Raw genomic sequence first — 56464 nt, 5'->3', positions numbered from 1 at the left:
GGCCTTGATCTCGCTCGCGGCGCTGCCGAGGACGACGAGTAGCGGGTCAAGCGGCGCGCGGCGAGCTGCATCCAGCACATAGGCGAGGATCGGGCGACCTCCGAGGGTGAGAAGTTGCTTCCGGCCGCCGATGCGGGTCGCGGCCCCGGCGGCGAGGACGACACCGGCGACGCGGGGCATGGCTAGGTGCCGGACTCGCCTGAGGCCGGGGCTGCGTCGGACTTGGCCGGAGCCAGGCCCGATCCGGGTTGGCGCGGGTCGCGGCCGCGGCGCACCGCGATGATCTCGGCGAGGATACTAACCGCGATCTCCCCCGGCGTCCGGGCGCCGATATTGATGCCGATCGGCCCGTGGATGCGGGCGATCTGCTCTTCGGTGAAGCCGGCCGCGCGGAGCCGCTCGTTCCGCTCGGCGCTGGTCTTCTTGCTGCCCATGGCGCCGATGTAGCCGGCCCGGCTGCGCAGGGCGACCTCCAGCGTCGGATCCTCGAACTTCGGATCGTGCGAGAGCAGCACGATGTCCGTCTCCGGCCCGAGCGGGAGTTGCGACAGCACCTCGTCCGGCCAGCCGACGATCAGCTCTCCCGCATCAGGGAAGCGCTCGCGGGTGGCGAAGAACTCGCGGGCGTCGACCACGATGGTGTGGTAGCCGAGTTCCCGCGCGAAACGCTCGAGCGGGATCGCGGTGTGGACCGCGCCGACGATGATCATGCGCCGCGGCGGGCGGTGGCTCTCGATGTACACGTCCGCCGTGGTCGCGTCGTCGAGGGTGTAGGTGCGCGTCTCGGCCTGACCTCGCGGGAGCAACTCCAGCGCGTCGGCCGCGACGCGCGCGTCGAGTTCCGGGTTCCCCAGCGAGCCGGACCGGCGCCCATCCTCGTAGACGAGGAGCTTGGCGCCCACTTGCCCGCCGGCCACCACTGTGGCCAGGGCAACCGGTATTTCCTGGTTGATCGCGTCGCGCAGCTCCTGGAACGTGGCACTCATCGGCGCCCTCACACGAGCTTCTCGATGAAGACGTCGATCTGCCCGCCGCAGCTCAATCCGACGTCCCACGCCATCTCATCGCTGATGCCGTAGTGCACGAGCTGCGGCTGGCCGGTCTTGATCACCTCGCGTGCGGTCTCGAAGACCGCGCCCTCAACACAACCGCCGCTGACGGACCCGACCATACGCCCGCTGGCGGTCACCGCCAGCTTGGCGCCGACCGGCCGGGGCGCGGAGCCCGACGCCCGAACGACGGTGGCCAGGGCAATCTCCTCGCCCTCCTGCTGCCACTTCTCAATCTCGGGAAGAATGTCGCGCATGGTGGACCTCCTCAGGTGCTGGGTCAGGCCGCGGGCGAGCTCGTGCCGCTCATCAACGGCTGTTGGCGCCGTTCCGGTCGATGGTCGTCGATGCTGCTGAGGTGCTTCGCGAGCGCCTCGAGGCTCGCCAGGTTATGGACTGGCATGAAATCATCAACGTACGGGAGGGCCGCCTGCATTCCCCGCGTGAGCGGTTCATAGCGCGGAGAGCCGAGGAGCGGGTTCAACCAGATGAGCCGGTAGCTGCTGCGCTGGAGCTTCGCGATCTCCTGGCGCAGCACCTCGGGGTCGCCGCGGTCCCAACCATCGCTGATGATCAGTACCACAGCGCCGTTGCGCAGCACGCGGCGCGCCCATTCTTGGTTGAACGTCTGAAGCGACTGTCCGATACGGGTCCCGCCGGACCAGTCCTGCACCTCGCGCGCGACACGCTCCATCGCCTCGTCGATCGAGCGGTGGCGCAGCAGCCGGGTGACGCGGGTGAGCCGCGTGCCGAAGACGAATGCCTCGACCCGGGCCATGCCGTTCTCGATGGCGTAGATGAACTGGAGCAAGATCCGCGAGTAGCGGTCCATGGAGCCGCTGACGTCGCAGATCACCACCAGCTGGCGCGGCTTCAGCTTGACCTGGCGCCGGGAGATGCGCAGCGGCACGCCCGCAGTTTGCAGGCTGCGGCGCATCGTGCGGCGCGGGTCGATGAAGCGCCCCTTGGGTGACGCGACCTTCCGCCGCGAGCGTCGCTTGCCCAGGCGCCACTGAAGTTGCTCCATCAGCCGGCGGGTCTGGGCCAGCTCCTCTTCGGTCAGGTCGGCGAAGTCCTTCTCGCGCAGTATCTCCGCCGCGCTGTAGCTGAAGACGTCGGACTCGCTGTCGCTATCATCGAGGTCCGCCGCCTCGTCGGTCGACTCTACCATCTCCAGGCGACGGCGACCCTCGGCGCCCTCTCGCTCGGCGCCGTCCTGCTGCTCCTCACCCTCGCCCTCACCCTCCTCTTCGTCCTCGAAGGGGATGGCGTCGTCCGGCGGGACGCCGTCGGGGGCCTCAGCCGTGAAGTCCGGCTTGGCCCGCCAGTAGAGATCGAAGATCTTGTCGAAGACCTCGAGGTCGTCCCGGTGGGTGACGAGGCAGGCGCGAGCGGCCTCGCGGAATTCTGACCGCCGGCCGATGTCGATATGCTCGACGGCGCGCACGAAGTCCATGACCTGCCCGGACGTGGTGTTGATCCCGGCCCGGCGCAGGGCGCGCCCGAACCTGATGGCGCGATTGACGAAGGTCTCTGGTGTGGCCATGGTCCGTTAGCTTCCGCTCGCCGCCGTCGCGGTCGAGACGAGCGCCTCCAACTTGTTCTTCCGGATCGCCTGCACGTCCTCCTGGTGCTTCAGGATGGCGCCGAGCGTGGCCGACGCGATCTCGGTCGACAGCTCCTGCTGGTTGAGCGCCAGGAGCGCGGCAGCCCAATCCAGCGTCTCGGCGACGCCGGGCAGCTTGTAGAGGTCCTCCCGCCGCAGTTGGTGGATGAAGACCGCCACCTGCTGGGCGAGGCGCTCCGAGATCCCCGGCACCTTGGCGGTGATGATCCGCAGCTCCTTCTCGACGTTCGGGTAGTCGATCCAGTGGTACAGGCAGCGGCGCTTGAGCGCGTCGTGCAGCTCCCGAGTCCGGTTCGACGTGATGATCACGATCGGCGGCGTCTCGGCCCGGATGGTGCCGATCTCCGGAATCGTGATTTGGAAGTCCGACAGCAGCTCGAGGAGGAATGCCTCGAACTCCTCGTCGGCCCGGTCGATCTCGTCGATGAGCAGAACCGGCGCCTTGCCCTTGTGGCGAACCGCCTGGAGGAGGGGGCGCTCGATGAGATAGTCGGAGCTGAAGATCTCCTCCATGGCCTCATCGCGCGCGACCGACTTGTCCTCGAGGATGCGGATCGCCAGCATCTGGCGGGGGTAGTTCCACTCGTAGACTGCGTGGCTGACGTCGAGTCCCTCGTAGCACTGCAGGCGAATCAGGTCGGTGTCCAGGATCGCCGCCAATACCTTGGCGACCTCCGTCTTGCCGACACCGGCTTCACCCTCGAGCAACAGGGGCTTGGGCAGGCGCAGCGCAAGGAAGATCGCCGTCGCGAGGCTCTCCTCGCAGACGTACCGCTGGGTGGCAAGCGCCTTCTGAACCGCTTCAACAGAGTTGAGTTCCAAGCACATCACCTCATGGAATCCGGGGTTCCCGGTCCGACATTCCGTCCGTGCGTAGGGCACCGTATTCAATGATAGCAAATCCTGACCCACCGAAGCGCACGGTTCCGTGACCATCTCAGGAGCGGGCGAGCGGTTTCGGCGAGCGGTGCGAGTATGACGCGAGCCGGACGCCGCCGGTCGGGCTCTCCGGTCGCCAGCTACGTCACCGGCTCCCTGGAGATACAATCGGGGGCGGCCAACCGGCCGCCCCCGTGCGTGTGCGGCGTCGGTGAGCTAGCCGCGCGCGGCCGCAACGGCGCGCGAGAGCGCCCGCTGGGTGAAAACCCGCGCCAGATGCGCCCGGTACTCCTCCGAGGCGAAGATGTCGCCGTTCAACTCCAGGCCCTCGGCGGCGTGGGCGGACGCGCTCTCGATGGCCTGCTCAGTCGGTTCCTGCCCGGCGAGCGCCTGCTCGACCGCGCTGGCCCGCTTGGCGACGGTGCCGGCGCCGGTGATCCCGACACGTACCGTCTGGACCTTGCCACCGTCGAGCGTCACGAAGGCCGCGACCCCGACCACCGCGTAGCCTGAGGCCGGGTGAGCGAACTTCTCATAGGCTTGCCCGGAGGTGCCCTGCGGCTTCGGGAAGATAATCTGGGTGAGCACCTCGTCGGGGTTGAGGGCGGTAGTGAACATGTCGACGAAAAACTCACTCGCCGGGATGGTCCGCTCGCCGCTCGGCCCAACCACCTTTATCGAGGCGTCGAGCGCGAGGGCGACAGCCGGCATGTCCGCGGCCGGGTCGGCGTGGGCCATCGCGCCGCCCAGCGTGCCGCGGTTGCGGACCTGGATGTCGCCGACTACGTTGGCCGCCTCGGTGATCAGCGGCAGCGACTGCCGGATGACCTCCGACTGCAGGAGATCCCAGTAGGTGGTGGTGGCTCCGACGACGATGCTGTCGCCCGCGTCCTGAATTCCGGACAGGTCCGGCACGCGCCCGATGTCGATCAGGGCGGCCGGCTCCGCCAGGCGAAGCTTCATCAACGGGAGCAAGCTGTGGCCACCGGCGAGAATCTTGCCGTCCGGGTGCTGCTGCAGGAGCTGGACGATCTCGGGGACGCTCGTTGCCCGGTAATACTCGAAAGCTGCCGGATACATCGATTCAGCTTCCTTTCTGCGACTCCTGGATCGCCTTCCAGATCCGCTGCGGCGTCAAGGGCATGTCCAGATGCGTGATGCCGTACGGCTTCAGCGCGTCGATGATGGCGTTGACCACCGCCGGCGTCGATGCGATCGTTCCGGTCTCACCGGCCCCCTTGAGACCCATCGGGTTGACGGGCGTCGGGGTGACGGTGCGATCGACCTCGTACGTCGGCACCATGCTGGCGGTGGGGAGGGCGTAGTCCATCAGCGAGCCGGACAGGAGCTGGCCGTTCTCGTCGTAGACGGCCGTCTCGTAGACCGCCTGCGCCAGCCCCTGGGCGATGCCGCCGTGGACCTGCCCGTCCACGATCATCGGGTTGATGACGTTCCCGACGTCGTCCACCGCGACGTAGCGGAGGAACTTCACCTCGCCCGTGGCCGGGTCGACTTCGACCACGCAGACGTGGGTGCCGAACGGATAGGTGTTGTTGATCGGGTCGAAGAAGTGGGTTTCCTCCAGGCCCGGCGTCACGCCCTCAGGCATGTTCCAGGCCAGGTAGGCCGCGCCGGCGACCTCCTGGAAGGTCTTGACCCGATCGGGCGCGCCCTTGACGTAGTAGCGGCCCTGGTCGAAGACGATGTCGTCCGGGGAGACTTCCAACAAGTGCGCCGCAATCTTGGCGCCCTTGTCCCGGACCTTGCGGGCGGCGTAGATGAGCGCGGTGCCGCCGACCGCGGTGCTGCGGCTGCCGTACGTCCCCATGCCGAAGGGGATGCGGCCGGTGTCGCCGTGGACGATCTCGATATCGTCCAGCGGCACGCCCAGCTCCTCGGCTACCAATTGGGCGAAGGTCGTCTCCTCACCCTGCCCGTGCGGGTTGGAGCCGGTGAAGACCGATACCTTGCCGCTGGGATGGACGCGGACCGTCGCGCTCTCCCAGAGGCCTCCCTGGAAGCCCATCGCGCCCGCCGCCTGGGACGGTGCCAGGCCGCAGACCTCGACGTAGGTGGAGAAGCCGATGCCGAGGAGCCGTCCCTGCTGGCGCGCCGCTTCCTGTTCCTTCCGGAACTGCTCGTAGCCGACGATCTCCAGTGCCCGATTGAGTGCGGCCTCGTAGTCGCCGCTGTCGTACTCGAGCGTGGTGGCGACGGTGTACGGGAACTCCTCCTTGGCGATGAAGTTCTTGCGGCGGATCTCGACCGGGTCCATACCCAGCCGGTCAGCCACCAGATCCATCATCCGCTCAAGGATGTAGGTCGCCTCAGGCCGGCCGGCGCCGCGGTAGGCGTCGGTCGGGGTGGTGTTGGTCAGGACGCCGTGGACCTCGACGCTGATGTTCGGGATCTTGTAGGGGCCGGAGAGCATCAAGCCGAACAGCCAGGTGGGCACACCGGGCGCGGCCGTCGAAAGGTAGGCGCCCATGTTGGCGTAGGCCTTGACCCGAATTCCGGTGATGGTGCCGTCTTGCTTGGCGGCAATGTCGACATAGTCGACGTGATCCCGGCCGTGGGTGGTAGCCACAAAGTTCTCGCGGCGGTCCTCCACCCACTTGACGGGCCGTCCAAGGTCCTTGGAGATGGCGGCTGCGATCATCTCCCCGGCGTAGAAGGGGATCTTCGAGCCGAAGCCGCCACCGACATCGGTGGAGATGACCCGGATCTTGGTCTCCGGGATGCCAGTGACCGCCGACATCAGCAGGCGATGGATGTGCGGGTTCTGGCTGGTGCACCACAGCGTGAGCTCACCGGAGCCGGGATTGTAGTTGGCCACGGCGGCGCGCGTCTCCATGGCGGTCGGGATCAGCCGGTGGTTGATCAGCCGCTGGGAGACGACCACGTCCGCGTCGCGCAGCGCGGCGTCGATGTCGCCGCCGGCAAGGCGCCAGACAAACGCGGTGTTGTTGGGCACGTCGGGATACAGTTGCGGCGCGCCCGCCTGTGTTGCCTTCTCCTGGTCGACGACGGCCGGCAGCATCTCGTACTCGACCTCGATCGCGGCCGCCGCGTCCTGTGCCTGATACCGGTTCTCGGCCACCACGGCGGCGACGCCGTCACCGACGTAGCGGACAGTGTCAACGGCGAGCGCGCGGTACTCCGGAACCTTGAGGTCGGAATTGGGCGGCAGCCAGGCGCAGGGGACGGGAGCGAGGGATTCGACGAGATCCTTGCCGGTGTAGACGGCGACCACACCGGGCATCTGGCGCGCCTTCTCGACGTTGATGGACTTGATGCGGGCGTGCGCGTAGGGGCTGCGCAGGATCACCATTGACAGCATGCCGGGCAGGCGGACGTCGTCCGTGTAGTTGGCCCGGCCGGTGATCATACGGGGGTCTTCCCGCCGTTTGACTGAGGCACCGAACATCTTCGTGACGGCCACGGGAACCTCCTTCGGCTGGTACGGACCCGATGGGCGACGCCGAGTGGTCCGGCGACCCGCGCGCTACTCGCCGCCAGCCGCGGTCGCGGCACCGCGCATCTTGTCAGCGGCGTACTGGATCGAGCGCACGATGTTCTGGTAGCCCGTGCACCGGCACAGGTTGCCCTCCAGGCCGTGGCGGATCTCCTCCTCGGTCGGGTTCGGGTTCTTCTGCAGCAGGTCGTAGGCGGTCATGATCATTCCCGGCGTGCAGAAGCCGCACTGCAGGCCGTGCATCTCCCAGAAGCCCTCCTGGAGGGGATGGAGCTGTCCGTCCTTGGCCAGGCCCTCGATGGTGGTGATCTCGGCGCCGTCCGCCTGAACTGCCAGCACGGTGCACGACTTAACGGCGGACTCATTCATGATGACGGTGCAGGCGCCACACTGGCTGGTGTCGCAGCCGACGTGCGTGCCGGTCAGGTTGAGGACATCGCGCAGGTAGTGGACGAGCAGGAGGCGCGGCTCCACCTCGCTCGTATGCTGGACGCCATTGACGGTCACAGTTATCTGCTGTTTCATCGATCTCCCTCCTGCACTGGAGCGGATGCCATCAGACCGCCGCGCCAGCGACGGCTCTAGCCGCCGCTGATCTGCTTCTCGATGCAGCTGAAGAACTGCTCGACCAGGCGCCGGGCGACACCGCCAAGCATGCGCTGAGCAACCGAGCCGACGGGGCCGCCCACCTCGACGTCACCCTCGTACGTAATCTCGGTCGCTCCGTTGGCGCCTTCCGCCAGGCGGAGCATGCCCGTGCCCTTGACGAACCCGGGTCGGCCCGATCCCTCGATGTGCATCTCGTAGCTCTCGGGCGGGTTGAGGTTGGCCAGCGACACTTTCCCCGAGTAAGTCCCGCGGACCGGACCAACGCCCACGGTCATCGCCATGGTGTACTCGTTTTCGCCGACCTTCTCGAGTTGTTCGACGCCGGGCAAGCAACCGGCGATGGCATCGGGATCGATCAGTTTGTCCCAGATCGCCTCGCGCGGCGCCTGCATGGTGTACGAACCGGAGATTTTCATCCTACCCCCCCTGACCAGGCTCGGGCTTCGCTGCCCGGCTGCCGGCCGCATCAGAGTCTGCGAACCGTCGATCCTGCCACGGTGGCAAGGCTACCAGGCTCTTCTTGCTGCCTCCCTCCTGCGCTGTCCTGCCGAATCGGCGCTCGGCGCGTCGCGCCAGCTATATCCCTGACGGTGGGCGGTGCCCGTCCCGCGTCTCAGGGTGTCCCGAGCTCGCGCGGCATCGGCCTCTCCGGCGTGCGGATCGTGCGGGGTCGTGCGCCGTGCAGCATCATCGTAGCACAGCGTCGAATTCGGTCAAGAGTTTCCTCTCTTGGCGAGCCGCCTACCAGCCGTAGGGGATGTTCCGCCGCGGGTTGAGGTGGGGGAAGATGCCTGCCTCCCGCAGCGCGGCGACCCGGCGGAGAAACATCTCGACCTCCTGCCGGGTGAGGTATGGCCGGAGTGTGGCGCGCACACGGTCTGCCTCCCGCTCCAGGGCTTCCATCGCCTCCAGCAACTCCTGCGCGATCGGTTGTCCGCAGAAGTCCCAGATCACGGTGCGCAGCTTGGGATGGACGTGGAACGTGAGACCGTGGTCGATGCCCCACAGTTGCGGCTCGTCAGCGCCGACGAAGCAGTGGCTCGCCTTGCGGTCGGCGTTGTTGGTGATGAGGTCGAAGAGCGCGATGCGCTGCAACTGGCTCGTGAAGTTGTCGCGAACCTCCCCGTCGTGTACCCCGCGGGCGGGCTCCACGTAGAGCTGCACCGTGCCGATACCGTGAGGCCCATCGCGGATCACGACGGGCGGCACGAAATACCACCCGAGCATGCAACTGACCAGGAACGCCGCGTACTCCCGGCGGTAGAGCGTTCCGGTGGGGAAGTCCCAGAGTGGGATCTCGCCGTCCCGCGGCTTGTAGATCGCGACGGTCGGCGGGTGATCGTCGTGCTCGAGGCGAACCGCGAAGGTGTAGTTCGAGCCCCAGGGCACGAGTTCGCAGTCGGTGATACGCCCGCGCCGGAGGAGGTCGAGGATGACGTCATCCGGGGCACGCCAGGTGCATCTATCGGCTGGAGCGAGTCTCGGGGGGATCCCCGGAGCGTTTCCGTCACGGTCGGTGCGGTTGCGTGGGAGGAGGTCGGTCATAGCAGATCCCGGATTGGGGCGGACGCCCGATGCGGCGCTGTCACAGCGTTTCAGGGACAAGTGTACCGAACAGTGGCGGATCCTAGGCACGCTACGTGCCGCCGGGAGTGGTGGCACGGATCCCGCGCGTCGGATGTTCTCGTGCGGTCGCGCCTGAACGGGCGCCAGGACGTATGGAGGGAGTCTTTTCGTGATTGAAGTGACAGAGCGGGCGCTGGACGAGCTTGAGGCGATCCGCGAGGCCAGCAACCCGCAGCCTGGACAGGGCATCACCCTGGTGGTGGACGACAGCGGTGACCTCGGTCTTGCCCTGGCTTGGCCCCAGGAAGACGACCAGGTGGTCGAGCGGGACGGGCAGCCGGTGATCATCATCCCGAAGGTCCTGATGGACCCGCTCGATGGTGTGATCATCGACTACCAGGATGTGCCGGGGCAAGAGGGGTTCACCCTAACGCGACCCTGACCAACTGGTCGCCGTTGCCCATGAGCCGCCGTGCCCCGCCATTGCCGGGGGCGCGGCGGCTTTGGTACCGGGCGGCCCGGCACTCGATGTCGTCCATGAGCCGGTCCCCCATGGCGCGATGGTTTGGAGCAAAAGGGCTCTGCTATAATCCGGCGGGTGAATCCGTGCTGTGACAAGGGTGGAGTAGGTGAGAGTATCGGTCGAGAAGCTGCCGCAGAGCTCAGTGCGACTGGACATCGTCGCCGACCCGGATGAATTCAACCAGGCGCTGGACCGCGCGTTCCGGCGGGTGAACCAGCAGGTGCGGATTCCGGGCTTCCGTCCCGGCAAGGCACCGCGGTTCATCCTCGAGCAGCGGCTCGGGCGCGAGGTCTTGGTCGAGGAAGCCCAGCGCGAGATCATGGACACGCTGTATCGCCGGGCGCTCGACCAGGAGAACCTGATCCCGGTCTCGGACCCCGAGGTGGATATCTACCAGGACGAGCCGGTCGGCTTCCGGGTTGAGGTCCAGGTCTATCCCGAGGTTGACCTCGGCGACTACCGTGCCATCCGGCTCGATCCGCGCGAGGTCGAGGTGACCGACGCGGACGTGGATGAGGCGCTGGCCGACGTGCAGCGGGCGAACGCCGTCTGGGTGGAGCCCGCCGAAAAGCGCACGCCGAACGATGGGGACCAGGTCATCATCGACCTGGAGGTGACCCGCGACGGCGAGCCGTTCCAGGAACCGCTGCGGGGTGCGGACTTCGTACTGGGTGAGAGCAGCCTCTTCCCCGAGATCGAAGAGGCGATCAAGTCGCTGCACCCGGGGGAGACCGCCGAGTTCGATATCACTTTTGAAGAAAACGATGAGAAGGTCAGCCCGGAGATCCGCGGTACCACCCTGCACTATCGCCTGACGCTCAACGAGGTCAAGGAGCGGGAACTGCCCGAGCTGGATGACGACCTCGCCAAGAGCGTCGGCGACTACGAGACGCTGGACGAACTGCGGGCGGCGATCCGCGAGGATCTGCTGCGCAGCCGCGCACTGGCGGCGCGGGCCGAGTTCTACGAGCAGGCTGTGGAGGCGCTGGCGAAGCAGGCGACACTGGAAATCCCCGAGGCGATGGTGACGAGCCAGCTCGACCGGGAGGTGGAGCAGCTTCGCACCCGGCTGACCCAGCAGGGCAGCAGCCTTGAGGAGTACCTCCGCTTCGAAGGGCAGACCCTGGAGGAGTTCAAGGAGTCGCGGCGGGAGGATGCCGTCCGCCGGCTCCGCAATACGCTGGTGCTGGAGGCCTTCGCCGAGGCCGAAGGCATCGACATCGGCGCAGAGGACCTGACGGCCGAGATCGAGCGGCTGTCCAATCAGTCGCAGAATCCCGAGCAGATGCGCCAGATCTACTCCAGCCCCTACTTCACTGACCTGCTGATGTCCGAGTTGAAGGACCGCAAGGTCATGGAGCGGCTGGTCGAGCTGGTCACCGAGGGGCGGGGTGCCGTCATCGGTGAGGCCGCCGAGGTTCTCGCCCGGGCAGAGGCGGGAGTTGCCGCCGAGCCCGAGCAGGCAGCCGCAGAGTCTGAGGACGACGAGACTGCGGACACGGAAGACACGCAGGACACGCAGGAGACCCAGGACGCGGAGGACGCGTCCGCGGAAGCAGCCCCCGAGGATGGGGCCGCGGTGACGGTAGGCGCGGCTGAGGAGCCGTCGGCCGCTCCCGCGGAGGAAGAGGCCGACGAGGCCGAGTCGCAGGAGTCGACCGGCTAGCCGGGGTGCGCACCGACCGAGAGCGAGAAAGGAACCCCACGATGTACTTCTACGAGCGGGCGCGACCGGAGGCGCTCATCCCGATGGTGGTGGAGACCACGAACCGGGGCGAGCGCGCCTACGACATCTACTCGCGGCTGCTGCGGGACCGGATCATCTTCCTGGGCACGCCCGTTGATGACCAGATCGCGAACGCGATCATCGCCCAGATGATCTTTCTGGAGTACGAAAACCCGGAGCAGGATATCAAGCTCTACATTAACAGCCCCGGGGGCCTCGTCTATGCCGGGCTGGCCATCTATGATACGATGCAGATGATCCGGTGCGATGTCGCCACGTACTGTATCGGGCTGGGTGCCAGCATGGCGGCTGTGCTCCTGGCGGCGGGCACGAAGGGCAAGCGATTTGCGCTGCCGAACTCGCGCATCTTGATCCACCAGGGGTCGTCGGGGTTCCGGGGTTCGGTGCCGGACATCGAGATCCAGGCGCGCGAGACGATCAACCTGACTACCAAGATGACCGAGATCATGGCGTATCACACCGGGCAGTCCTTTGAGCGTGTGAAGCGCGACACCGAACGCGACTACTTCATGTCGGCTCAGGAGGCGAAGGAATACGGGATCGTCGATCACGTGCTGGAGCCCGCAAAGCTGGTGACGGCTACGTCCTAGCGGGCCGACGCTGAGGGGTACGGGGGATGTCGAGTTCTCGTGGGGGAAGAGTCCATTACCGCTGCTCGTTCTGCGGGAAAGGACAGGAGGAGGTCCGGCGGCTCATCGCGGGACCGGGTGCGGTCTACATCTGCGATGAGTGCGTCCAGCTCTGCCGGGAGATCATCGAGGAGGAAGAAGCTCCTGCTCGCCGGCCTGAGCCCTCGCTGGGCCGGATCCCGACTCCCAAGGCGCTCTACGAGCAACTGAGCAACTACGTCATCGGCCAGGACCGGGCGAAGAAGATCCTCTCGGTGGCGGTCTACAACCACTACAAGCGGATCACTGCGCCCAACGACGATGACGTGGAGCTGCAGAAGAGCAACATCCTGCTTCTCGGCCCGACGGGGAGCGGTAAGACGCTGCTGGCACAGACACTGGCCAAGCTCCTCGATGTGCCCTTCTCCATCGCCGATGCGACCGCGCTGACCGAAGCGGGCTACGTGGGCGAGGACGTCGAGAACATCCTGCTCCGCCTGATCCAGGCGGCTGGAGACGTGCAGCGGGCGCAGACCGGGATCATCTACATCGACGAGATCGACAAGATCGCCCGCAAGGGCGACAACCCGTCGATCACCCGCGACGTCTCGGGCGAGGGGGTCCAGCAGGCGCTCCTCAAGATCATCGAGGGGACCGTCGCCAATGTGCCGCCGCAGAGCGGGCGCAAGCACCCCCACCAGGAGTACATCCAGATCGACACCCGCAACATCCTCTTCATCTGCGGCGGGGCCTTCGAGGGGCTGGAGGACATCGTCCGCCGCCGGCTGGGGCGGGAAGCGACGCTCGGCTTCGGCGCTCCGCTGCGCACGGAGCGGCAGGAGAGCGTGCTGCACCACGTCCAGCAGGAGGATCTGCTCAAGTACGGGTTGATCCCCGAATTCGTCGGCCGGCTGCCGGTGGTGGTGGCCCTCGACCACCTGACGCGCGACGAACTGGCGCGCATCCTGGTCGAGCCGAAGAACGCCGTGGTGAAGCAGTACCAGAAGATGCTCAAGCTCGACGATGTCGAGCTGGTCTTCACCCAGGATGCGCTCGAAGCGGCGGCAGACTACGCGTTGAAGCGCGGCACGGGCGCGCGGGGACTTCGGACGACCATCGAGGAGGTTCTCCTCGACGTGATGTACGAGATCCCGTCGCTCGAGGGCGTGCGGAAGTGCATCATCAACGCCGACGTCATCAACCGCCGCCGCCCGCCGCTCTTGATGAGCGTCGGCGAGGAGCCGGTGGAGTACCAGGCGTCTGCCTAGGGCTACACCCTTCAACGGAGTTGACGAACACGCGGGCCGGGCAAGCTTGCCCGGCCCGCCTCTTTGTCTCGGCGCGTGTGGCGCGAGAACCGCTAGCCGCGACCGATTTGCTTGCGCCACTCCATGACCTGGGCAGTGTGATCCGGGTAGTGCGTGTAGGTGTCGGACGCGACGAGTTCCCGCGAGAGGATCGGCGTGGTTTCGAGAAGCTGAATGAGCTCGTTGTGCGTCCGCCAGAAGTCCTCTCGAATCTCGGCCGCGGGCCGGCTCGCGTCGAGGGCCGCCTGCTCCGGGTTGAAGACGTCCATGTGGGGCCAGTTGAACACCTCGCCGCGTTCCAGGTGCCGGATCTCGTCGATCAGCTTCCGCTCCCAGGCCGTGACGTGACCCATCGTCACTTTGATCGTCCAGCCGTTCGCGAGTTGGCCCTGCTCCAGGTCGTCGTCGCTGAGGTCACGCACCGCGCGAGTCAGCGCCAGCCACTCCCGTTGGATGTCTTGCAGGATCGCGAGCCGTTCGTCCGTACTGATCGGCATCGGGTCGCTCCTCTCAGCAGTCGCGGGGGGCGCAGGGCGGCCGAAACTGGGTTAGACTACGGGACGGATCAGAGCGCCGTCGGTATCGTCGTTCGCGAAGGCTGTCACGCCGGCTATGGTAACACGCCCCGGGCTGCTCGTCGGCCTGGATCACTGGGAGGGAGGATGCGATGGGACGTCGCGTCGTCATCGAAGGGGGACTGTTGGGGACCGAGGAGGGCGCCTTCAGGGCCGACCTCGTGATCGAGGGGGAACGCATCGCGGCGATTACCCTCGATGCCTCTGACATCGATGCCGACGAGCGGATCGATGCCCGGGGGAAGCTGGTGGTCCCGGGCGGGGTCGACGTGCACACGCACTTCAAGGATCCTGGCGATCCACCGACCGAGGGCTTCTACCACGGGAGCCTTGGCGCGATCGCAGGCGGCATCACAACGGTGGTCGAGATGCCGCAGGCAACGCCGACTTCGAGCGAAGGGGCGCACATCCGGCAGAAGCGCGCCGTCGGCGAGCAGCACTCGATCGTGGACTTCGCGCTCTGGGGTGGGGCGGTCAACCAGGATCTTGAGAAGATCGACGAGATGATCGACGAGGGGATCGTCGCCCTCAAGTCGTTCATGGCGGGGTCCAGCCCCGGCTTCCCGGCCGCGACCGACGACACCCTCCTCGCGGTCTTCCGGCGCGTGGCCGAGGTCGGCATCCCCTACGGGCTGCACGCGGAGAACGACGACCTGCTGGAAGCCGGGATCGCGCGCTTGAAGGCGCAGGGGCGGAAAGACCCGATGGCGCACGCGGAGTCGCGGCCGCCGATCGTGGAGATCGAGGCCATCCACCGCGCGATCTTCTTTGCCGAGCAGACCGGCGGCCATGCCTACATCTGCCACTGCAGCACCGCGGGCGGCCTGGAGCTGGTCAAGGCGGCCAAGGCGCGGGGCGTTCCGGTTTCGGTCGAGACGTGCCCGCAGTACCTGGCGCTCGACGAGGAAGACTTGCGCCGCCTTGGACCGTTCGGCCGCTGCGCGCCGCCGCTCCGTGCACGAGACGAGGTCGAGGGCGTGTGGCGCTACGTCGCCGACGGCACGGTCGATGTGATCTCCTCCGACCACTGCGGCTACACCATCGAGAGCAAGGAGGCCGGCCTGGACGACATCTGGCAGGCGCCGCTCGGGCTGTCCGGTATCCAGACGATGTACCCGATCGTCCTCGACGACATGCTGCACCAGAGAGGGCTGGACGTCGGCACGTTCGTGCGCCTGTCGGCGAGCAATCCTGCGCGCATCTTCAGCCTCTACCCGCGCAAGGGGACGCTCCAGCCGGGCGCAGACGCGGACGTGGTCATCTACGACACCGAGCGCGAGTGGACGGTCCACGGTGAGGACATGCTCCACCGGAACAAGTGGACGCCGTTCGAGGGGCGTGTGGTGCGCAGCCGCGTCGTGCGGACGATCATCCGGGGGCGCACCGTGTACCAGGACGACGGAGCCCCGATGGTGACGGGCGAGCCGGGCACCGGGCGGTTCCTGCCACGCGGATACGGGCGGATGCGGGACTAGGAGCGGCCCCGCTACCAGTCGTACCCGAGGAAGTCCACGACCTCGGCCGGGTCGACACGCTCGTGCGGGTGGATCACCACATACCCGGAGACGACGCGCTTGTCGTAGGCGATCCCCTGTGCGTCCAGCCAGTCTTCGATCGGCAGGTCGGTCTGGTCGGTGGTGAAGACGTATGCCGGCCGCGGCGACTCGTGTACACGGGCCGTCGCGGCCGGCAGCCGGTCAATGCCGTGGCCGATGGCCAGGTCGTAGTAGTCCGCCGCCGCGATCCGCTCTTCGGTGTCGAACATGAGCGGCTTTCCTGCCCAGTGGTTCATCCAGACGGCATCCACGCCCAGTTCGTCCAGCGCCGCGACGAGTTCCTCGCTCGACGGCGGCAGGTTTCGCCAGTAGGCGGACTGCCAGACCTGCTCGGGCGGCGCAGTGACATAACCTGCCAGCGACACCACCAGGATCACCGCGCCGAGCGCCCACCCGAGTCCTCGGACCCATCGCTCTACCTGAAGGATTCCCGCTGCCAGGATGATCGGGACGACAGAAACCAGCGGGATGGCGTAGCGCCCGGTGGCGTCGAAGGTCTGGAATTGGAGCGCCAGTTCGCCGAAGGAGCTGAAGATGAAGCTGAGGGTGAGGACGCCGCAGAAGAGGAAAAGCGCGTCGATCGGCCGGCCTCGGCGCAGCGAGAGCCGTAGCCAGTCGAGGAATCCGGCGCGGCGCTGCACGACCACAACGCTGACCAGCACAGCGATCGCCGCCGCACCCAATAGTTTGAGCCAGTAGGGGATCGGCGCCCAGGCATTGGCGACTCCGAGCACACGCGGGAGGTTCACACGGAAGAAGAATTTGGCGATCTCGACGTAGTCGCCGTGCTGCCGCTCGGCGCCGATGCCGAGGAGGTGGTGGAACGTGGTGTACTCGTGGGTTCGGGCGAACTCCAGCACCGGAGCGGCGCCGACGGCGAACCCGGCGACTGCAGCAGCGATCAGGCTGGGCCGGATCAGGACGCGTTTGTCATGCAGGACGAGGATGATGACCGCGGCCGCGACATAGGTCGCGATCTGCCCGTGCAGCCAGAAGCCGAAGCCGGCGAAGACGCCCATGAGCAGGTAGCGCACCCAGCGGCGACGCGGCGGGAGCACGGAGGGGGGATACGCCTCGTCGATGGCCAGGAGCAGGATCAGGTTCCCGAGCGTCATCGCGTCGAGCAGCGGCCCCCAGAGGCGCGCCGTGGCCGAGAGGACGTACACCGGCGGAAGGGCGACGAAGGCGGTCGCGGTGACCGCTGCGCGGCTGCCGGCCACGCGGCGAGCGAGCAGGTAGACGCTGGCGGCGAAGGCAATGAACTCAATGAATGTCACCGCCTTGAACGCTGCGCGCGACATGCCGAACAGAGCGAAGAAGATAGCTCCCAGGTAAGCCTGAAGGCTGCCCATGTACGGCTGGCCGTAGAGGAACAGGGGGCGCTCCCCCTGCAGGATGTGCCGAGCCATGAGGCCGAAGGTGGCCTCATCACCGTCGATCATCCAGTTGGCCCGGGCCATGCTCCAGACGCGCAGAGCGATCCCGGCCAGCAGAAGGCCGGCCGGGATCAGGTGGCGTGTGGAGACACGGGAAATGCGGCCCGCGGGCGGGGAGGGTGCAGTCGCGTCCGCGGGAGGTCCGGCGGTGCCGGTGGTATCCCTCGGGTTCAGGGCGCCTGGTCCTTCCCGCATGCCCCGCCCGCGGTCAGTGCGTGGGGCATGGTTAGTCGCGGCGGTTCATACCGCTGACGATGCTGAGCCAGTAGAGCAACTGCATCAGGGCGGTGAGGAAACCAGCGATGTAGGTCAGCGCCGCCGCGTTGAGCACCTCACGGTTCTGCTGATACTCGGTCCGGTCGACGATGCCCATCGTCGTCAGCATCTGCAGTGCGCGGTTGCTGGCGTCGAACTCGACCGGCAGCGTGACCAGAGCGAAGAGCGTCCCAGCCGCGAAGAAGGCGATACCCAACCAGGCGAGCTGGGTCAAGCCGATCACGATCCCGGCGAGGATCATGATCCAACCGAGATTCGAGCCGAGGCTCGCTGCCGGCACCAGCAGCGAGCGGATCTGGAGCGGCAAGTAGCCTGCCTTGTGCTGCAGGGCATGTCCCGCCTCATGGGCAGCGATCCCGATTGCGGCGACCGAGCGCCCCTGGAACACCGGCGGCGAGAGCCGCAGTGCCCGCTCCCGCGGATCGTAGTGGTCGGTGAGTTCGCCGGGCACCATCTCGACCGGCACGTCGCTGAGGCCGTTCGCGTCGAGGATCGCCCGCGCCACTTCCGCGCCACTCAGGCCGCGCTGATTGGGCACCTGGCTGTACTTGGTGAACGCTCCGCGCACCCGAGCCTGCGCGAAGAGCATCAACAAGAGTGGGGGTAAGATGAACAAGAAGTACATTGGATCCACGTAAAACATAGTCGCACCCTCACTCTATGGCTTCCCGGCATGTATCATGCCGGACAACCTTGCTGAATCCGCATGGCCAATCGGGTAGGTTCGGCGGACCCACCACCCGGGTCGTGGTGGTATCGAAACGGGGTGGTGATCGCCTTCGATCATGCTATAGTATGCCCGAAGAGCGGGCCGGCGGGCAACGGGGCGGGATACGAGCTTTCATGGCGAAGGCACGCAGCAGGTGAACGACGCGATCGCCGGTATTGAGCGCGCGATGCGGCAGGTCGTCGCCGAGGCTGAAGCCGCTGCCGGCCATCGGTTCTCCGAGCGTGATCTTCCCCTCTACGGTGTCCTGCGATACCACCTGGGCTGGGCCGATCCCGACTTCCGGCCTGCCACGGCTGACGCCGGCAAGCGCATCCGGCCACTGATTTGCGTCCTTGCCTGTGCGGCCGCGGGCGGGGACCCGGACGTGGCGGTGCCGACCGCGGCCTCGATCGAGCTGCTGCACAACTTCACGTTGGTCCACGACGATGTCCAGGACGGGAGCGACCGGCGTCGCCACCGCCCGACGGTCTGGGCGCTGTGGGGGGTGGGGCAGGCGATCAATGCCGGTGACGCGCTCTTCGCGCTCAGCCAGCTCCCGCTGCTAGGCTCGCACGCGCGCGGGGTGCCGCCAGCGCGCGTGATCGGGGTCGCCCGCGAGTTCAACGCCACGGTGCTGCGCATCGTCGAGGGACAGGTGCTCGACCTTTGCTTCGAGGAGCGCTGGGAAATCCCGGTCGCTTCGTACCTGAACATGATCGAGGGCAAGACCGCCTCGCTGGTCGCCTTCGCCGCGTGGTCAGGCGCAGTGCTGGCCGGTGCTGACGCGGAGCGGGCCGAACGCTACCGCGCCTTCGGCCGGGCGCTGGGCCTCGGCTTCCAGGTGCAGGACGACCTGCTTGGGATCTGGGGCGAGGCAGAGGTGACCGGGAAACCGGCGGGCGACGACATCCGGCGCCGGAAGAAGTCGCTCCCGGTCCTCCTGCTGGCGTCGAAGGCGGACGCGGAGGACCTGAGCACGTTGCAGACGATCTACGCCGGGCCTGAGGTTGACGATGCAGCGGTGGAGACCGTGCTGCGCCTGCTCGAGAAGTACGACGTGCAGTCGGAGGTGCAGGTAGCGGTGGCCGAGTACCACGCCGAGGCGCTGCGCCTGCTGGAGGAGGCAGGCGCCACAGGGCCGGCCCGCGAGCGGCTGAATGAGCTAGCCGAGCGCCTGGCGACCCGCCGCTTCTAACCTCTCCGCACCGGGCACGGGGCGTAGCGACTAGCGCCCGTTGGCCGCGATCAGACTCTTCCCCGTGGGGTACCCTTCGCGCGCCAGGAGCGCCAACAACCCCTCGACGAGCCCGTAGGAGCCCGACAGCATCATGTCGCCGTGGGGAACAGCCTCGTAGTAGCCGAGGGAGCGGACGAGCCCACGGTTCGGGCCGGTGATGGCGACGAAGGTAATCGGCTCCAGCGTCGAGTAGTCGGGGGCAAACGCCGCTCCGTGGCCGCCCAGAGCGACGACATCGTCGTGCGTCAGGCGCCCGGTACGTAGTGCCTCGACCAGTTCCCGCAGGATGGCGGGCGTGACTCCTCTGGTATGGTGCTCGAACAGCCCCAAAACGCGTAGCCCGCGCACTGCCACAGCGAACGTGTGCAGGTTGCCGACGTTGACCAGGATCGCCCCGCCCGTCGCAGCTTCCCGCGCGACAATCGGGTCGCCCAGCGTCCCCAGGACGGCTGCGGCGCCGGTGTCCATCACCACCACGCCGGGCAGCAGCTCGCGCACCGCATGCATGCGCAGCATGTAGTGCGGAGGATCTCGGTAGACCATGCTCAGGAGATCGCCACCCCGCGCGAGCAGATCCTGCAAGAACTCGTAGCGGAACTCGCGGCCGCCCGCGTCCGGCGAGTAACCGTGGTCCTGGACCGCGACGGCGGAGAGTGACGGGAGCGGGATCTCGAACCGGGCAAGGGCCGTCTCGATGGCGCCGATATCAACATCGCCCAAGCGGATGATCTCGGCGCCGGGAGGTGGCTCGTCGCGAATCTCCACCCCCATCTCCTGAACGCGCTCCAGGTCGTTGTGCAGCGTACGCGCCGCGTGGGGAGCGGCGGTCACCGGGAGTCCGGCAGCCAGGTGCTCCTGCACCGCGGCGCTGCTGGCGCCGCCACCCATGAGCGTGCCGGCCAGATGGATCGGAATGCGGCGAGCGGTCGCCCGTCGGATGCGGCCGGCGACCACCTGCGTTTGCGACGGGAGGACCAGCTTGACGCAGTTCTCCGGAGCGCGATCGCTCTCATAGACCAGGACATCCTGCGTCCCGGCTCCGACGTCGATAGCCAGGATCCGGATCGGCTCAGCAAGCATTCCCGACCGCTCTCCGCTTTGCTTTTTGCCTGCCATCCTGCGTGATTATGCCAGCGACGACGGTACTACAGCCAGCGGACGTAGCGGCGCACGTCGTCACAGGGTGCGTCCGGGTCGGCCGGCGTGGCCGTGAAGTGGAGAATGACGACCTCGGGTGGCGCCAGGAATCGCATCCGCCAGCGGGTGACGCCGAGCCCGTTGGTCACGTACAGCAGCGATCCTCGGACCCAGTGGAAGCCCCGCTGGAGCGGCGAGTGGGGTCGGCGGTACAGGCGATCCAGGTAGAACGAGATATCGAGCGGTGTCAGCGTGGTGACCGGGGAGAGGCGGACCTGCCCGCCGTGGGTGTGGCCGGTCAGGACCACTCCCGCCGCTCCCGCAGGGAGCAGCGGAGCGATCGACGGCGCGTGGGCCAGCAGCACCAGGGGACGAGATCCGGTGACGCCACCAAGCGCCGTATCGAGATCGGCCAGCTCCAGGTAGGGGTCGTCGACGCCGGCAATGACCACGTCGTGGCCGCGTAGCCGAACGGTGGTCGAGGTGTTGCGCAGGACGCAGACGCCCTGGCGTTCCAGGAGCGCGGCGATGGCCTCGCTGTTGGCGGAGCCTCCCTTGAAGTCGTGGTTGCCGAGGACAGCGAAGGTCGGCGCGGGCCAATCGGCGAGGGGAGCGGCCGAGTCTCCGTCGCTCTGCCAGCGCGCGTGGTCGAAGTAGTCGCCACCCAGGAGGATCAGGTCGGGGCGCTCCCGGTCGATCGCAGCGCGCGCCGCGCACGCGATCCGGTAGTTGCCACGCGGCCCAGCCAGGTGGAAATCGCTGAGGAACGCCGCGCGGATCCCCTCCAGTTCCTCCGGGAGATCCGGCACGGTAACGGCGACGTGCCGGACGCGCAGCCGACGAGGTTCGATGAAGATCGCGTAGAGGAGCGCGGCGGCTCCGAGGCTACCCATCGCGCCCACAGCGATGCCGGAGCGTCGAAGGGTAGTCTGGGAGATGCGGTCGTGCGGCATGGACTGGGTCCTCCCATTCATCAAGATACCGCGGCGGTAGGCCCGCCCGCGTGCACCCCGACATCTTGCGATAGGGCGCGGCACTGCGGCAAGGTGCGCGGGCCGCTCATCACCCTGAAAGCCGTCAGATTGCGTATACTTGAACCAGGCGACCACCGCTGCCGAACGCGGTCCGATCTCCGGCGAGTGACCGTTCGCGGCCGGGATAGGCGGCGGCGCCCGTCCAGCGTGTTAGGCCGGGCCGGTGTGATCGATCCGTGCCGTGCTAGCCCGGTTTCGGCGACACCCCTCCGGCAGCGGCGTCCAGGCGAAACGGCGGTGAGAATCTGTGCGGCGACGTGACGATACCATCACCCACGCCATGGAGGACTACCTCAAGGTCATCTACAGCCTCCAGGCCGAGACCGAGGTCGTGACGACGCAGCAAATCGCTGAACGGCTCAACGTGCAGAGCCCGTCGGTGACCAACATGATCAAGCGCCTGGCGGAGCTGAATCTGGTGGAACACACCCCGTACCGTGGCGTGGTCCTGACCCCGAGTGGCGAGAAGGCCGCTCTGGAAGTCTTGCGCCACCACCGGCTCCTGGAGCTGTACCTCGCCGAGGCGCTCGGCTACTCCTGGGACGAGGTGCACGAGGAGGCCGACCGGCTCGAGCACAGCATCTCGGAGGAGCTGGAGGCACGCATCGACCGGGCGCTCGGCTATCCGACGACCGATCCACACGGGCATCCTATCCCCAGCCCGGAGGGCGAGATCAAGGAATCCGCCGACGTCAACCTCGGCGACCTGGAAGTGGGCGAGGTGGCCGTGGTCAACCGGGTCTGCGATCGCGACCCGGAGAAGCTCCGCTACTTGGGCGCCCTCGGCCTGTACCCTGCGGCTGAAGTCGAGGTCCTGGAGCGCTACCCGTTCGACGGCCCGATCCGCATCTCGCTCGGCGGCAACGAGCACATCCTGGGCCGGGAGCTGGCGCAGTCGGTTCACGTCACACGATCGCGCCGGTGACGGACCGGCTTGCCGGCACGCCGGGCTCGCCCGTCCGCGTCTCGCCTGATATCATCCACCCGGTGAACGTACACCATCAGGAGGGAAATGGCGGCGAAGCCGTGGCACGGTACCAGTGGATCGAGCCGGCTCCAGCGGACTGGGCCCACACGCTCTGCGAAGACTTCCTCCTCGGTGAGATCCTGTGGCGACGCGGGTTCCGTGACCGTGCGGCCGTTGACGCATTCCTCCGGCCGCGGCTCGACGACCTGCCTGACCCACACGCCCTGCCGGACCTCACGGCGGCGGTTTCCCTGATCCGCGACACCATCGCCGCCGGGCGGCCGATCGTGGTCTACGGGGACTATGACGCGGACGGCCTCTGCGGGACCGCGCTCCTGACACGGGCGCTCACGGCGCTCGGCGCCGAGGTGCGCACCATGGTGCCCAATCGGCTCACGGATGGCTATGGGTTGAACCTCAACGCCGCGCGCCGGATCGCGGCGGACGGCGCGGGGTTGGCGATCCTTGTGGATTGCGGCACGGGTGACGCCGAGGCGCTCCGCCTCCTCCAGGCGGCAGGAATCCCAGCAGTCGTCCTCGACCACCACCATGTCCGCGATCCCAACCTCCCAGCCGCGGCATTTGTCTCTCCAAGGCGTCCGGATTCGCAATATCCCTTCGCGGGACTGGCCGCGGCCGGGGTGACCTACCAACTGGCACGGGCACTGTTGGGGGAGGAGCGCGCCGCAGGACTGCTGCCTCTGGCTGCGCTGGCCACAGTCGCTGACGTGGTCCCGCTGGAGCGTGACAACCGGGCCATCGTCCACCACGGGCTGCGACGCTTCGCTGCCGACGCACCGCTAGGGCTGCAGGTACTGTGCGTGGACGCGGGTGTGGATGCCCGGTCGCTGACCGCCTGGCATCTCGCCTTCATCCTCGCGCCCCGCGTGAACTCCGCCGGGCGGATGGAAGACCCAACACTCGCCCTGCGGCTGCTACTGACGGAGGATCCCGCTGAGGCTCGCCGGCTGGCGCGGTATCTGTCTCGGTTGAACGCCCAACGACAACAGGCGACCGAACGAATGCTGGCCCAGGCCGAGCGGCGGCTGGCCCTCGGCACCGATGACAACGCCTCGGTCCTGCTTGTGGCCGAAGAGGGCTGGAGCGTGGGGCTGGTCGGGCTAGTGGCGAGCCGGCTGGCGGACCGGTACCAGCGCCCGGCGGTGGTGCTGGCGCGCGACGGGGAACTGAGCCGCGGCTCGGCACGCAGCATCGACGGGTTCGACATCGTTGAGGCGCTCGACGCCTGCCGGGACCTGCTGGTGGCGCACGGTGGGCACAGCCGGGCGGCGGGCCTGACCGTCGAGACCGCGCATCTCCGTACCCTTGAAGAGCGGCTGTCCAGCCTGATTGGCCGGACCTTCCCGGACGGGCTGCCGCTCCCCGCGCTGCAACTCGACGCGGAACTGCACGCGAACGAGCTGGTTCCCGAGACTGCCCGGCTGATCGAAGCGCTCGAACCGTGCGGGACCGGTAACCCGACCCCGGTCTTCTTCATTCGGGACGTCAGCGTGCAGCGCCCGCGCCTCAGTCGCGACGGAAAGCATCTCCTCTTCGACGTGGTAGCGCGTGACCACCGAATAGTGCGCCGGGTGGGGGCAGTGTCGTTCAACGGCAGTGAGCGCCTCGATGAGCTGGCAGCCCTGCGACGAGCGGACGTCGCCTTCACGCTCCGCCGCGACCATTGGAACGGTTCCGAACGCCTCTCCCTCGAAGTCGTGGATTTCCGCCCCGCCACTGCTCGCCACTAGGGCACGGCCCTGACCAGCGGGGAAACGTGATGCCGAGGGCACGTTTCCCGCAAGGCGTGCAGGCTACCTCGCCGGGATTCCAACATGAACTCCCCTCTCTCAAGGTTGGGAGAGGGGTTGGGGGTGAGGCCTTTCCCCAAGCCCGGGCGATCCTCCGTGTGACGCCCGGGCTTCTTGGTTACCGACCAAGCCCCTCAGCCAGGCGGGCGACGCGCGCGGGGTCGACGGGATTCTGCACGCGGCCGTCGCGCTTGGCCCACGTCCCGACGATGACGCCCGTGGCCACAGGGAGGAACTCTGGAATCGACTCCGGGTTGACGCCGCTCCCGACGTAGATGGGCGTCTCGGGGAGGACGCAGCGGACGCGGGCCACGTCGTCCGGGTCCGCGCTGCGGCCCGTCGCGACGCCGGTGACGATCACGGCATCCGCGAGCCCGCGCTCCACGGCGTCGAGTGCGGCTTCCTCGATCGTCTGGGGACCGAGAGGGACGCCGTGCTTGACGAGGACGTCGGCCCAAATCTCGACCGGAGCGTCAAGCAGGCGCCGATAGCGCAGCGTCTCCGCGGCGCGCCCTTCAATGATCCCCTGGTCGGTGGCGATGACGCCGGTGTGGACGTTGACGCGAATGAACTTCGCGCCGGCCGTGGCGGCGATGCCAAGTGCGGCCGCGGCGTCGTTGCGCAGCACGTTCACGCCGATCGGCAGGGGAACCTGGGTGGCGACGGCGCGCACGGCCAGCGCCATGGCCGCGATCGTGTGCGGCTCGACGCGCTCGGGGAAGAAGGGCGCATCCCCAAAATTCTCGACGATGAGGGCATCGGCGCCTCCCTCGTGGTACGCACGAGCGTCGGCGACCGCGCGCTCGATGATCTCGTCGATACTGAGTGCCACCCGCGGAGTTCCCGGCAACGGCGCGAGGTGGACAACGCCGACAAGGCGCGGCGGCCACTCGACCGTCACTCACGGACCTCCGTCATATCACGCACCTCGACCACCCCGGGGACGCGTCCGGCCACAGCCTCGGCGTTCTCGGCATCCTCCACACTCTGCACCGTGCCCTTTAGAAAGACGATGCCGTTGATGACGTTCACCTCCAACCGCAGGTCGGTCGTCAGGGCGTCCTCGCGCAGCTCGCGGAGCACATCGATCCGGATATCGTCGTCGCCACGTGCCACAAACTGGGTAATCTCATCCGTCTCGTCGTCAGGTTCGGCGTCCGCCTCGGTCGCGAGCTCGTCCATCGACGTATCCTGGAAACCGCCGACGATCCGCAGATCCTGGTAGTCGGTGCTCGGGCGCACCACTGGGTCGGTCGGTGGGAAGTAGGGCTCTCCCTCCTCGATCGCCCGCTGAAAATCATTGGCGTCGGCACCGACATCACCGGTGAAGTCGGGCTCGGTATCGGAGATGTCGTCCTCCAGCGACATGCGATCGGCGTAGCCGAATCCTTCGTCGCGGTCGGGCGCCTCGAACGCGCTGTCCGGTGAGATGACCAGCTCTTCGATCTGGTCGTCGATGCCGCGGATCCCGTCCACCATACGGGCCAGATCAATGGCAGCCTGGTGCATCTCGGTCGAAGTAACCAGACCACTGAGCCGCGCGACCCCGTTCTCAACGTCCACGCCGACGTTGATCCCAGCCTGGTCGAGGAGCATCGCGATCTGCTCTTGGAGCTGACGGTCGCTCGGTGTTGCCATGGGGAGTGCTTCCTTCCGCTATGGATCCTCCGTCGTCGCGTGTCGCAACTTGGGGACCGCACGGTGCGGTCAGGATTCCGTATTATAGGGCGAGTGAGGGGGCAGCGAATGGCTGGACCGGACCGCGCGCGAGAGCCTGAACCCGATGCGATGACGATCCACCAGCTCGCCGAGCGGAGCGGCGTGCCGGCCCGGCGAATCCGCTTCTATATCGCGCAGGGGCTGCTCCCGCCGCCGGTCGGCCGCGGGCGGGCGGCGCACTACCGGCGCGCGCACCTCGACCGGCTGCGGCAGATCCAGGTGCTGCGGGAAGCCAATCTAGGACTGGATGAGATCCGGCGCCGTCTCGGCACCCCGCCGGTGCCCTCTCGGGAGGGCACGTCCCCCGCGGTCTGGCGCCGCTGGGCAGTAGCGCCCGGAGTGGAGTTGCACGTGCGGGAGGATGTAGCCCCCGAGGCGGCGCGGGTGGCCCGCGCGCTGGCAGGAGTGGCGCGTCAACTGCTCGGCGACGATGCGGACGGGTACGGGGAAAGCGACGACGAGGTGACGACATGATGGGCCAGGCAAACGGCCGGGCGGCTGGCGGCGTGCCGGACCCGCGCGAGGAGTTGGAGCCCGTCGCGGACGTGCTGCGGGAGGCCGGTTTCTACGCCTATACCACGCTCGATTCGGAGAACCGCTGGTCGGTTGCCTGTGACACCGAGGAGGGACACGTCGACGTCCGCGTGGGCGAGGACGGCTACGAGCTGGACGTGTGGGACACGTCGCCGGGGCTCTTCATGGACGAGGAGAACGAGCGTCGCCGTGAGGCGATGGAGCGTCTGGCGCGTGTCTCGCTGCCGGCCATCGCACGGGGCTTCCTTGAGCCGAACCAGGAGGTGTGGTGGGAGGAAGCGGAGCACGGCGTCGGCGTGCGGCTACGCTACCAGCTCCCCTTTGCGCTGCGCGAGGACATCGGTCGTATCGCCAAGGAGCGCCTGGCGGAGCTGAACGAGGTCATCAGTCTGGTCGAGACGCGGCTGGTCGAGTAGCTGCGCTTCGCCTTGCTTGCGGGTCGGCGGCGTAATCCTGGTGGCGACATGAAGGGAGATCCGATGGTGGAGCGGTGGCAGCACTTCCTGGCCGTGGCGCGAGGGCAGGCTCCGGCCGACCTCCTGCTGCGCGATGCGCGGATGGTGAACGTCGCCTCCGGTGAGGTCGAACGGGTCAACGTCGCCATCACCGGCGGGCAGATCGCCGGGGTGGGGGACTACACCGAGGCCCGCGAGGTTATCGACCTCGGTGGGGAGTACCTGGCGCCCTCGTTCATCGACGCGCATGTGCACGTCGAAAGCTCGCTCCTGTGGATCGACCAGTTCGCACGGGCGGTCGTGCCGCACGGGACCGGCGCCGTCGTGACCGACCCGCACGAGATCGCCAATGTCGCCGGGGTGCCGGGCATCCGGGCGCTCATGGAGGCGTCGGAGAACCTTCCCCTTGGGGTGTTCTTCACGGTGCCGTCGTGCGTGCCGGCCAGCCCGATGGAGAGTGCCGGCGCGGTCATGACTCCGGAGGCGATCGCCGAGGCGATGACGCTGCCGCGAGTCGTCGGGCTGGGTGAGATGATGAACTTCCCCGGCGTGCTGGCCGGGGACTCGGAGATTGCCGCCATATTGTCCATCCCGGCCCCGCGACGCGACGGGCACGCACCTGGGCTGAGCGGCAAGGACCTCAACGCCTACATCGGCTCGGGCATGACCTCTGATCACGAGTCGGTGGCCCTGGAGGAGGCGCGCGAGAAGCTGCGCCGGGGCATGACCATCATGATCCGCGAAGGGTCGGGACAGAACAATCTCCTCGACCTCCTGCCGCTCGTCGATGACCGGACCTACCCTCGCTGCTGCTTCGCCAGCGACGACCGCGACGCCGGGACACTCCTCCACGACGGCCACATGGACGCGATCCTGCGCAAGGCGATCGGCGCAGGCCTCGACCCGATCCGGGCGATCCGGATGGCGACACTCACCCCGGCTGAGTACTGGCGGCTGCCCGGGTACGGGCTTGTGGCACCCGGCTACCAGGCCAACCTGGTGGTGTTCGAGCGGTTGGACGACATCCGCCCGCGGCTGGTGCTCTTCGGCGGGTCGGTGGTCGCCGTGGACGGGCGGCCGGAGTTCGAGGTCACCGCGCCGATCCCGGAGTCGCTCCTGAACACGGTCCGCGTCGGGACGCTGACGCCGGACGATCTGCGTATCCCGGCCGCGGAGGAGATGATCGCGGTGGGCGCCATCCCCGGGCAAATCGTGACCCGCAAGCTCACGGTGAAGCCCACCGTCCAGGACGGCGCGGTGGTGGCCGATGTCGAGCGCGACCTGCTGAAGCTCGTCGTGGTTGAGCGGCACCACGGGACCGGGAGGGTCGGCGTGGGTCTGGTGCACGGGTTCGGCCTGCGGCGCGGCGCGCTCGCCTCCTCGATCGCCCACGACGCGCACAACATCGTGGCCGTCGGCACTAACGATGCCGACCTGATCGCTGCGATCGAGGCGGTGGCGGCGCTCCAGGGCGGGCTCGCGGCTGTCGCTGACGGGCAGGTGCTGGAGTCGCTCGCGCTGCCGGTCGCCGGCATCTTGTCGCCGGACCCGGTCGAACAGGTCGCCGCAACCCATCACCGCCTGGAAGAGGTGGCCCGCTCGCTCGGCAGTACCGTTCCGGCGCCGTTCGGGCTCTTGTCGTTCATGGCGCTGTCGGTGATCCCGGAGGCGCGTGTGACCGACCAGGGCCTCGTGCTCGTCGGCTGACCGGGCGGGAGCGGGCGCGATCCACTGGTCCCTATCTTGCACTGCTTCGGCGGATGTCGGGTGCGAGGGGGCATCAGTATGGTCAAGGATGAAGAGATCGCCGCCCGCAGCCGCCGAATGGAGCAGATCCGCCGCGCGATGCTGGCGGCGCCTGAGTTCGCTACCTATTGCAACGAGAAGCGTCCGGTCTTCGGGGAGGGGGCGCTGACGGCCGACCTCGTACTGATCGGCGAGGCGCCCGGTGGTTGCGAGGAGCGGCTGGGGCACCCTTTCGTTGGACCGGCCGGGCAGGTCTTGACCGAGGCGCTGGCGCAGGCCGGGATCGACCGAGAGGACCTGTGGATCACCAACGTCGTCAAGTGCCGCCCGACCATGGAGGGCGTCGGTGGCCGGCTGCGCAACCGGACGCCGACCCCGGCTGAGGTCGAGTGGTTCCGCCCCTGGCTGCTGCGCGAACTGGACGTCATCGACCCGCGCGCGATCGTCTGCCTCGGCGCCACGGCCGGGAGCGCCGTGCTTCATCGTGCACTGCGCATCACGCGCGAGCGGGGGATCTGGTTCGACGGGCCGAACGGGCTTCCCACCCTCGTGACCTACCACCCGGCGTACCTGCTGCGCCGCACCCAGGACCGCGACGACCGCTTCGGCGAGTTCATCGACGACCTGCGCACGGCCGGCGAGCGTGCCGCGGTCGTGTCCACCGATTAGCCGTCTCAGATGCTGGTCAGGCCAGGGACTGCTGCTCCGGCACCGAGATGTCGACCTCGACCCGCTCCATCCCGTCGACCCAGCGGACGCGGGCGGGGAGCCCGAGGTCGCGCAAGAGATTGAGCATCCGCACGTTCTCGGGTAGGACCATGGCGTACATGGTCCGGTAGCCCCGCCGCCGCGCACCGGCTATGATAAGTCGCGTCAAGGCGAAGCCCAGTCCACGTCCCTGCCATCGGTCCTCGACGATCACCGCGTATTCCCCGCAGTCGGTGCCGGGCTCCCGATCCATACGCACCACACCGATGATCTCATCGGGGTCGTTTGGATCGAGCGCAACGTAGGCAAAGCGGTCCTGCCCGTCGAGGTGGGTAAAGTACCGTGCCCTTTCGTCGCTCAACTCGGGGACGACTCCGAAGAAGCGCAGGTAGATCGAGCGCTGGCTGAGGCGGGTGTGGAAGCGCTGGAGTGCGCGCATGTCATCGGGCTGAATGAGGCGGGCAACGACGACTGTCCCGTCGGGGAGGGTGAGGGTGGTCTGCTCGAGGTCCTTGACGTCGGTCTCCATCGGGCCGCCAATCCGGGTGCGATGCGCTGATGTGCGGCGGCGCGGCCGCGTCGGAGCGACCTCGGTCGCGCTGCTCCTAGCCTAGCGGGTGGCTGGGTGGGGCGCAAGCCCGGGGGGCGTCCCCCATGCCTACTGCCGACCGCGCGCGCCCGGCGGCGGGCCGCCGTCGCCGAACCAGAGCCTGCTGGCGCCGATCTGGCTGCCGTCCGGCCGGAGATAGCGGACCGTTACCTGGTCGTCGGGCTGCGGGGCGAGGTGACCGGCGCGAAGACGAGGCAGCACCCCCCGGCGGCGCGGCGCTCATGCACCCTGCCATCCGCCATCTCCGCGCGGATCGCCCCGCCATCCGGTCCGGCGCCGAGCCCGCCGACGCACACAGAGCACCCGCTCGCGACCATGCATCCGCCGGCCTGGTCGCGCCGCCCGGGCGGGATTTTGCCGGACGAGGCGCCCGCCGGTCGCCCCTGCGTCTCACCGGGCGGACGGATCGCTTTGACGAACAGCGAGAACAACGCACCGCTCTGCTTGACCTGGACCCCGGCAGAACAGGCCGTCCCGCGCAGGTCAGGGGCGGCGGTCACGATGTCGTACCAAGTGCGCTGGCAGCGGCGGCCACCACGGGTTGACGCCACGCTGGGGCGACGATATAATGCAACGCGGGTTGAAGTGTTGCGGGAGGACCATGCGATGGCCACGACAGCACCGTCCACCGTCCCGGCGCAGGAGCTCGCCGCGGTACTGAAGGTCCTGGCGGACCCGAGCCGACTCATGATCTTCGATCTGCTGATGCAGGGGGTCCGTTGCAACTGCGAGCTCGGCGACGCCCTCGGCATGGCACCCAACCTGATCTCACACCACCTGCGCGTGCTTCGCCGCGCCAACCTCGTCCACGCGGAGCGAGACGCCAGCGATGCGCGCTGGGTGTACTACTCGGTCAATCGGGAGGCGCTCACCGAGCTGAAGGCGGTCCTCGGCGCCTTCTTCGATCCAGCCCGCATCCCGCCGCGCCAACCCGCCTGTCCGCCGGCCCCGCGCCGCCGCTGAGGTCACGGTGAGCACCAGGGAGGAGGGTGCTTGTCCAGTAGTTCAATGGTGGCTGAACTATCGATGTGGGACGCCTAGCGTTTCACCCGTGGACATCGAGGACGGGGAGGAAAGGGTGACGAAGGACGTGACGGATACGGTGATGCCGCGCCAGGCGCGGCCAGCCAGTGTGACCGCGCAGTTGTCGGTGCTGGACCGGTCCCTGCCGCTGTGGATCTTTCTCGCGATGGCTCTCGGCCTGGGGTTAGGGCGCCTCTTCCCCGAGCTCGCCACCGTCATCGATGCCATCCAGGTCGGTGGCGTGTCGCTGCCCATCGCCGTCGGCTTGCTCTGGATGATGTATCCCGTCCTGGCGAAGGTGAAGTTCGAGAAGCTCCCGGCGGCGGCCAGCAATGGTCGGCTGCTGGTGACATCGTTGGTGCTCAACTGGGTCATCGGCCCGGCCCTCATGTTCGCCCTGGCCTGGCTGCTGCTGCCCGATCACCCGGCGTACCGCACCGGGGTGATCATCGTCGGCCTGGCCCGCTGCATCGCCATGGTGCTCATTTGGAACATGCTGGCCTGCGGCAATAATGAGTACGCCGCCGTGCTGGTCGCGCTCAACTCCGTCTTCCAGATCGTCATGTTCACGGTTCTGGGCTACGTCTATCTCAGCCTCGTGCCCGGTTGGCTCGGAGGCGAGGCGACGGTGCTCGACATCTCGATGTGGCAGATCGCGAAGAACGTCCTGATCTTCCTCGGCATCCCGCTGGTGGCCGGCTTCCTGAGCCGCCTCATTCTGGGCCACGCCAAGGGGACGGAGTGGTATGACACCCAGTTCATCCCGCGGCTTGGGCCGACGGCGATCATCGGCCTGCTGTTCACCATCGTCGTGATGTTCTCGCTCAAGGGTGACGTCATTCTGTCGCTGCCGCTGGACGTGCTGCGGATCGCGGCGCCGCTCCTGCTCTACTTTGGGATCATGTTCTTCGTGGCCTTCGGCATCTCCTATCTGCTGGGCTTTCCTTACGCCGAGACGGCGACGCTCTCGTTCACCGCGGCCAGCAACAACTTTGAGCTGGCCATCGCGGTGGCGGTTGGTGTCTTCGGCATTGCCTCCGGTGAGGCGCTGGCGGCGGTGGTTGGGCCGCTGGTGGAAGTCCCGGTCCTCATCGGGTTGGTCTACGTCTCCCTCTGGTTAGGACGCGTGTTCTACGGTCGGAAGGGAACGGGGCCGGCGGTTCCCGACGCGGCTGCGTGAGCACAAGTCTCCTTACGGGATAGAAGCGAAGGGGGTTGCGTACCATGGCTCTGCGCGAGCCGGTCATGGTGTGCGACGGCGTGCAGGGAGGCGTCTGCGTCGGCTCGAGCACCTGCTTCGTCACCGGCGCGGCGCCAACACTCGACAGCCTTCTTGAGGCGATGGACCGATGGCTCTGGCACCACCCATCCTACACGGCGCTGTCCTTCAGCCATGCCGCCGAGACGCGCTGGGAGCCGCGTGTCGGCCTCGCCGGTCCTGAGGCCACAACGGTCTACACGGGGGTGTTGCTCGTGCAGACTCAGCAAAGAAAGCGATAGCCGCGGTCTCCTCGTCCCGCGGCGTGATCTCGTCGCGCCGGCCGGCTGACGGGGTCTTGACGGGCTCCATCGGCGCCTGGTCCGCTCCCAGGCGGCAGGGTACTCCGCTACTTAGCATGGCGGAGCTGGGTACCGCGTACCCAGCTGCGTCGTGATCGCGGATATGCCAGAGCCGGTTGGGTCGATCAGAGGACCCGCGTCCCAACCGATGTGGCGATGGCGTTGGCGGCGTCGGTGGACGCGACGAAGGCGTACACGTAGCCGAGGAGGATCGCGAGACCAAAGAGCAAGACCGATCTGGGGGGCGTCAGCGCGACTCCCCTCCCTGAGGACCGGGAGACCGCCCCGATTATCGTACACCCCGGCGGGCATGTCATCAAACAGGTTTGATACAATGACATGTGATGCAAAGGGCTGCGAGGAGGTGCCCGATGCCGCGAGCGGCCATGTTGGCGTCCCCGTCCCCGGATGTCGTCCAGCTCTTCAAGGTGTTGGCCGATGAGACGCGGCTGGAGATCCTCAGGCTCCTCGCGCTGACCGACCTGCGCGTCGGCGAGATCGTGGCACACCTCGGCCTACCGCAGAACGCCGTGTCCTATCACCTCAAGCAGCTCCGCCGGCTCCGGCTGCTCCGCGATCACCGCAGCAGCGCGGATGCGCGGGATATCTACTACAGCGTCGATCTGGACCACCTCCAGGCGCTCTACGCCGCCGCGGGGACGTTCCTTCACCCCGGGATGGGGCTGGCCACGGCGCCGGCGGTAGACCATCGCGAGAGGCCCTTGCGCGTGCTGTTCCTGTGCACCCACAACAGTGCGCGCTCCCAGATGGCGGAGGCCATCACGCGGCACCTGGGCGGCGATCAGGTCGAGGTCGTCAGTGCCGGGAGCGAGCCCACCACCGTGCATCCGCTCACCGTCGAGCTCCTCGACGAGTGGGGCATCGACACGAGCCGGCTGGACGCCAAGGGTTTGGACCGGTGGGTTGGCCAGCAGTTCGACTATGTCATCACGGTCTGTGACCGCATCCGCGAGAACTGCCCGACCTTCCCCGGCGAGCCGAGGCTGATCCACTGGAGCATCCCCGACCCCGTCGAGATCGCGGAAGAGGAGCAGCGGCGCCGGGCCTTCGCGGCGGCTCGTCACGAGATCAGCACGCGCATCCGCCACCTCTTGAGCCTGCCGCACCCCGCCACGGGGCAGCGGCTCCAGATCCGAACACGGATCCCAAGCCCACCGGGCTGAGACAGCGGAGGGAGACACGCGATGCGCCTCGCGATCATAAGCGACATTCACGCCAATCTGCCGGCCCTGGAAGCCGTGCTGCACGACATCGCGGCGCAGCCGGGCATCGATCGCGTCTACTGCCTGGGCGACCTCGTCGGCTATGCCCCGTTCCCCAACGAGGTCATTGCCCGCATCCGGGCCCTCGGCATCCCCACCATCATGGGCAACTACGACGACGGCACCGGCTTTGGCCGCGACGAGTGCGGCTGCGCCTACAAAAACGCCGTGGACAAGCTGCTCGGTGACCAGTCCTTCGCCTGGACCAAGGCCAACACCGCCGAGGAGAACAAGGCGTTCCTGCGGGAGTTACTGCCGGAGATCCGCGTCGAGGCCGATGGTGTGCGCATCCTGCTGGTGCACGGCAGCCCTCGACGCATCAACGAGTATCTCTTTGAGGACCGACCACCCTCCAGCTTCCGACGGCTGGCTCAGATGGCTGATGCAGATGTCATCGCCTTCGGCCACACCCATATTCCCTACGCCAAGCTCGTGGACGGCGTCCTCTTCGTCAACGTCGGCTCCGTCGGCAAGCCCAAGGATGGCGACCCCCGTGCCTGCTACGTCCTCCTAGATGTGGCCGAGGGCACGGTGGGGGTCAAGTACCGCCGGGTCGCCTACGACGTGGCTGCCGTGGCGGAGGCGATCCGCCAGAGCGGGCTGCCCTACGGGTTCGCGGTACAACTGGAGCGCGGCGGAGTTGGGATCGATGTCTCGCCGACCCCAAGCGCATGACCGGTCTTCTCGATGCCCAACTAGCGAGCACGCTCAAGGGCTCTAGTGGTCGGCAGATGGGATTGGGTGGCCGGACAGCCGCCGCCGTGGTAGAATCGCTATGCGTACGCGTGTCTGGCGCCGTAGCCAAGTGGTAAGGCAGGAGTCTGCAAAACTCTGATTCGGCGGTTCGAATCCGCCCGGCGCCTCCACGACCGGCCTGTTGGGCCGGTTTTTTCGTGCGCGGCGTGGATCTCGCGGGGGACGTGCGGGCACAGTCCAGACCGGAAGGGAGGCGGCGGTGCAGCCAGAGACGGTGGTGCGGAGCGAGCGGCCGTTCGACGGGAAGTTGATTCGCGTGCGGGTCGATACGGTGCGGCTGCCGGACGGACGCGAGCGGCAGCGGGAGGTGGTGGAGCATCCCGGTGCGGTGGGGGTGCTCCCGGTGCTGACCGATGGCACGCTGGTGCTGGTCCGGCAGTACCGGCACGCGATCGGCCGGGCGCTGCTGGAGATCCCGGCGGGGACGCGCGAGCCCGGGGAGGATGCCGAGACGTGCGCGCGGCGTGAACTGGCGGAGGAGACGGGCTACCGAACGGAAGCGCTGTGGGAACTGGTGCGCTTCTACGTGAGTCCTGGTTGGGCGGATGAGGAGTTGATCGTCTACGTGGCGGACGACCTCCAGCCGGGTGCGATGCATCCTGCTGACGACGAGCGGCTGGAGGTCGTGCCGGTGCGTCCGGATGAAGTGCCGGGATTGATCGCGCGGGGGGAGATCGCGGACTCCAAGTCGGTCGTGGCGCTGCTGGCGTATCTCGGGCTGCGGCTCGGTGGAAAGCGGGTGGGTGACGGGCCTCAGAGTTGAGGCCCGCCCGGCCGCCGTGCCAGCTCCGCGAGGTGCTCCCACTCGTGCTCCAGTAGCCGTCGAATCCCTTGCCGAGCAGTAGACGGCCCAGATCGTCGCTGGCGCACGGTTGTGAGTTCCTCGGGCGTGGCGGCACGAAGCCGCTCGATGGCGAGCGCCCCGCTCCGGCGGAGCGCCTCGGGGAGGCTGATCTCGCCGCGCTCTGCCGCGCCCTGGATCGCGAAAAAACCGCGGGAACCGCCGAACGCGATGCTCAGGTAGCCGCCCGTGGCGCCCAGGACGTGGAGCAGGACCGCCCGGCCGGACCGCCCTCCTTCAGCAGGCGCGGCGTCGAGGTCGGCGTCAGTCTGGGTGGCGGCCCAGTCTGCCAGCGTCTCGCGCATCCACTGGAACCGCCGGATGTGGACTTCAAGCTCCTCATGCGTCATGGGCTCGAGGTCGGGTCCGAAGATGATCGATGGCGACCCGTTACCGAGCCAGATGCCCTCTGTGATGTGCTCCACCACTTCGGTCTGGAACGGGGCGTCCGGGTCGACCGGCTCGCCCTGGCGGCGGAGCGTGCCGAGGAATGCGCGGATGGCGTCCGGCGTTGCCGCAAGGGCGTCGTCGGTGGTGGGGCCGACCGCGACGCAGCCGAGCAGGTCCAGCACGTGAACCATGGTCTTGCGACGCCGGGGACCCGATTCGAGGTAGAGGCCATAGGTCGTCATCAGTGTGTCTCTCTCCTTCTGGGCTGAGGCGAGCCGCGAGGGAGCGGCTCCCGGCTCGCCAGCGACTCAGTCCAGGGTGAGGCGCAGCGTGTAGGTGGCGGGTTGGCCGTGCCGGGCCTCGAAGCTGCCCTCTCCAGTCAGGCCGCTGAGGTCGCCGGTGCCGGAACCGGGAACGACGGTCCAGGTGCCGGTCGCGACGCTGTCCCGGTACGTCCCGCTGTGCTGGAGTACGAAGCTGCCCTCCCGGTCGGCGAGCCGGCCGACGACCTGTTCGAGGCCGATGAACGTAGCGGACTCGTCATCGTGGTAGACCATCAGGTACTCGAGCGTCCCCCGGCCCTCGATGTCGCCGCGGAACACATTGGTTACCGTGGCGCGTGCCAGCTTCGAGCCGCCGTTCGCCTCGCCGAATGGGTGCTCATCCCATGAGATCGTATCGAATTGCCCGGTCGCGCTGGTACTCATGTCTGGTGCTCCTCTCGGTCGCGTTGTGTCCCCATTGCCCCGCGGGACATCCCCAGTATCGCAGGCATACCTGTCAGATCGTGGCAGGAATTGCGGTACACTTGCGAACATGCGAGCGAGCCGCCTACTGTCTCTCCTCCTGTTGCTCCAGACCCGTGGCCGGATGACGGCCAGGGAGCTGGCGGATGCCCTCGAAGTCTCGGTGCGGACGGTCTACCGGGACACTGAAGCGCTGGCGGCGGCAGGAGTGCCGATCTACGCCGACCGCGGCCCAGCCGGGGGCTACCAGTTGCTCGATGGATATCGGACCCGGTTGACGGGGCTGACGCCCGATGAGGCGGAGGCGCTGTTCCTCGCAGGGGTCCCGGGACCGGCGGCCGAGCTGGGCCTGGGCACGGTCCTTGCCACGGCGCAGCTCAAGCTGGAAGCCGCTCTCCCCGCCGAGCTGCGGGCTCGCGCCGCGCGGATCCGGGAGCGGTTCTACCTCGACGCGCCCGGCTGGTTCCACGAGGAGGAGCAGAACCCGTTTCTGGGTGCCGTCGCGGAGGCGGTCTGGGAGCAGCGTCCGATCTGGGTGCGCTACCGTCGCTGGGGCGGGGAGGTGACCCGCACACTCGAACCGCTCGGGCTGGTGCTGAAAGCGGGCGTCTGGTACCTGGTGGCGCAGGCGGGTGGGCAGCCTCGCACGTACCGCGTGTCGCGCATGCTCGAGCTGGAGCTCCAGGACGGCCGATTCGAGCGGCCGGAGGGGTTCGACCTGGCGGAGTACTGGCGGTCCTGGTCGGAGGGGTTCGCCGACCGGCTCTACCGCGACCGCGCGACGGTCCGGCTCTCGCCGCGCGGGGTGGTCCTCTTGCCCTACCTGCTCGGGCAGGGCGTCGCACGGATGGCGCTGGAGGCCGCGGGCGACCCGGATGCCACAGGGTGGGTGCAGGTCGAGATACCGATTGAGTCGGTGGAGCACGCAGTGCCCGCGTTGCTCCAGCTCGGGGCGGACGCCGAGGTCCTGGCGCCGCAGTCGCTGCGGGCGCGCATGGCGATGACCGTCGGGGCGCTCGCTCGACTTTATGAAACGAATACCTGACGGTTCGCGCGCGCCACCGTACAGCGTCCTCCATCTCCCGCCGCAACGTTTGCTCAAGACTTCCCCGTTTGCAGCCCCTTTACGAGTGTACGTACACATGCTACAATTACGGACACAGTGTACGTACGCTCTCGCAGCGCCTAGGCGTCTGCTTGCGGTGCGGAAGTACTTGTCGATCGGTACGAATGTGCCGGGTCGTATCCACCCCATTGTGCTCTTGGCCCGGGCTGGTGCGGGACTTAGAGTACGGTGGGGCACGAGATCTGGATGAAGGGACTGAATCCGGATCACGTTCTCGATTACGTCCGGCGTGCCCTTTAGCGATCGGGGGGTTACTGTGGAGCGTAGACGAGGCAGTGGGAATGGGCGTACCGTCCTGATCGTCGATGATCATCCGCTCTTTCGCCAGGGCCTGCGCCGATTGATCGAAGAGGGCGGCGCGTTCAAGGTGGTTGCCGAGGCCACAAGCGGGCACGAGGCAATCCGCGAGGCCGATATCCACCGACCCAGTATTGCCCTGATCGATATCCAGCTCCCCGGCGTCACCGGTCTCAACGTGGCGCGCATCCTGAAGAAGCAACACCCGTCAATGCACATCATCATCCTGTCGATGCACGTCGATGATGAGCGGCTGTTCGAAGCCGTCCGTGCGGGTGCGTCAGCTTTCCTGACGAAAGACATCGAGGCTCAGGAGCTGATTTCGTCGCTGGATCGCGTGGTTCAGGGGGAGCAGCTCATCAACCTTGAGGTGATGTCGCGGCCGGAGCTGGCGTGGCGGGTTCTGTCCGAGTTCCGGCAGCTCACCGGCGACGATGGCGAGGCAGGGCCAGCGTCCGACCCGAAGCGGCTGCCCCTGTCGGTCCGTGAGGTCGAGGTGCTCGACTGCGTAGCGCAGGGCCTCTCGAACAAGGAGATCGCCGAAGCGCTGTTCATCACCGAGCAGACGGTGAAGAACCACATGACGTCGGTGCTGCGGAAGCTGCAGGTGAACGACCGCGTTCAGGCAGTCCTCTGTGCCGTCCGCAACGGTTGGGTCGAGATCGGGCCGCCGAGCACCGGCGGCGGCGTCGTCAGCGCCGGGTCGTAGCCGGCTCGATCTCAGCCGCGGGCGGCCGCTCGCGGCTGGGTTTCCCGCAAAGCGATATCCTGCCGATACGCCATATCGGTGAACTCGACGCCCGGCACCGCCGCGTAAACCCGCTGCCGGGCGTCGCTTATATCTGGCCCCCGCGCGACGAGCGTGAGCACACGCCCGCCCGCGGTGACCACCGTACCGTCGTCACCCATGGCGGTACCCGCGTGGAACGCGATGACGTCCTCGGGGAGCCTGTCCAGGCCGTGGATAGGGTAGCCTGTCGCGTAGCTGCCCGGGTAGCCGCCGGACGCAAGGACCACACCGACGGCGGCGCCATCGTGCCAGCGCGGAGCGGGGACGTCGCTGAGCCGCCGGCGAGCGACGCCGTCGAAGAGCGCGGCCAGGTCGCCGTCGAGGAGCGGCAGGATGACCTGCGTCTCGGGGTCACCCATGCGGCAGTTGAACTCCAGCACCTTCGGGCCGTCGGCGGTCAGGATGAGCCCGGCGTAGAGGACGCCGCGGTAGGTGATGCCGCGGCGGCGCATCTCAGTGACGGTCGGCTCGATGATGCGCGCGACGATCTCCTGCTGCAGCGCGGCATCGACCGCCGGCACGGGAGCGTAGGCACCCATCCCACCGGTGTTTGGTCCGGTGTCACCGTCGCCCACGCGCTTGTAGTCGCAGGCCGGGAGGAGCGGGTAGATCGTCTCCCCATCCGTCATGGCGAGGAGGGACACCTCCTGGCCGGTCAGGCACTCCTCGATCAGGACGCAGCGCCCGGCCTCACCCAGTGTGCCGGCGCCGAGCATGTCGCGCACCGCTGCTTCTGCCTCGGCGTGGGTCGCGGCGACCACCACGCCCTTGCCGGCTGCCAGCCCGTCGGCCTTGACGACGATCGGGGGCTGGGCGCTCCGCACGGCCGCGAGCGCCGCGTCCAGATCAACATAAGTGCGGCAGGCTGCCGTGGGCACCCCGGCCGCGGCCATGATCTCCTTCGCCCAGGCCTTGCTGCTCTCAATCCGCGCTGCCGCCGCGGTCGGTCCGGCCACGAGGAGGCCGCGGTCCTGGAAGTGGTCAGCGAGCCCGCGCGCGAGCGGATCCTCCGGACCGACGACGGTCAGGTCGATGCCGTGCTGCTGGGCGGCGTCGGCCAGCGCAGGGATGTCGTTGGCCCGGATCGGGAGGTTGGTCGCGATGGCAGCCGTCCCGGCGTTCCCTGGTGCCACGAACAGGGCGTCGACGAGCGGGCTCTGGCGTAGCTTCCAGGCGAGGGCATGCTCCCGTGCGCCGCTGCCAACCACCATCACCCGCATGTTCGCACTCCGCTCATTCCCACTCGATCGTGCCCGGTGGCTTACTGGTGATGTCGTAGACGACCCGGTTGATGCCGGGCACCTCGTTGACGATCCGGTTGCTCATCCGCGCCAGGAGGTCGTGCGGCAGGCGTGCCCAGTCGGCGGTCATCGCGTCCTCACTGGTGACGGCACGAATGGCGCAGACATCGGCGTAGGTGCGCTGGTCGCCCATCACGCCGGTCGACTTGACCGGCAGGAGCACGGCGAAGAACTGCCAGACATCGTCGCCGAGTCCAGCGGCCTCGATCTCCTGGCGCACGATGGCGTCGGCCCGGCGCAGCGGCTTCAGACGCTCCGGCGTGACCTCACCGAGGATGCGGACCGCCAGGCCGGGGCCGGGGAAGGGCTGTCGCTGGACGATCTCCTCAGGCAGGCCGAGCAGACGCCCGACGGCGCGGACCTCATCCTTGAACAGCATCCGGACCGGCTCCAGGAGCTCGAACTGTAGATCCTCGGGCAGCCCGCCGACGTTGTGGTGTGTCTTGATCTTGGCGGCGGTCTTGGAGTCGCGCGGGGTTGCGCTCTCGATCACGTCGGGGTAGAGCGTGCCCTGCGCGAGGAAGCGGAAGGGGCCGTGCCGGGCCGCCGCGTCTTCGAACACGCTCACGAACTCGGCGCCGACGATCTTGCGCTTCTGCTCCGGGTCGGTCACACCGCGCAGCCGCGTCAGGAACCGCTCGCTCGCGTCGATGGAGACGAGGTTCATGTGGAAGTGACGGCCAAAGACTTCCCGCACCGTCTCCGGCTCACCCTCCCGCAGCAGGCCGGTGTCGACGAAGACCGGAGTGAGCTGATCGCCGATCGCGCGGTGGATCAGCGCCGCGGTGACCGCCGAGTCGACGCCGCCGGAGAGGGCGAGGAGTACTCGGTCCTTGCCCACGCGGGCGCGGATGCGCTGGATCGCGTCGTCGATGAAGGATGCAGCCGTCCAGTTCCCCTCGCAGCCGCAGAGGTCGAACAGGAAGTTGCGCAGGATGGTGCCGCCGAGCGGGGTGTGGGCCACCTCCGGGTGGAACTGGAGGCCGATCACGTTGCCGCGCCCCATCGCCGCGTACGGCGAGTTGTCGCTCCTCGCCAGCGCGGTGAATCCCTCGGGCAGCTCCTCAATGCGATCCCCGTGGCTCATCCAGACATCCAGCCGCTCGGGGAGATCGGCGAAGATGGGGCTTGACGCCACAACCTCAATCGTGGCCGGGCCGTACTCGCGCTCCGTCGCGGGCGCGACCCGCCCGCCGAGGGACTGCGCCAGGAGTTGCATGCCGTAGCAGATACCGAGGACGGGGAGATCCCGCTCCAGCACCCAGTCGGGCAGGGTGGGGGCTCCCGGTTCGTAGACGCTGGCCGGTCCCCCGGAGAGGATGACCCCCTTGGGCTTCAGGTGGGCGACCGACTCCCAGCCGGTGTCGTAGGGGAAGACCTCGCAGTAGACGCTGGCCTCACGGACCCGCCGGGCGATCAACTGGGCGTACTGCGACCCGTAGTCCAGCACGACGACCGCATCGGGTGATACCGCGGGGCCGCTCGCCTCGTTGGACTGCGGCAGTGTCGATCGCTCTTCGGTTTGCAAGGGGCCTCCTCCCAACCGCGCTGGGGCGTACGTTCTCGCCCGCTGTCTCCGGACGCAATTGTACTCGAAGGGGTGGCGCGTTCGGGGAGGGTGACGCGGGATTCTCATCCAGGCCAGACACCAGCGTCAGTGGTGGAGAAGCGGGGAGCGGGCCTTGATTAGGCTCTCCCAGGATCCGGGGATTGGGCTCGGTGTCCCGGCTTGTGTCTAACCGTACCCCGCGACCGTGTATCATCCCCGCGGGAGGAGGCGGGTGGTGAGTCAGAGTTCGGGCGCGATGGGTACGACGTTGCGGCTGGCGGTGCTGCTGTCCGGGAGCGGGCGGACGCTGGAGAACCTGCTAGGGTGCATCGCCCGTGGGGAGCTTCCGGCGCGCGTTGAGGTGGTGGTGAGCAGTCGCGATGGCGTGCGAGGCATCGAGATCGCGCGCGCAGCCGGGCTGCCGGTCACCGTAATCCCGCGCCGCGCGTTTCCCTCGGTCGATGCCTTCAGCGACGCCGTGTGGGCCGCGATCGCGCCGTACGAGGTCGACCTGGTGATCCTGGCCGGCTTCCTGGCCAAGCTCGCCATCCCCACGGCCTTCGAGGGCCGGGTGATGAATATCCACCCGTCGCTGTTGCCCCTCTTTGGTGGGCGCGGTTTCTACGGTGACCGGGTCCACCGGGCGGTGCTGGAGGCTGGAGTGAAGGTGAGCGGGTGCACCGTCCACTTTGTGGACGAGGAATACGACGCTGGGCCGATCATTCTCCAGCGCTGTGTCCCGGTCCTGGACGACGACACTCCGGAATCACTGGCGCATCGCGTCTTTGCTGAAGAGTGCCGTGCCTACCCCGAGGCGATTCGGCTGTACGCTGAGGGGCGGCTACGGATCGAAGGCCGCCGGGTGCGCGTACTGCCGCGTGAGTGAAACGTCTTGCGTACCCTGGAGTGCCCGCGCGGCTCCCCACACTGTTAGATGCCCCATCCCAGAGGGGTCTGGTGACTCCTAATGCCTGACGCTCTCCTCGTGCTTGCCGCCGGTCCCCGGGCGCGTCCATACTTGGCCCCACGAACGGACCGGGGAAGGGAGCATCCCCACGATGGCAGACAAACCACTTCGCGTGGGTGTGATCGGGACCGGAGTGGGCGCGGCAGTGCACATTCCAGGTCTCCGGCAGATCCCCGAGGTGGAGGTGGTGGCGATCGGCGCCTCGCGGATTGAGCATGCGCGCCAGGCGGCCCTCCTCCACCAGGTACCTCACTTCTTCGACGACTATCGCCGAATGTTCCGAGAAGCCAACCTCCATGCTGTGACCATTGCGACGCCGCCGGAGTTTCACCACCCCATCGCGATTGCGGCGGCGGAGGCGGGGCTGCACATCCTCTGCGAGAAACCCATGGCCCGCAACGCCGCCGAAGCGCGTGACATGCACCGCCTGGCGCGTGACGCGAACGTGCAACACGCCGTCGACTATAAGACGCGGTTCCTGCCCTCCCGCCAGGTGTGCAAGCGCCTGATCGACCAGGGTTACCTGGGGGAGCTCCAGTCGGTGAGCCTCACGGTCTTTCGCCAGTCATGGCGTGACCGACTTCGACACTCCACTTCCTCGCTGGATGCCGGTGAGCGCGCCGGCGGGGTGCTGGGCGCGCTCGGCTCCGACTACATCGACACGCTGCGGTGGTGGTTCGGGGAGATCCACGCCGTCGCCGGCGCGCTGCCGCGGACCATTCGCGGTAGCGAGTGCTTCAGCCTGATCCTCCAGTTCGCCAGTGGAGCGCTGGCGACGATCCACGTGTCCGCCGTGGCGCCGATGGACGTCGGAGATGAGATCGTCGCGGTCGGTACCGACGCCTTGCTCGCCGTGCAGGCCGATGGGCGAGTCTTCGGCATGCGCCGCGACGAGCAGGTCTTGTCCGAGATCGAGCTGCCCGATGTCTGGGGCGACCTGCCGAACTTCGCCGATCGGCGCGTGCGGCCGTTCGTACTGCTTGCTCGCGAATGGGTCCGCGGTATCCTGGAGGGCAAGAGCGCAGTTCCGTCGTTCGAAGACGGCATGAAGGTGCAGGAAGTGCTGGACTCGGTACAGCGCAGCCAGGAGTTGCAGCGCTGGATCGACACCAGCGGGAAGAAGTGGCCGGTGTGATCCGGCGAAGGGGGAGGTAGCCGATGGGGTACCGCGACGAACTCGACACGCCGTGTCTGGTTGTCCACGAGTCCATCCTGCGCCGCAACGTCGAGGAGATGGCGGCCTTTGCCCGCGAGCACGGTGTGGCGATGCGACCGCACCTGAAGACGCACAAGACGGCCGAAATCACCCGGATGCAGCGCGAGGCGGGGGCTATCGGCTTCACCTGTGCCAAGCTGGGTGAGGCCGAAGCGCTCGCCGACGCTGGTGTGCTGGACGATGTCCTCCTGGCCTACCAGATCGTCGGGGAGCAGAAGATCCGGCGGCTCCTGGCACTGATGGATCGGATCAAGGTCACGGTCGCCGTCGACGGAGTGGAGGGCGCCGCCGCGTTGTCGGCCGCTTGCCGCGACGCGGGTAAGACGCTCGACGTACGCCTGGAGATCAACACCGGGCTCGACCGTGCCGGTGTGCTCCCGGGCGAGCCGGCGCTGGCCCTGGCGCGCGAGGTGATGCAGATGCCCGGGCTGCGGTTGGCAGGGATCATGACCCATGAGGGCCACGTCGCCAAGGCGACGAACGCGGACGAGCTGGCCGAGATCGCGACAGCGGCCGGCAAGGCTATGGTTGAGACGGCCGACCTGCTCCGGTCCAACGGTATCCCGGTCGACGTGGTGAGCGTCGGCTCGACCCCGGCGTCCTGGTACACCCCGACCGTGCCGGGCATCACCGAGATGCGGCCGGGCACGTACGTGTTCAACGACAACTCTGCCTTCCGTTTCGGCCGTATCGGCGTCGATGGCTGCTCGCTGCGAATCCTGGCGACGGTCATCAGCCGACCGGCGCCGGATCGCGCGGTGATCGACGCCGGGTCCAAGACGTTGGCGATGGATCCGCCGCAGGGGCGAAAGGGCCATGGTTACATCGTGGAGTATCCGGACGCGGTCATCGCTCGCCTCAGCGAGGAGCACGGCGTGGTCCTGCTGCCGCCGGGGATGCAGGGCATGGAGGTCGGTGAGCGGGTCGAGGTGATCCCGAACCACGTCTGCCCAACGATCAACCTGCAGGACGAGATGTTCCTGGTGCGCGATGGGGAGGTCGCTGAGACCTGGCCGATCATCGCCCGCGGAAAGGTGCGCTAATCGGCCGCGTCGGCGTGTGCCGCGACGGTGGCGATCAGCACCTGATCGAGGAACTGGGTCATCTCCGCGAAGATGCGCAGGGCGCGATTCGGGGGGATGTCCTCCTCCTCGATGAAGCGCGTCACTGCCTGGATCACCGGCGTCCGGAAGAAGAGGAACGCTTCGACGGCATCGGGCGCCGTCAGGCCGGCAGCGGCACTGATAGAGCCGTAGCGCCGGCCGATGCGGCGCCCCTCGTCGAGGAGTTGATCTCTGTCGCCGCGCCCCGCGATGGTCCGCACAGCCAGCTCCACCAGGCGGCGGCCGAGCGTGCGAAGCTCATCGATCTGCGCGTTGTCGTACGCGTTGTACCACGGCCGGGACCGGGCCTGGTGGAGGTAACCCGCCTCATAGCCGGAAAAGGAGAGATCGGTCAGGACTTGCCGGCTCATGCGGCGGCGGGGCCGCGTCTCTCCCCGGAGGAAGGCGCGGAGGTCCTCTTCGTTGTAGCGGCGGTGCCCGCCGGGGGTGCGGAAGACCGGGATCCTGCCCTGGTCGCTCCAGCGACGCAGCGTCGACTGGTCGACGCCGAGGATGCGGCAGGCCGCGTCGATGGACAGCCAGCGGCCACCAGGCTGCTCCGGCGTATCGCCCTGCGAACGACCTCGTGATTCGCTCACGCTGTGGCTCTCCTGCCCAGCCGATCCTGCTGCAACGTCGGCTCGCGCGGCGTCACTCCCAGTCCTCGGTCCATGCCTCGGCCAACCCGGGCGGGGCGGATTCGACGCGAATCGCGCGGGCGCCGTTGAAGACGGCGAAGGAGCGCAACGCCGGCCGGAGCGTCTCGGCCAGCTCTTCAACCGGGGGTGCATCCGGCTCCAGGTGGACCGACTTCAGGGTCAGCACGCGCTCCTTCCGGTCCGCTTTCGGATCGACCCTCCCGATGAGGCGGCCGTGGTAGAGGATCGGCAGGGTGAAATACCCGTACACCCGCTTTGCGGCAGGAGTGTAGCACTCGAGCCGGTACTCGAAGTCGAACAGCGCCTCAGTCCGCACCCGATCCCAGATCAGGTTGTCGAACGGGGAGAGGAGCGTGATGTGGTCGCTCCGCTGCCCGGCGCGGATTGCGTCGACGAGCGGCAGGTTCTCGGCGGCCACGTACCCCGTCCCCAGCCCCTCGACGGTCACCGGGACCACCTTGCCGTCCTCGGCCAGGGACTGGAGGATCGCAGCGGGGGTTGGCCCGCCGTGGTTCCGGCTGCCCCAGCGCGTGCGGAAGTAGTCGTTGAGCCAGCGGGGGAGGACGATGCCCATGGCCAGGGCGGCACGGTGGGCCAGCACGCGCCGCTCTTCGTCGGGGTCGGGCACGTCGGTGGCGTGCCACTCAGCGAGCACGCGCTCGGTCAGGTCATAGATGCGCTGGAAGTTGACCCGCCGCAGGACGGCCAGCTCCCCAGCCGACCAGAGGATCTCCAGCGCGAGATTTGTCGGCTTGTTTCCATACCAGGTCCACCGGTCGAGGCGCTTGCCATCCTCGGGAGCGGGAAAGTGCGTGGACCCGAGCGGACCGTGTTCACGGATGGCGCGCCGCACCTCGTCGATGACATGGGCATTCTGCTGGGACCAGTCATACTCGTGGAGGTATCGCTGTTTGTACCACTGCATGCGCCGCCGGAAGTAGGGGAAGAGGTCAATCGAGATGATCGAGGCGGCGTGACCCCAGTACTCAAAGACCGCGCGATGGGGATCGAGCATCGCATCGAGCCACGTCGGGTCATAGACGCCCAGGCGGCTCCAGAGCACCAGGTACTGGCTACGGGCCACGACGTGGATGGTGTCGATCTGGATGCACCCGAGCCGCCGCACCGTATCGACGGCCTGCTCCCAGGTTGGCGGCTCAGTTGGGGTACAGGCCAACCCCTGGGCTGCGACCGCCAGCTCACGCGCCTCTTCCCGCGACAGCTCGATCATGTCCCGTCCTCCTGTGGTCACAGTACCCTGATTGCCCGGCCATTGTACCAGAACATCTGATCGAATAGCGGGGATTCGAGCGCGTTCGCCGCTGCGCTATGATAGCCACCCCAACGGCATCTCGCGTTCCAGCATCGGTGGATGGGAGGCAAAGGGGTGGGCGAGCCACGAGTTCGGGCGCGGGAACTCGGCATCACCATCGGCATCTATTCGCCAGGGAAGTACAACGCGATCACGGATGTCCCGGGCGTCGCGGTCGGGCACACGACGGTGCACTGGGGGGACGCAACTTTGCCTCCGGGTCGCGGACCGACGCGCACCGGCGTGACGGTGATCTGGCCGCACCGCGAAGACCTGCTGCGCAACCCCGTTGCGGCGGGCTTCTTCGCCCTGAGCGGCACCGGGGAAATGACGGGGCGCAGCGAAATCGAGGAGCTGGGGCGGATCAACACCCCGCTGGCGTTGACCAACACCATGTCCGTGGGACTGGTCTACGACGCGGTCTGCCGCTATCTGGTCGAGCGCGACAGCGGGGTCGGGGCCGATGAGGGGCCGGTGATCCCGCTCGTGGCGGAGTGCGACGACTCGTTCCTCAACGACGCGCGTGGGTTCCATGTGACGCACGAACACGTCTACGCCGCGCTCGACGGAGCCAGCACTGGCCCGGTTGCCGAGGGCTGCGTCGGCGCCGGCACGGGGATGCACTGCTTCCAGTTCAAGGGCGGGATCGGGACGTCCTCGCGCGTTCTCCCGGCGGAGGCTGGAGGCTGGACGGTGGGTGTGCTGGTCCTGACGAACTTCGGCCGACGGCACCGTTTGACCGTGGCGGGCGTGCCGGTCGGGGCACACCTTCCGTACGCCCCGGAGAACGTCGGCCTGCCCCCGCGCGACGAAGGCTCCGGGATCGTCGTCGTTGCCACCGATGCGCCGCTGGACGGGCGGCAACTGGCGCGGGTGGCGAAGCGGGCGGCGCTCGGTCTTGGGCGCACCGGTTCGACCGGTGGCGACACGAGCGGAGAGCTGCTGGTCGCCTTCTCCACCACCTACCAGCCGGGTCGTGAACCCGGCGTGTCGGCCCGCGAAGTGGTCGAGTCGTACGCGATCGACCCGATCTTCGAGGCGGCCGTGGACGCTACCGAGGAGGCGGTGCTGAACGCCCTGTGCATGGCGACCACTACCGACGGGCGGGATGGCCACGTCCTGCCCGCCATCCCGCTCGACCGGCTACGAGAGATCCTGGCAGCGCACGGCCGCTGACCGGCCCGCCTGGGTACGTAGAGTTTGACGACATTCCGTGGGACATGGACCGGTCACCGACGTCGCGTCGCTGTCATCCTGAGCGGAGCGCAGGCGGCGACCAGCCGCCTCCCGGCGCGGCGAAGGATCTCCCCGGTGCCTGGCTGGTCCGACGCGAGATCCTTCGCTGCGCTCATGCTGACAGGGGTGGGCTGGGTCTGGCGGCTGGCTCCTCTCAGGATGACCGGATCGCGGTAGCGGATTGGTCGCGGGCACGCCGGGCTGACGGCTCCGAAATCGTCAGCCCGGACACGCACGTGAACCCGGCCGCGCTATTCGGCCTCGTCCATGAACTTGATCGGGATCGGCTCGACATCGCCGGAGGGTTCGAAACCGAAGACGCGCGCATAGAAGTAGTACACGGCGTCCAGGGAGCGGCGGATGTTCTCGGCCTTGCGGAAGCCGTGCTGCTCGCCCTCAAAGGGGATATAGGCGTGCGGGATCCGGTTGGCCTCCAGGGCTTCCACCATCGCCTCGGCTTGCGCCGGTGGGACGACCGCATCTTCCAGCCCCTGGAGCAGGATGATCGGGCAGGAGATGCGGTCGGCGTGGTAGAGCGGCGACCGCTCACGGTACAGGTCCTCGGCCTCGGGGTAGGGGCCGATCAGGCCGTCGAGGTAGCGCGACTCGAACTTGTGCGTGTCGCGAGCCAGCGCGGCGGCGTCGGCTACGCCGAAGTAGCTGGCGCCTGCGGAAAACACGTCGGTGAAGGTCAGCGCGCAGAGCGTCGTGTAGCCACCAGCGGATCCGCCCTCGATCGCCAGCCGCTCACCGTCGACCTCGCCCTGCTGCGCCAGATAGCGAGCGGCGTTGACGCAGTCGGCGACGTCGACGATGCCCCAGTTCCCCTTTAGCCGCTCGCGGTACTCGCGACCGTAGCCGGTGCTCCCGCCGTAGTTCACATCGACGACGGCGAAGCCGCGGCTCGTCCAGAACTGGATCTCCAGGTTTAGCGCCGAGGTCGTCTGGCCTGTCGGCCCGCCATGGCTGAGCACGAGGAGGGGCGGGCGCTCGCCCTCCGGCCCGGTGAAGTCGCGGTTCGCCGGGCGGTAGAAGAGCGCGTGCGCGGTCAGGCCGCCGTCGGTCGGATACTCGATCGGTTCCGGCGTCGAGAGGTAGCCGGGGTCGATGTCGACCTCCAGGCTCTTCCGGACCACGGTCGCGTGTCCGGTCTGGAGGTCGATCGAGGCCACACTGGCCGGGTGGGCGGCGGAGGCGGCGATGACCCAGACCTGTTCCCCGGAGGGGGCTGCGTGGATGTAGCGGAATGCCGTAAAGCTCGTCTCGACCGGTTCGACGCGGCCGCTCCCGGGCGTGATCAGGCCGAGGTGGGTGAGCCCCTGCTGGCTGTAGAGGCAGGCGATGCGGCCGTCCGGCAGGAAGTCGTAGGTCGACAAGCCGAACACCCACTGCGGCACCCCGAACTCGGCGTCCATGGGCGCGAGCGGCGTCAGCTCCCCGCCGTGCAGTGCGTAGAGGTTCCACCAGCCGGTTCGGTCGGAGATCAGGTGCAGTGTGCCGTCCGGGCTCCAGGCGGGCTGGAAGATCGACTCCTCCGTCCCGCCAGCCAGGTGGCGCACGTCGCTCAGCGTGCCGTCCTGGTTGAGTGTGGCGATCCAGAGATCCGTGCCATCCCACGGCATGCGCGGGTGGTCCCAGGTCGTCCAGACGAGGCGGGTGCCATCGGGGCTGACGCGAGGGAAGGAGTAGAAGTCGTGCCCCTCGGCGATGATGCGTGGCTCGGCGCTGCCGTCGGCGGGTAGGGCGACCAGCCGGTTGTGCACCTGCCCATCGGGTGCATGCTCTTCCTGCACGCAGATGATGAGCCGGCCGTCCGGGGTCACGCAGCCGTCGGCGTACCGGAGCGATCGCGGCGCGGGCGGCTCCGGCGTGATCGGCCGGGGTTCCTCTCCCGGGTCCTGGCGGTAGAGCCGCTGGTCCGCGAAGTTGGCGAAGAAGACCGTGTCGCCGTGCAACCAGAGGGCGCCGCCGCCGTACTCATGGACCAGGGTGCGGACGTTGAACCCCTGAGGGGTGACGTCGGTGACGGACCCGTCCGTCGTTCGTTTCACGAGCACGCTCCGGCCGCCCTCCGTTGGGCGGCCTTCGAGCCAGTAGACGGCGTTGCCGGACACCGCGACGGACCCGAGGGCGATGCTGGCCGAGGCGATCAGGTCCGAGCGGATGGGCGATTCCCACGACCCGTATGGGGCAACTCTGGGTGCGGACACGTCACTGGCTCCCTTCCCTGCGCTTGGTTCTCCGGCCACCACCGACTAGCTTAGCCGAGCGGTACGCGGCCGGGTAGAGCACGGCCTCTCCGCCTTCGCCATCGCACCCCGATGCGCTCCGGCAGGTTCCGCTCATGATGGCGCTTCGGAGAAGGGGTAGGCACGCGTGCGGGCGCGTTCGATCAGTTCGTCGCGGGCGTTCAGGATCATCTGGTAGAGCGCCGGGTCGCGGGCTGCGAGCCCGGCGCGGTCGAGTTCGTCCTCGTCCAGGGTCAGATGGCGCCCATCGGGGTAGACCACGACATCGATGTAGAGGTCGTGCCAGTAGACCGTGCCGTCCTCGACCCAGCTCGGGTGGGTGACGTTGCAGTACCAGCCCTTGAAGCGGTCGTCCTCGGTGTAGAGCGCGAAGGCGTTGTACGGCCGGGTCAGGCTGAAGTACTCGATGAACACATCCCGCGGGTCGAACACCAGGTACCCCAGGTCTTTCCGCTCGAAGACCCAATAGGCCCTTGCCACGACCCAGTCCTCCGGACCGGGCAAGGCGTGGCCCGGGTAGCGGGTCGCCTCGCGTCCGTCCGGAGTGAGCTTGACGATGGTCAGGTCCGTGCCGGGAGCGGGCCGTGGGGTAGCCTCGTCCCGGCCACTGGGGGTTCCCACCTCGCTTATCCCTGCCGGATGACGGAGAGGACCGCCTGAGTCTTTTCCTCGAGCAACGCCGGATCGTTGGCCTCCACGTTGAGGCGCAGCAGGGGCTGCGTGTTGGACGGCCGGACGTTGAACCACCAGTCGGGGTAGTTGACGGTGAGGCCGTCGAGGTAATCGAGCTGCCCATCGGAGAAGCGGCTCTCAAGCCGCCGCAGCACTGCCTGCTGGTCCGCGACCTCGCTGTTGATCTCGCCCGAGCGATAGTACTGATCGAGCGGCTTCAGCGCCTCGGACATCGTGACGCCCTCCTGAGAGAGCAGCTCGATCACGGTCAGCGCCGCGATGATGCCCGAGTCGGCGTACCAGTTGTCGCGGAAGTAGAAGTGGCCGGAGTGCTCTCCGCCGAAGATGGCGTCGTGCTCCCGCATCTTGGCCTTGATGAAGGAGTGCCCCACGCGGGACCGGATCGCCTTGCCACCCTCGCGCTCAATCGTTTCCGGGACGGCGCGCGAGCAGATCAGGTTGTAGACGATGCTGGCGCCGGGGTGCTTGCGGAGGAGCGACTTGGACACGAGCGCGGTGATCATGTCGCCGCCGACGAACTGGCCGTGCTCGTCCAGGATGAACATGCGGTCGGCGTCGCCGTCGAACGCGATCCCCAGGTCGGCCTTGTGTTCGAGCACGGCGCGCCGGAGGTCGACGACGTTCTCCGGCTCCAAGGGATTGGCCAGGTGGTTTGGGAACCGACCGTCGAGTTCGAAGTAGAGCGGCACGACCTGGAGCGGGAGGCGGCCGAAGACCGCAGGGACCACCTTGCCGGCCATGCCGTTGCCCGCGTCGACGACGACCTTCAGCGGCCGGACCGACTTGGTGTCGATCATCGAGAGAACATGGTCGGCGAAGTCGTCGAGGATCTCCTTGGAGTGCACCGTCCCCGGCGACGGAGGATCCGGGAACTGGTTGCGCAGGACGAGGTCGCGGATCTCCCCAATCCCCTGGTCCATGCTCAGCGGGCGCGCCTCCTGGCGGCACAGCTTGAAGCCGTTGTACTCCGGCGGGTTGTGGGAGGCGGTCACCATGACGCCCGCGTCGTAGCCCGATTTGCCGACGGCGAAGTAGAGACTGTCGGTGCTGACCAGGCCGATGTCACAGACATCCGCGCCCTGGTCGAGGATACCGTCGATGATGGCGCTGGCCAGAGCGGGGGACGAGACGCGCATGTCGCGCCCGACCACGACCTGCTTGGCCTTGAGATAGACCACGAGCGCCCGGCCGATCTTGTAGGCGATCTCCGGGTTGAGTTCCTGCGGGTAGACGCCCCGTACGTCGTACGCCTTGAAGATCTCCGCGACGTTCTGCATCGTACTCCCTATCCGTGCTGGTGGCCACGCTCCGGTACGCGGCGGCGCGGGCCAGGGCGAAACGACGGAACCGGATCACGCCCCTTCACCGTGATAGTAGCAGGACCGGGGGCGGTGCGGGTTGTTAGATCGGGTTGGGATCGGGGATGAAGCGTGTCGCGACCCCGAAACGGTCTCGGAGCACCTCGCCGAGCGCCTGGACGCCCAGCCGCTCGGTCGCCTCATGGCCCCCGGCCAGGACGGTGATCCCCAACTCCCGCGCCAGCGCCATGGTGGGCTCACGAACATCCCCGGTCACGAGCGCGTCGCAGCCGGCCGCGACCGCCTCGTCGAGCGCGGAGTAGCCGGAGCCGGTGAGGACCGCCACCCGCCGCAGCGGGCCATGATGGCCGTCGAGCACCACCGGCGCCCGCTCGGTCACGCGTTCCAGCCGGGCCACAAGGTCCGGTACCGTGAGCGCCTCAGGCGGCTCAGCGATCACGCCGATCGGCTGACCCTGGACCTCGGCGAAGGGCGCGACGACGCTGAGGTCCAGCGCGGCAGCGAGGCGATGGTTGTTGCCGACCTCCGGATGCGCGTCGAGGGGCAGGTGGTAGGCAACGAGGTTCAGGTCGGCAGCGAGCAGCCGCTTCAGCCGCTCGCGCAGGGGACCGACGATCGGCCCGGTACGCTCGCCCCAGAGCAGTCCATGGTGGACGAGCAGCACGTCGGCGCCCCAGTCGAGGGCTGCGTCGATGGTGTACTGGCTCACGCTCACGGCCGTGGCGACGCGGTTGACGGTATCGCGTCCCTGCACCTGGAGGCCGTTCACGGCCACGTCCCGGAAGCGGTCCACCTCGAGGTACTCGGCGCAGAACGCCACGATGGCGTCACGGTCGGCCATTCCCCACCTCCCTCGTCCACGTATCAGGCGGGCCCCGCGTGCATCGTCCGCTCCGTCCGCACACATTCTGCCACGCGGCGCGGTGGGCGGCGCCCGGGCATGTGCCCAGCGAGACTATAATCGGGGGCGTCCTCCCGTGGCAGCCGGGAGGTCACGCGCCGAATGGCAGACTGGTGGGAGATATCATGACCCCCGAACCTTTCATCGTCCAGGCAGACGACCCCGTCGACTTCCACCTGCACACCCGCGCGAGCGACGGGGGGTGGACGCCGCACCAGTTGGTCGACCACCTCGTTGAGCATGGCTTCAAGGTTGCCGCGGTGTGCGACCACGACACGATGCGGTCGGTCCCCGAGGCGATGGAACACGCCGCCAACCGCGGCATCCTGATCATCCCCGGTGTGGAGGTGACCACGTGGTGGGAAGATCGCCAGTGGCACCTGCTGGTCTACGGCGCCGACCCGACCAGCGAGCGGGGGCACGGCTTCGGCGCACTGCTGGCGCGCCAGGCGGATGAGCTCGCCGCCGCTGCGGAGCGCGGGATCCTGGCACTGGAGTCGCACGGTCACGCCCTTCCGTCGCTGGAGGAAGTCGTGGACGGGCGTCCCTTGCTGCCGGTGCACGTGCTGCTGACCGCGATCAAGGACGGCCACGCCTCGAACCTCCAGACGGCACATCAGCTCGTCATGCGCTATGGCGAGACGCTGCGGGTCGACGTTCCACTGGCGGAGACGGTGCGGGCGGCGCATGAGGCCGGGGGCATCTGCATCCTGGCACATCCGGGGCGGAACGACGGCGCCGGTATCCTCAGCCCGGACCAGCTCGACAGAATGTTGCAGGCGATCCCGATCGACGGGCTGGAGGCGCACTATCGCTCCTACACCGAGGACGATACCGAGCACTATCGGGCGATGGCCCATGAGCGGGGGTTGTTGGTGAGCTGTGGCTCAGACTCGCATGCACCCAACTTCCCGGTCAACCCGCGGCCGTATCCGGCGCGCTGGGTGGTTCCGTTCCTGGAGCGGCTCGGCTGCGAAGTCGCCGGCTTCGACGGCACCTCCTGGCATCGCGGGGCCGACGCGGTCCTCCAGGCACCGCGGGCGTCCTAGCTTGAGCATCACGAAGGGGCGGGGGCCTGGTCTGGACGCAGACGCCGTTCTTGGGGTATAGTTACAAGCGCTGTGCCCACGTAGCTCAGGAGGCAGAGCACATTCTTGGTAAGAATGAGGTCCGGGGTTCGAATCCCCGCGTGGGCTCCACCTCCTCCCAAGCTCTGAAAAATGTGGGCAAGGGGGGATGACACAACAAGGAGTATGTGCTATACTCCCTAGCGCGCAGCGATGGCGCGGCCGGTAACGGCCAGGACAAGCCGATGTAGCTCAGTTGGTAGAGCAAGTGTTTCGTAAACACTAGGTCGTCGGTTCGAGTCCGACCATCGGCTCCGCAGACCGCCCAGTCGGGCGGTTTTTTCATTCTCCTTCCATCGGCCAATGGGACGCCTCGTAGGCCAGCGGCAGCTCGGCGCTGGTCACGGCGCCACCCGTGCCGGGTTCCGCTCCGGGGTGGAAGCGCTGGTCGCCGATCGCGAAGCCGCGCGCGATCTGCTCCCCTTCGACCAGATAGCCGGCCAGCCGCTGGGTGAACGCACGGACATCCGGGTTATTCCAGAAACGCTCGAACTGGACCTGGAAATCGTTCCCGCTCAGGCCGAACTGGAGGACGCAGAAGCCGCTGCCGACGTAGGTGGTGAACTCAGCGAAGCCCGCGTCGGCGAGCGCGCTCTCTGGCAGGTGCTCCAGGGCGCGGCGCAGGCCGACCTCGTCGCCGGTCTTGAGTCGGGCCACGTAAACGAAGCGTCGGGTTCTCGCCATGTCGTCACTCCTTCACATCCCGGCGCTGCGGTCGCGGGCCATCGTGCCAGCGCGCTTCTCCCGCGGGCCGCCCGTTCGGGGGTGGGTGTGCTCGCCGCGATCGATCACTCCCTGGCAAGCCACGGGCAAAGTGCGTGCCGTGTCTAGCGGCTCACCCGGCGCAGGCGCTTGTGTACCTCGACAGCCAGCAGAACCATGACCCCGATCAGCACGATCCGCACCCAGGCCTCCAGGGAAATCGGCTCCAGCCGGAGCAGGTACTGGGTGGGCGGCAGGTAAAGGGCAATGACGTGGAGCGCCACGCCCCCCAGGGTCGCGAAGAGAAGGAACGGATTGGAGCGCGGGTCAACCCGGAAGGAGGAGCGCCAGAGCGCCCGGACGTTGAAGACCTGGAAGGCCTCGACGATCACCAGCGTGGTCAGCGCGACGGACCGCGCGGCCGTGAGCGATCCGGAGTTGTCCAGTTCCCAGCGGAACAGCAGCAAGGTGCCTATCGCGGCCAGCAGTCCTGCGATGGCTACTCGCTCCCAGAGGACTCGCGAGAGGATCGGTTCCGATCGCGGGAGTGGCTTGCGGTCGAGCACGTCACCCTCCGGAGGCTCGAACGCGAGGGCGATGTCTTGCAGACCTTCGGTGGCGAGGTTGAGCCAGAGGATCTGGGCTGCCAGCAGCGGCAGCGGCCAGCCGGCCGCGACGGCGGCGACGACCGCGACCACCTCGGCGACGTTGGTGGCGACGAGAAACAAGGTCACCTTGCGCACGTTGTCGAACGCGGTGCGGCCCTCCTCGACCGCGGCGTAGATGGTGACGAAGTTGTCGTCGGCGAGGACCATGTCGGCGGCCTCGCGGGCGACGTCCGTGCCGCTGCGCCCCATGGCGACACCGATGTCGGCGGCACGGAGCGCCGGACCGTCGTTGACCCCGTCGCCCGTAACGGCGACGACCTCACCGCGCTCCTGCAGGGCCGTCACGATACGCAGCTTGTCCTGCGGGGTGACGCGGGCGTAGACCGGCACCTCGGCTACCGCGCTCCGCAGGGCGTCGGTGTCCATGGCCGCAAGGTCCTCGCTGGTCAGCACGCGGACGTCATCCCCTGCAATCCCCAGGTCGCGTGCGATCGCCGCCGCCGTGACCGCGTGGTCGCCGGTGATCATCAGGACCCGGATTCCGGACCGATGGCAGCGTTCGATTGCCTCGCGGACGCCCGGTCGTGGCGGGTCGATCATGCCCTGCAGCCCGGCGAAGATCAGCCCCCCGGCTTCCACGGTAGCGGCGGTATCCTCCGGGGGGCGATCGAACTGACGGTACGCCATCGCCAGCACGCGCATCCCGTCGCGTGCCATGTCGTCCACGGTCTCTTGAACGGCCGCCGGGTCGAGCGGTACGACCGACTCCCCGTGCCGCATCCGGTCGCAGAGCGGAAGGATGCGCTCCGG

The 56464-nt window shown here is 67.9% G+C and carries 55 protein-coding genes and 3 tRNA genes (2 of these 58 only partly in view); 28 read left to right on the top strand and 30 right to left on the bottom strand.

Features of this window, described 5'->3' with window-relative positions:
- The 10 genes from STHE_RS07105 to STHE_RS07060 all read right to left on the bottom strand — a co-directional run.
- Positions 1 to 180 carry the 5' end (the start) of a nucleotidyltransferase family protein gene (locus tag STHE_RS07105; protein WP_012871887.1) on the bottom strand. The gene continues 435 nt to the left of window position 1, outside the view, so only the first 180 of its 615 coding nucleotides appear in the window; it begins with the start codon at positions 178 to 180; the stop codon falls past the left edge of the window.
- 2 nt (positions 181 to 182) lie between these two features.
- The gene (locus STHE_RS07100; RefSeq protein WP_012871886.1) at positions 183 to 986 is read right to left on the bottom strand and encodes an XdhC family protein; all 804 of its coding nucleotides are present in this window, start codon (positions 984 to 986) and stop codon (positions 183 to 185) included.
- Positions 987 to 994: 8 nt separating this feature from the next.
- On the bottom strand, positions 995 to 1306 hold the full coding sequence (locus STHE_RS07095; RefSeq protein ID WP_012871885.1) for an XdhC family protein: 312 nt from the start codon (positions 1304 to 1306) through the stop codon (positions 995 to 997).
- 23 nt (positions 1307 to 1329) lie between these two features.
- Positions 1330 to 2595: a vWA domain-containing protein gene (locus STHE_RS07090; protein WP_012871884.1), complete on the bottom strand. Its 1266-nt coding sequence runs from the start codon at positions 2593 to 2595 to the stop codon at positions 1330 to 1332.
- Positions 2596 to 2601: 6 nt separating this feature from the next.
- A complete protein-coding gene (locus STHE_RS07085; protein WP_041398901.1) occupies positions 2602 to 3504 on the bottom strand; it encodes an AAA family ATPase in 903 nt (300 codons plus the stop codon).
- A 267-nt stretch (positions 3505 to 3771) separates the two neighbouring features.
- Positions 3772 to 4635: an FAD binding domain-containing protein gene (locus STHE_RS07080; protein WP_012871882.1), complete on the bottom strand. Its 864-nt coding sequence runs from the start codon at positions 4633 to 4635 to the stop codon at positions 3772 to 3774.
- A 4-nt stretch (positions 4636 to 4639) separates the two neighbouring features.
- Positions 4640 to 6997: a xanthine dehydrogenase family protein molybdopterin-binding subunit gene (locus STHE_RS07075; protein ID WP_012871881.1), complete on the bottom strand. Its 2358-nt coding sequence runs from the start codon at positions 6995 to 6997 to the stop codon at positions 4640 to 4642.
- Positions 6998 to 7060: 63 nt separating this feature from the next.
- Entirely contained in the window at positions 7061 to 7555 is a 495-nt protein-coding gene (locus STHE_RS07070) for a (2Fe-2S)-binding protein (protein WP_012871880.1), read from the bottom strand.
- Positions 7556 to 7611: 56 nt separating this feature from the next.
- Entirely contained in the window at positions 7612 to 8055 is a 444-nt protein-coding gene (locus STHE_RS07065; protein ID WP_012871879.1) for an SRPBCC family protein, read from the bottom strand.
- A gap of 325 nt (positions 8056 to 8380) precedes the next feature.
- Entirely contained in the window at positions 8381 to 9184 is an 804-nt protein-coding gene (locus STHE_RS07060) for an SCO1664 family protein (protein WP_012871878.1), read from the bottom strand.
- Positions 9185 to 9374: 190 nt separating this feature from the next.
- Here STHE_RS07060 and STHE_RS18975 point away from each other — a divergent pair, with 190 nt between their 5' ends.
- From STHE_RS18975 to clpX, 4 genes are all read left to right on the top strand, one after another.
- On the top strand, positions 9375 to 9647 hold the full coding sequence (locus STHE_RS18975) for a HesB/IscA family protein (RefSeq protein WP_012871877.1): 273 nt from the start codon (positions 9375 to 9377) through the stop codon (positions 9645 to 9647).
- Between the two features lie 187 nt (positions 9648 to 9834).
- On the top strand, positions 9835 to 11394 hold the full coding sequence (gene tig / locus STHE_RS07050) for a trigger factor (RefSeq protein ID WP_012871876.1): 1560 nt from the start codon (positions 9835 to 9837) through the stop codon (positions 11392 to 11394).
- 41 nt (positions 11395 to 11435) lie between these two features.
- On the top strand, positions 11436 to 12065 hold the full coding sequence (locus tag STHE_RS07045; RefSeq protein WP_012871875.1) for an ATP-dependent Clp protease proteolytic subunit: 630 nt from the start codon (positions 11436 to 11438) through the stop codon (positions 12063 to 12065).
- 26 nt (positions 12066 to 12091) lie between these two features.
- Positions 12092 to 13351, top strand: coding sequence for an ATP-dependent Clp protease ATP-binding subunit ClpX (gene clpX / locus STHE_RS07040; protein ID WP_012871874.1), 1260 nt, complete (start codon positions 12092 to 12094; stop codon positions 13349 to 13351).
- A 92-nt stretch (positions 13352 to 13443) separates the two neighbouring features.
- Here clpX and STHE_RS07035 read toward each other — a convergent pair whose 3' ends face one another.
- A complete protein-coding gene (locus STHE_RS07035; protein ID WP_012871873.1) occupies positions 13444 to 13887 on the bottom strand; it encodes a DinB family protein in 444 nt (147 codons plus the stop codon).
- A gap of 170 nt (positions 13888 to 14057) precedes the next feature.
- On the opposite strand from STHE_RS07035, the gene allB reads away from it, so the two are divergent.
- Positions 14058 to 15440: an allantoinase AllB gene (gene allB / locus STHE_RS07030; protein ID WP_012871872.1), complete on the top strand. Its 1383-nt coding sequence runs from the start codon at positions 14058 to 14060 to the stop codon at positions 15438 to 15440.
- Positions 15441 to 15451: 11 nt separating this feature from the next.
- Here allB and STHE_RS07025 read toward each other — a convergent pair whose 3' ends face one another.
- The gene (locus STHE_RS07025; protein WP_012871871.1) at positions 15452 to 17152 is read right to left on the bottom strand and encodes an ArnT family glycosyltransferase; all 1701 of its coding nucleotides are present in this window, start codon (positions 17150 to 17152) and stop codon (positions 15452 to 15454) included.
- 31 nt (positions 17153 to 17183) lie between these two features.
- Positions 17184 to 17876, bottom strand: a complete 693-nt coding sequence (locus tag STHE_RS07020; RefSeq protein ID WP_012871870.1) for a zinc metallopeptidase — start codon at positions 17874 to 17876, stop codon at positions 17184 to 17186.
- Between the two features lie 220 nt (positions 17877 to 18096).
- On the opposite strand from STHE_RS07020, the gene STHE_RS07015 reads away from it, so the two are divergent.
- Positions 18097 to 19137: a polyprenyl synthetase family protein gene (locus STHE_RS07015; RefSeq protein ID WP_012871869.1), complete on the top strand. Its 1041-nt coding sequence runs from the start codon at positions 18097 to 18099 to the stop codon at positions 19135 to 19137.
- Between the two features lie 30 nt (positions 19138 to 19167).
- Here STHE_RS07015 and STHE_RS07010 read toward each other — a convergent pair whose 3' ends face one another.
- Both STHE_RS07010 and STHE_RS07005 read right to left on the bottom strand, forming a co-directional pair.
- Positions 19168 to 20259 (bottom strand): DUF1786 domain-containing protein, encoded by a 1092-nt coding sequence (locus STHE_RS07010; RefSeq protein WP_012871868.1) that lies wholly within the window; start codon positions 20257 to 20259, stop codon positions 19168 to 19170.
- Positions 20260 to 20324: 65 nt separating this feature from the next.
- Positions 20325 to 21269 carry a metallophosphoesterase gene (locus STHE_RS07005; protein WP_012871867.1) on the bottom strand — a complete coding sequence of 315 codons (945 nt, stop codon included), beginning with the start codon at positions 21267 to 21269 and terminating at the stop codon, positions 20325 to 20327.
- A gap of 328 nt (positions 21270 to 21597) precedes the next feature.
- Here STHE_RS07005 and STHE_RS07000 point away from each other — a divergent pair, with 328 nt between their 5' ends.
- Both STHE_RS07000 and recJ read left to right on the top strand, forming a co-directional pair.
- Positions 21598 to 22275, top strand: a complete 678-nt coding sequence (locus tag STHE_RS07000; protein ID WP_012871866.1) for a metal-dependent transcriptional regulator — start codon at positions 21598 to 21600, stop codon at positions 22273 to 22275.
- A complete protein-coding gene (gene recJ, locus STHE_RS06995) occupies positions 22272 to 24068 on the top strand; it encodes a single-stranded-DNA-specific exonuclease RecJ (RefSeq protein ID WP_012871865.1) in 1797 nt (598 codons plus the stop codon). The genes STHE_RS07000 and recJ overlap by 4 nt, the downstream gene beginning before the upstream one ends.
- A 178-nt stretch (positions 24069 to 24246) precedes the next feature.
- Here the strand turns inward: recJ and STHE_RS06990 are convergent, their stop codons facing one another.
- Positions 24247 to 25029 (bottom strand): BtpA/SgcQ family protein, encoded by a 783-nt coding sequence (locus STHE_RS06990; RefSeq protein ID WP_012871864.1) that lies wholly within the window; start codon positions 25027 to 25029, stop codon positions 24247 to 24249.
- Positions 25026 to 25766 (bottom strand): BON domain-containing protein, encoded by a 741-nt coding sequence (locus tag STHE_RS06985; protein WP_012871863.1) that lies wholly within the window; start codon positions 25764 to 25766, stop codon positions 25026 to 25028. Before STHE_RS06985 ends, STHE_RS06990 begins: the two co-directional genes overlap by 4 nt.
- Positions 25767 to 25874: 108 nt before the next feature.
- Here STHE_RS06985 and STHE_RS06980 point away from each other — a divergent pair, with 108 nt between their 5' ends.
- The 4 genes from STHE_RS06980 (at position 25875) to STHE_RS06965 (ending at position 29251) form a co-directional block, all read left to right on the top strand.
- A complete protein-coding gene (locus STHE_RS06980; RefSeq protein WP_012871862.1) occupies positions 25875 to 26321 on the top strand; it encodes a helix-turn-helix domain-containing protein in 447 nt (148 codons plus the stop codon).
- On the top strand, positions 26318 to 26797 hold the full coding sequence (locus STHE_RS06975; RefSeq protein WP_012871861.1) for a hypothetical protein: 480 nt from the start codon (positions 26318 to 26320) through the stop codon (positions 26795 to 26797). Before STHE_RS06980 ends, STHE_RS06975 begins: the two co-directional genes overlap by 4 nt.
- Positions 26798 to 26860: 63 nt before the next feature.
- The gene (gene ade / locus STHE_RS06970) at positions 26861 to 28543 is read left to right on the top strand and encodes an adenine deaminase (RefSeq protein ID WP_012871860.1); all 1683 of its coding nucleotides are present in this window, start codon (positions 26861 to 26863) and stop codon (positions 28541 to 28543) included.
- A 78-nt stretch (positions 28544 to 28621) separates the two neighbouring features.
- Positions 28622 to 29251 carry a uracil-DNA glycosylase gene (locus STHE_RS06965; RefSeq protein WP_012871859.1) on the top strand — a complete coding sequence of 210 codons (630 nt, stop codon included), beginning with the start codon at positions 28622 to 28624 and terminating at the stop codon, positions 29249 to 29251.
- 16 nt (positions 29252 to 29267) lie between these two features.
- Here STHE_RS06965 and STHE_RS06960 read toward each other — a convergent pair whose 3' ends face one another.
- Entirely contained in the window at positions 29268 to 29819 is a 552-nt protein-coding gene (locus STHE_RS06960; RefSeq protein WP_012871858.1) for a GNAT family N-acetyltransferase, read from the bottom strand.
- Positions 29820 to 30506: 687 nt separating this feature from the next.
- On the opposite strand from STHE_RS06960, the gene STHE_RS06950 reads away from it, so the two are divergent.
- From STHE_RS06950 to STHE_RS06920, 7 genes are all read left to right on the top strand, one after another.
- Positions 30507 to 30863 (top strand): ArsR/SmtB family transcription factor, encoded by a 357-nt coding sequence (locus STHE_RS06950; protein WP_012871857.1) that lies wholly within the window; start codon positions 30507 to 30509, stop codon positions 30861 to 30863.
- Positions 30864 to 31005: 142 nt separating this feature from the next.
- The gene (gene arsB / locus STHE_RS06945; protein WP_052295347.1) at positions 31006 to 32103 is read left to right on the top strand and encodes an ACR3 family arsenite efflux transporter; all 1098 of its coding nucleotides are present in this window, start codon (positions 31006 to 31008) and stop codon (positions 32101 to 32103) included.
- A 44-nt stretch (positions 32104 to 32147) separates the two neighbouring features.
- Positions 32148 to 32423, top strand: a complete 276-nt coding sequence (locus STHE_RS06940; RefSeq protein WP_012871855.1) for a hypothetical protein — start codon at positions 32148 to 32150, stop codon at positions 32421 to 32423.
- Between the two features lie 431 nt (positions 32424 to 32854).
- Positions 32855 to 33667: a metalloregulator ArsR/SmtB family transcription factor gene (locus STHE_RS19615; protein ID WP_012871854.1), complete on the top strand. Its 813-nt coding sequence runs from the start codon at positions 32855 to 32857 to the stop codon at positions 33665 to 33667.
- 21 nt (positions 33668 to 33688) lie between these two features.
- Entirely contained in the window at positions 33689 to 34441 is a 753-nt protein-coding gene (locus STHE_RS06930) for a metallophosphoesterase family protein (protein WP_012871853.1), read from the top strand.
- Between the two features lie 116 nt (positions 34442 to 34557).
- A tRNA-Cys gene (locus STHE_RS06925) sits at positions 34558 to 34632 on the top strand.
- A gap of 89 nt (positions 34633 to 34721) precedes the next feature.
- Positions 34722 to 35285, top strand: coding sequence for an NUDIX hydrolase (locus tag STHE_RS06920; RefSeq protein ID WP_012871852.1), 564 nt, complete (start codon positions 34722 to 34724; stop codon positions 35283 to 35285).
- Here the strand turns inward: STHE_RS06920 and STHE_RS06915 are convergent.
- Both STHE_RS06915 and STHE_RS06910 read right to left on the bottom strand, forming a co-directional pair.
- On the bottom strand, positions 35276 to 35995 hold the full coding sequence (locus STHE_RS06915) for a type II toxin-antitoxin system HicB family antitoxin (protein WP_012871851.1): 720 nt from the start codon (positions 35993 to 35995) through the stop codon (positions 35276 to 35278). The two genes, STHE_RS06920 and STHE_RS06915, sit on opposite strands and share 10 nt — an antisense overlap.
- Before the next feature lie 66 nt (positions 35996 to 36061).
- Positions 36062 to 36460, bottom strand: a complete 399-nt coding sequence (locus STHE_RS06910) for a DUF3224 domain-containing protein (protein WP_012871850.1) — start codon at positions 36458 to 36460, stop codon at positions 36062 to 36064.
- 109 nt (positions 36461 to 36569) lie between these two features.
- Here STHE_RS06910 and STHE_RS06905 point away from each other — a divergent pair, with 109 nt between their 5' ends.
- Both STHE_RS06905 and STHE_RS19550 read left to right on the top strand, forming a co-directional pair.
- Complete coding sequence (locus STHE_RS06905) at positions 36570 to 37544, top strand: helix-turn-helix transcriptional regulator (RefSeq protein WP_012871849.1); 975 nt, start codon at positions 36570 to 36572, stop codon at positions 37542 to 37544.
- 337 nt (positions 37545 to 37881) lie between these two features.
- Positions 37882 to 38631 carry a response regulator gene (locus STHE_RS19550; protein ID WP_012871848.1) on the top strand — a complete coding sequence of 250 codons (750 nt, stop codon included), beginning with the start codon at positions 37882 to 37884 and terminating at the stop codon, positions 38629 to 38631.
- Positions 38632 to 38642: 11 nt separating this feature from the next.
- Here STHE_RS19550 and purD read toward each other — a convergent pair whose 3' ends face one another.
- The gene (gene purD, locus STHE_RS06895; RefSeq protein ID WP_012871847.1) at positions 38643 to 39932 is read right to left on the bottom strand and encodes a phosphoribosylamine--glycine ligase; all 1290 of its coding nucleotides are present in this window, start codon (positions 39930 to 39932) and stop codon (positions 38643 to 38645) included.
- 13 nt (positions 39933 to 39945) lie between these two features.
- Positions 39946 to 41541, bottom strand: a complete 1596-nt coding sequence (guaA, locus tag STHE_RS06890; RefSeq protein WP_012871846.1) for a glutamine-hydrolyzing GMP synthase — start codon at positions 41539 to 41541, stop codon at positions 39946 to 39948.
- Between the two features lie 277 nt (positions 41542 to 41818).
- Here guaA and purN point away from each other — a divergent pair, with 277 nt between their 5' ends.
- The 3 genes from purN (at position 41819) to STHE_RS06875 (ending at position 44788) form a co-directional block, all read left to right on the top strand.
- The gene (gene purN / locus STHE_RS06885) at positions 41819 to 42448 is read left to right on the top strand and encodes a phosphoribosylglycinamide formyltransferase (RefSeq protein WP_012871845.1); all 630 of its coding nucleotides are present in this window, start codon (positions 41819 to 41821) and stop codon (positions 42446 to 42448) included.
- A gap of 172 nt (positions 42449 to 42620) precedes the next feature.
- Positions 42621 to 43664, top strand: coding sequence for a Gfo/Idh/MocA family protein (locus STHE_RS06880; protein ID WP_012871844.1), 1044 nt, complete (start codon positions 42621 to 42623; stop codon positions 43662 to 43664).
- A 23-nt stretch (positions 43665 to 43687) separates the two neighbouring features.
- A complete protein-coding gene (locus STHE_RS06875) occupies positions 43688 to 44788 on the top strand; it encodes an alanine racemase (RefSeq protein ID WP_012871843.1) in 1101 nt (366 codons plus the stop codon).
- On the opposite strand, the gene STHE_RS06870 is transcribed toward STHE_RS06875, so the two are convergent.
- Positions 44785 to 45447: a MerR family transcriptional regulator gene (locus STHE_RS06870; RefSeq protein ID WP_012871842.1), complete on the bottom strand. Its 663-nt coding sequence runs from the start codon at positions 45445 to 45447 to the stop codon at positions 44785 to 44787. The genes STHE_RS06875 and STHE_RS06870 overlap by 4 nt on opposite strands.
- Positions 45448 to 45499: 52 nt before the next feature.
- Positions 45500 to 46738 carry a winged helix-turn-helix domain-containing protein gene (locus STHE_RS19370; protein ID WP_012871841.1) on the bottom strand — a complete coding sequence of 413 codons (1239 nt, stop codon included), beginning with the start codon at positions 46736 to 46738 and terminating at the stop codon, positions 45500 to 45502.
- A 156-nt stretch (positions 46739 to 46894) separates the two neighbouring features.
- Between STHE_RS19370 and STHE_RS06860 the strand changes: the two genes are divergently transcribed.
- Complete coding sequence (locus tag STHE_RS06860; protein WP_012871840.1) at positions 46895 to 47995, top strand: DmpA family aminopeptidase; 1101 nt, start codon at positions 46895 to 46897, stop codon at positions 47993 to 47995.
- Between the two features lie 311 nt (positions 47996 to 48306).
- Here the strand turns inward: STHE_RS06860 and STHE_RS06855 are convergent, their stop codons facing one another.
- The 4 genes from STHE_RS06855 to STHE_RS06840 form a co-directional block, all read right to left on the bottom strand.
- Positions 48307 to 50265, bottom strand: a complete 1959-nt coding sequence (locus STHE_RS06855; RefSeq protein ID WP_012871839.1) for a S9 family peptidase — start codon at positions 50263 to 50265, stop codon at positions 48307 to 48309.
- 132 nt (positions 50266 to 50397) lie between these two features.
- Complete coding sequence (locus STHE_RS06850) at positions 50398 to 50925, bottom strand: ribonuclease FAU-1 family protein (protein WP_012871838.1); 528 nt, start codon at positions 50923 to 50925, stop codon at positions 50398 to 50400.
- Positions 50926 to 50930: 5 nt separating this feature from the next.
- Entirely contained in the window at positions 50931 to 52274 is a 1344-nt protein-coding gene (locus STHE_RS06845; protein WP_012871837.1) for a phosphomannomutase/phosphoglucomutase, read from the bottom strand.
- A gap of 124 nt (positions 52275 to 52398) precedes the next feature.
- On the bottom strand, positions 52399 to 53157 hold the full coding sequence (locus STHE_RS06840) for a Nif3-like dinuclear metal center hexameric protein (protein ID WP_012871836.1): 759 nt from the start codon (positions 53155 to 53157) through the stop codon (positions 52399 to 52401).
- Positions 53158 to 53342: 185 nt separating this feature from the next.
- On the opposite strand from STHE_RS06840, the gene STHE_RS06835 reads away from it, so the two are divergent.
- The 3 genes from STHE_RS06835 to STHE_RS06825 all read left to right on the top strand — a co-directional run bounded on the left by STHE_RS06835 (position 53343) and on the right by STHE_RS06825 (position 54598).
- Positions 53343 to 54266: a PHP domain-containing protein gene (locus tag STHE_RS06835; RefSeq protein WP_012871835.1), complete on the top strand. Its 924-nt coding sequence runs from the start codon at positions 53343 to 53345 to the stop codon at positions 54264 to 54266.
- 74 nt (positions 54267 to 54340) lie between these two features.
- Positions 54341 to 54416: transfer RNA gene (locus STHE_RS06830), tRNA-Thr, on the top strand.
- Between the two features lie 109 nt (positions 54417 to 54525).
- Positions 54526 to 54598, top strand: a tRNA-Thr gene (locus STHE_RS06825).
- A 28-nt stretch (positions 54599 to 54626) separates the two neighbouring features.
- Here STHE_RS06825 and STHE_RS06820 read toward each other — a convergent pair.
- Together STHE_RS06820 and STHE_RS06815 are read right to left on the bottom strand one after the other, a co-directional pair.
- On the bottom strand, positions 54627 to 55028 hold the full coding sequence (locus STHE_RS06820) for a hypothetical protein (RefSeq protein WP_012871834.1): 402 nt from the start codon (positions 55026 to 55028) through the stop codon (positions 54627 to 54629).
- A 143-nt stretch (positions 55029 to 55171) separates the two neighbouring features.
- A protein-coding gene (locus STHE_RS06815; RefSeq protein WP_012871833.1) for a cation-translocating P-type ATPase crosses the window boundary here: on the bottom strand, positions 55172 to 56464 show its final stretch. Its footprint extends 1404 nt past the window's final position; 1293 of the gene's 2697 nt are visible here — the last part of the coding sequence; its start codon lies off the right edge, out of view — the gene reads right to left on this strand; its stop codon occupies positions 55172 to 55174.

Origin of the sequence: Sphaerobacter thermophilus DSM 20745, from assembly GCF_000024985.1 — a bacterium.
Classification (GTDB): domain Bacteria; phylum Chloroflexota; class Chloroflexia; order Thermomicrobiales; family Thermomicrobiaceae; genus Sphaerobacter; species Sphaerobacter thermophilus.
This window is presented reverse-complemented; position numbering and strand designations above follow the sequence as displayed.

Coding starts and splice junctions, on each gene's coding strand:
- STHE_RS07090 (WP_012871884.1), bottom strand. CDS start 2,595: ATGGCCACACCAGAGACCTTCGTCAATCGCGCCATCAGGTTCGGGCGC.
- STHE_RS06985 (WP_012871863.1), bottom strand. CDS start 25,766: ATGGCAACACCGAGCGACCGTCAGCTCCAAGAGCAGATCGCGATGCTC.
- STHE_RS07020 (WP_012871870.1), bottom strand. CDS start 17,876: ATGTTTTACGTGGATCCAATGTACTTCTTGTTCATCTTACCCCCACTC.
- STHE_RS07010 (WP_012871868.1), bottom strand. CDS start 20,259: ATGCTTGCTGAGCCGATCCGGATCCTGGCTATCGACGTCGGAGCCGGG.
- arsB (WP_052295347.1), top strand. CDS start 31,006: ATGCCGCGCCAGGCGCGGCCAGCCAGTGTGACCGCGCAGTTGTCGGTG.
- ade (WP_012871860.1), top strand. CDS start 26,861: ATGGTGGAGCGGTGGCAGCACTTCCTGGCCGTGGCGCGAGGGCAGGCT.
- STHE_RS06840 (WP_012871836.1), bottom strand. CDS start 53,157: ATGGCCGACCGTGACGCCATCGTGGCGTTCTGCGCCGAGTACCTCGAG.
- STHE_RS06975 (WP_012871861.1), top strand. CDS start 26,318: ATGATGGGCCAGGCAAACGGCCGGGCGGCTGGCGGCGTGCCGGACCCG.
- STHE_RS06930 (WP_012871853.1), top strand. CDS start 33,689: ATGCGCCTCGCGATCATAAGCGACATTCACGCCAATCTGCCGGCCCTG.
- STHE_RS06915 (WP_012871851.1), bottom strand. CDS start 35,995: ATGACGACCTATGGCCTCTACCTCGAATCGGGTCCCCGGCGTCGCAAG.
- STHE_RS19370 (WP_012871841.1), bottom strand. CDS start 46,738: ATGATCGAGCTGTCGCGGGAAGAGGCGCGTGAGCTGGCGGTCGCAGCC.
- STHE_RS07035 (WP_012871873.1), bottom strand. CDS start 13,887: ATGCCGATCAGTACGGACGAACGGCTCGCGATCCTGCAAGACATCCAA.
- STHE_RS06940 (WP_012871855.1), top strand. CDS start 32,148: ATGGCTCTGCGCGAGCCGGTCATGGTGTGCGACGGCGTGCAGGGAGGC.
- purN (WP_012871845.1), top strand. CDS start 41,819: ATGGGTACGACGTTGCGGCTGGCGGTGCTGCTGTCCGGGAGCGGGCGG.
- clpX (WP_012871874.1), top strand. CDS start 12,092: ATGTCGAGTTCTCGTGGGGGAAGAGTCCATTACCGCTGCTCGTTCTGC.
- STHE_RS07070 (WP_012871880.1), bottom strand. CDS start 7,555: ATGAAACAGCAGATAACTGTGACCGTCAATGGCGTCCAGCATACGAGC.
- STHE_RS07080 (WP_012871882.1), bottom strand. CDS start 4,635: ATGTATCCGGCAGCTTTCGAGTATTACCGGGCAACGAGCGTCCCCGAG.
- STHE_RS07045 (WP_012871875.1), top strand. CDS start 11,436: ATGTACTTCTACGAGCGGGCGCGACCGGAGGCGCTCATCCCGATGGTG.
- STHE_RS06960 (WP_012871858.1), bottom strand. CDS start 29,819: ATGGAGACCGACGTCAAGGACCTCGAGCAGACCACCCTCACCCTCCCC.
- STHE_RS06875 (WP_012871843.1), top strand. CDS start 43,688: ATGGGGTACCGCGACGAACTCGACACGCCGTGTCTGGTTGTCCACGAG.
- purD (WP_012871847.1), bottom strand. CDS start 39,932: ATGCGGGTGATGGTGGTTGGCAGCGGCGCACGGGAGCATGCCCTCGCC.
- STHE_RS07085 (WP_041398901.1), bottom strand. CDS start 3,504: ATGTGCTTGGAACTCAACTCTGTTGAAGCGGTTCAGAAGGCGCTTGCC.
- STHE_RS06910 (WP_012871850.1), bottom strand. CDS start 36,460: ATGAGTACCAGCGCGACCGGGCAATTCGATACGATCTCATGGGATGAG.
- STHE_RS06980 (WP_012871862.1), top strand. CDS start 25,875: ATGGCTGGACCGGACCGCGCGCGAGAGCCTGAACCCGATGCGATGACG.
- STHE_RS06950 (WP_012871857.1), top strand. CDS start 30,507: ATGGCCACGACAGCACCGTCCACCGTCCCGGCGCAGGAGCTCGCCGCG.
- STHE_RS07065 (WP_012871879.1), bottom strand. CDS start 8,055: ATGAAAATCTCCGGTTCGTACACCATGCAGGCGCCGCGCGAGGCGATC.
- STHE_RS06835 (WP_012871835.1), top strand. CDS start 53,343: ATGACCCCCGAACCTTTCATCGTCCAGGCAGACGACCCCGTCGACTTC.
- STHE_RS07060 (WP_012871878.1), bottom strand. CDS start 9,184: ATGACCGACCTCCTCCCACGCAACCGCACCGACCGTGACGGAAACGCT.
- STHE_RS06965 (WP_012871859.1), top strand. CDS start 28,622: ATGGTCAAGGATGAAGAGATCGCCGCCCGCAGCCGCCGAATGGAGCAG.
- STHE_RS07005 (WP_012871867.1), bottom strand. CDS start 21,269: ATGCCGCACGACCGCATCTCCCAGACTACCCTTCGACGCTCCGGCATC.
- STHE_RS07025 (WP_012871871.1), bottom strand. CDS start 17,152: ATGCGGGAAGGACCAGGCGCCCTGAACCCGAGGGATACCACCGGCACC.
- STHE_RS06905 (WP_012871849.1), top strand. CDS start 36,570: ATGCGAGCGAGCCGCCTACTGTCTCTCCTCCTGTTGCTCCAGACCCGT.
- STHE_RS07100 (WP_012871886.1), bottom strand. CDS start 986: ATGAGTGCCACGTTCCAGGAGCTGCGCGACGCGATCAACCAGGAAATA.
- STHE_RS06880 (WP_012871844.1), top strand. CDS start 42,621: ATGGCAGACAAACCACTTCGCGTGGGTGTGATCGGGACCGGAGTGGGC.
- STHE_RS19615 (WP_012871854.1), top strand. CDS start 32,855: ATGCCGCGAGCGGCCATGTTGGCGTCCCCGTCCCCGGATGTCGTCCAG.
- STHE_RS07095 (WP_012871885.1), bottom strand. CDS start 1,306: ATGCGCGACATTCTTCCCGAGATTGAGAAGTGGCAGCAGGAGGGCGAG.
- STHE_RS06820 (WP_012871834.1), bottom strand. CDS start 55,028: ATGGCGAGAACCCGACGCTTCGTTTACGTGGCCCGACTCAAGACCGGC.
- allB (WP_012871872.1), top strand. CDS start 14,058: ATGGGACGTCGCGTCGTCATCGAAGGGGGACTGTTGGGGACCGAGGAG.
- STHE_RS06845 (WP_012871837.1), bottom strand. CDS start 52,274: ATGCAGAACGTCGCGGAGATCTTCAAGGCGTACGACGTACGGGGCGTC.